This is a genomic window from Rhodophyticola sp. (assembly GCF_965284195.1).
GTDB lineage: Bacteria > Pseudomonadota > Alphaproteobacteria > Rhodobacterales > Rhodobacteraceae > Rhodophyticola.
In genome coordinates, this window is sequence record NZ_CBDIRM010000001.1 from 1,119,663 (window position 1) to 1,175,251 (window position 55,589).

The 55,589-nt window shown below is 64.1% G+C and carries 57 protein-coding genes (2 of these 57 cut by a window edge); 32 read left to right on the forward strand and 25 right to left on the reverse strand.

The annotated features are described in order from the left end of the window. The 9 genes from ACQ651_RS05575 to ACQ651_RS05615 all read right to left on the reverse strand — a co-directional run. A protein-coding gene (locus ACQ651_RS05575) for a hydantoinase B/oxoprolinase family protein (protein ID WP_430448683.1) crosses the window boundary here: on the reverse strand, window positions 1–926 show its 5' portion. Its footprint begins 724 nt before the window's first position; only the first 926 of its 1,650 coding nucleotides appear in the window; it begins with the start codon at window positions 924–926; its stop codon lies off the left edge, out of view. Beyond that, window positions 923–2,998: a hydantoinase/oxoprolinase family protein gene (locus ACQ651_RS05580; RefSeq protein WP_430448684.1), complete on the reverse strand. Its 2,076-nt coding sequence runs from the start codon at window positions 2,996–2,998 to the stop codon at window positions 923–925. Before ACQ651_RS05580 ends, ACQ651_RS05575 begins: the two co-directional genes overlap by 4 nt. Before the next feature lie 3 nt (window positions 2,999–3,001). Then, a complete protein-coding gene (locus tag ACQ651_RS05585) occupies window positions 3,002–3,484 on the reverse strand; it encodes a GAF domain-containing protein (RefSeq protein WP_227287507.1) in 483 nt (160 codons plus the stop codon). Beyond that, window positions 3,481–4,278, reverse strand: coding sequence for an ABC transporter ATP-binding protein (locus tag ACQ651_RS05590; protein WP_227287506.1), 798 nt, complete (start codon window positions 4,276–4,278; stop codon window positions 3,481–3,483). The genes ACQ651_RS05585 and ACQ651_RS05590 overlap by 4 nt, the downstream gene beginning before the upstream one ends. Next, on the reverse strand, window positions 4,275–5,144 hold the full coding sequence (locus ACQ651_RS05595; protein WP_430448685.1) for an ABC transporter ATP-binding protein: 870 nt from the start codon (window positions 5,142–5,144) through the stop codon (window positions 4,275–4,277). Before ACQ651_RS05595 ends, ACQ651_RS05590 begins: the two co-directional genes overlap by 4 nt. Next, on the reverse strand, window positions 5,141–5,974 hold the full coding sequence (locus tag ACQ651_RS05600; protein ID WP_227287504.1) for an ABC transporter permease: 834 nt from the start codon (window positions 5,972–5,974) through the stop codon (window positions 5,141–5,143). Before ACQ651_RS05600 ends, ACQ651_RS05595 begins: the two co-directional genes overlap by 4 nt. Further along, complete coding sequence (locus tag ACQ651_RS05605) at window positions 5,971–6,999, reverse strand: ABC transporter permease (RefSeq protein WP_430448686.1); 1,029 nt, start codon at window positions 6,997–6,999, stop codon at window positions 5,971–5,973. Before ACQ651_RS05605 ends, ACQ651_RS05600 begins: the two co-directional genes overlap by 4 nt. 67 nt (window positions 7,000–7,066) lie before the next feature. After that, a complete protein-coding gene (locus ACQ651_RS05610) occupies window positions 7,067–8,638 on the reverse strand; it encodes an ABC transporter substrate-binding protein (RefSeq protein ID WP_430448687.1) in 1,572 nt (523 codons plus the stop codon). Further along, the gene (locus ACQ651_RS05615; protein WP_227287501.1) at window positions 8,635–9,282 is read right to left on the reverse strand and encodes a helix-turn-helix domain-containing protein; all 648 of its coding nucleotides are present in this window, start codon (window positions 9,280–9,282) and stop codon (window positions 8,635–8,637) included. The genes ACQ651_RS05610 and ACQ651_RS05615 overlap by 4 nt, the downstream gene beginning before the upstream one ends. Before the next feature lie 456 nt (window positions 9,283–9,738). Here ACQ651_RS05615 and ACQ651_RS05620 point away from each other — a divergent pair, with 456 nt between their 5' ends. Further along, entirely contained in the window at window positions 9,739–10,488 is a 750-nt protein-coding gene (locus tag ACQ651_RS05620; protein WP_430448688.1) for an endonuclease/exonuclease/phosphatase family protein, read from the forward strand. A 25-nt stretch (window positions 10,489–10,513) separates the two neighbouring features. Here ACQ651_RS05620 and ACQ651_RS05625 read toward each other — a convergent pair whose 3' ends face one another. Next, complete coding sequence (locus ACQ651_RS05625) at window positions 10,514–11,077, reverse strand: cytochrome b (RefSeq protein ID WP_227287499.1); 564 nt, start codon at window positions 11,075–11,077, stop codon at window positions 10,514–10,516. Between the two features lie 104 nt (window positions 11,078–11,181). Between ACQ651_RS05625 and ACQ651_RS05630 the strand changes: the two genes are divergently transcribed. The 14 genes from ACQ651_RS05630 (at window position 11,182) to ACQ651_RS05695 (ending at window position 28,035) form a co-directional block, all read left to right on the forward strand. Continuing rightward, complete coding sequence (locus ACQ651_RS05630) at window positions 11,182–11,955, forward strand: CDP-alcohol phosphatidyltransferase family protein (protein WP_430448689.1); 774 nt, start codon at window positions 11,182–11,184, stop codon at window positions 11,953–11,955. Then, window positions 11,904–13,598 (forward strand): sulfatase, encoded by a 1,695-nt coding sequence (locus ACQ651_RS05635; protein WP_430448690.1) that lies wholly within the window; start codon window positions 11,904–11,906, stop codon window positions 13,596–13,598. Before ACQ651_RS05630 ends, ACQ651_RS05635 begins: the two co-directional genes overlap by 52 nt. Before the next feature lie 2 nt (window positions 13,599–13,600). Further along, window positions 13,601–14,551, forward strand: coding sequence for a lysylphosphatidylglycerol synthase transmembrane domain-containing protein (locus tag ACQ651_RS05640; protein ID WP_430448691.1), 951 nt, complete (start codon window positions 13,601–13,603; stop codon window positions 14,549–14,551). An 88-nt stretch (window positions 14,552–14,639) separates the two neighbouring features. Next, the gene (locus ACQ651_RS05645) at window positions 14,640–15,641 is read left to right on the forward strand and encodes an ABC transporter substrate-binding protein (protein ID WP_430448692.1); all 1,002 of its coding nucleotides are present in this window, start codon (window positions 14,640–14,642) and stop codon (window positions 15,639–15,641) included. Window positions 15,642–15,648: 7 nt separating this feature from the next. After that, the gene (locus tag ACQ651_RS05650) at window positions 15,649–16,428 is read left to right on the forward strand and encodes an ABC transporter ATP-binding protein (RefSeq protein WP_430448693.1); all 780 of its coding nucleotides are present in this window, start codon (window positions 15,649–15,651) and stop codon (window positions 16,426–16,428) included. Next, window positions 16,425–18,026, forward strand: coding sequence for an ABC transporter permease (locus tag ACQ651_RS05655; protein ID WP_430448694.1), 1,602 nt, complete (start codon window positions 16,425–16,427; stop codon window positions 18,024–18,026). The genes ACQ651_RS05650 and ACQ651_RS05655 overlap by 4 nt, the downstream gene beginning before the upstream one ends. Then, entirely contained in the window at window positions 18,023–19,078 is a 1,056-nt protein-coding gene (locus ACQ651_RS05660; RefSeq protein WP_430448695.1) for a glycosyltransferase family 4 protein, read from the forward strand. The genes ACQ651_RS05655 and ACQ651_RS05660 overlap by 4 nt, the downstream gene beginning before the upstream one ends. A gap of 49 nt (window positions 19,079–19,127) precedes the next feature. Beyond that, a complete protein-coding gene (locus tag ACQ651_RS05665; RefSeq protein WP_430448696.1) occupies window positions 19,128–19,919 on the forward strand; it encodes an FkbM family methyltransferase in 792 nt (263 codons plus the stop codon). A 358-nt stretch (window positions 19,920–20,277) separates the two neighbouring features. Then, window positions 20,278–21,045: a FadR/GntR family transcriptional regulator gene (locus ACQ651_RS05670; protein ID WP_430448697.1), complete on the forward strand. Its 768-nt coding sequence runs from the start codon at window positions 20,278–20,280 to the stop codon at window positions 21,043–21,045. Between the two features lie 80 nt (window positions 21,046–21,125). Beyond that, the gene (locus ACQ651_RS05675) at window positions 21,126–22,775 is read left to right on the forward strand and encodes an amidase (protein ID WP_430448698.1); all 1,650 of its coding nucleotides are present in this window, start codon (window positions 21,126–21,128) and stop codon (window positions 22,773–22,775) included. Window positions 22,776–22,866: 91 nt separating this feature from the next. Continuing rightward, window positions 22,867–24,411, forward strand: coding sequence for an ABC transporter substrate-binding protein (locus ACQ651_RS05680; protein ID WP_430448699.1), 1,545 nt, complete (start codon window positions 22,867–22,869; stop codon window positions 24,409–24,411). Window positions 24,412–24,473: 62 nt separating this feature from the next. After that, window positions 24,474–25,415, forward strand: coding sequence for an ABC transporter permease (locus tag ACQ651_RS05685; protein ID WP_227287488.1), 942 nt, complete (start codon window positions 24,474–24,476; stop codon window positions 25,413–25,415). Then, entirely contained in the window at window positions 25,415–26,233 is an 819-nt protein-coding gene (locus ACQ651_RS05690; RefSeq protein WP_227287487.1) for an ABC transporter permease, read from the forward strand. Before ACQ651_RS05685 ends, ACQ651_RS05690 begins: the two co-directional genes overlap by 1 nt. Continuing rightward, window positions 26,230–28,035, forward strand: a complete 1,806-nt coding sequence (locus ACQ651_RS05695) for an ABC transporter ATP-binding protein (protein WP_430448700.1) — start codon at window positions 26,230–26,232, stop codon at window positions 28,033–28,035. The genes ACQ651_RS05690 and ACQ651_RS05695 overlap by 4 nt, the downstream gene beginning before the upstream one ends. A gap of 13 nt (window positions 28,036–28,048) precedes the next feature. Here ACQ651_RS05695 and ACQ651_RS05700 read toward each other — a convergent pair whose 3' ends face one another. From ACQ651_RS05700 to ACQ651_RS05745, 10 genes are read right to left on the reverse strand one after another with little or no spacing between them, the layout of a single operon-like run. Further along, on the reverse strand, window positions 28,049–28,501 hold the full coding sequence (locus ACQ651_RS05700; protein WP_227287485.1) for a deoxycytidylate deaminase: 453 nt from the start codon (window positions 28,499–28,501) through the stop codon (window positions 28,049–28,051). Window positions 28,502–28,505: 4 nt separating this feature from the next. Continuing rightward, window positions 28,506–29,942, reverse strand: coding sequence for an aldehyde dehydrogenase family protein (locus ACQ651_RS05705; RefSeq protein ID WP_430448701.1), 1,437 nt, complete (start codon window positions 29,940–29,942; stop codon window positions 28,506–28,508). Window positions 29,943–29,956: 14 nt separating this feature from the next. Beyond that, complete coding sequence (locus tag ACQ651_RS05710) at window positions 29,957–30,826, reverse strand: dihydrodipicolinate synthase family protein (RefSeq protein WP_430448702.1); 870 nt, start codon at window positions 30,824–30,826, stop codon at window positions 29,957–29,959. Then, on the reverse strand, window positions 30,826–31,176 hold the full coding sequence (locus ACQ651_RS05715; RefSeq protein WP_227287482.1) for an indolepyruvate ferredoxin oxidoreductase subunit alpha: 351 nt from the start codon (window positions 31,174–31,176) through the stop codon (window positions 30,826–30,828). Before ACQ651_RS05715 ends, ACQ651_RS05710 begins: the two co-directional genes overlap by 1 nt. A gap of 2 nt (window positions 31,177–31,178) precedes the next feature. Further along, window positions 31,179–31,952 carry an enoyl-CoA hydratase-related protein gene (locus ACQ651_RS05720; protein ID WP_430448703.1) on the reverse strand — a complete coding sequence of 258 codons (774 nt, stop codon included), beginning with the start codon at window positions 31,950–31,952 and terminating at the stop codon, window positions 31,179–31,181. Beyond that, on the reverse strand, window positions 31,949–33,115 hold the full coding sequence (locus ACQ651_RS05725; protein WP_430448704.1) for a CaiB/BaiF CoA transferase family protein: 1,167 nt from the start codon (window positions 33,113–33,115) through the stop codon (window positions 31,949–31,951). The genes ACQ651_RS05720 and ACQ651_RS05725 overlap by 4 nt, the downstream gene beginning before the upstream one ends. 16 nt (window positions 33,116–33,131) lie before the next feature. Then, the gene (locus ACQ651_RS05730) at window positions 33,132–34,499 is read right to left on the reverse strand and encodes an FAD-dependent oxidoreductase (RefSeq protein WP_430448705.1); all 1,368 of its coding nucleotides are present in this window, start codon (window positions 34,497–34,499) and stop codon (window positions 33,132–33,134) included. A 29-nt stretch (window positions 34,500–34,528) separates the two neighbouring features. Further along, the gene (locus tag ACQ651_RS05735; protein WP_430448706.1) at window positions 34,529–35,344 is read right to left on the reverse strand and encodes an ABC transporter permease; all 816 of its coding nucleotides are present in this window, start codon (window positions 35,342–35,344) and stop codon (window positions 34,529–34,531) included. Continuing rightward, window positions 35,344–36,126 (reverse strand): ABC transporter ATP-binding protein, encoded by a 783-nt coding sequence (locus ACQ651_RS05740; protein WP_430448707.1) that lies wholly within the window; start codon window positions 36,124–36,126, stop codon window positions 35,344–35,346. The genes ACQ651_RS05735 and ACQ651_RS05740 overlap by 1 nt, the downstream gene beginning before the upstream one ends. A 16-nt stretch (window positions 36,127–36,142) precedes the next feature. After that, window positions 36,143–37,177, reverse strand: a complete 1,035-nt coding sequence (locus ACQ651_RS05745; protein ID WP_430448708.1) for an ABC transporter substrate-binding protein — start codon at window positions 37,175–37,177, stop codon at window positions 36,143–36,145. A gap of 148 nt (window positions 37,178–37,325) precedes the next feature. Between ACQ651_RS05745 and ACQ651_RS05750 the strand changes: the two genes are divergently transcribed. Further along, the gene (locus ACQ651_RS05750; RefSeq protein WP_227287475.1) at window positions 37,326–38,231 is read left to right on the forward strand and encodes a LysR family transcriptional regulator; all 906 of its coding nucleotides are present in this window, start codon (window positions 37,326–37,328) and stop codon (window positions 38,229–38,231) included. 97 nt (window positions 38,232–38,328) lie between these two features. On the opposite strand, the gene mazG is transcribed toward ACQ651_RS05750, so the two are convergent. Next, entirely contained in the window at window positions 38,329–39,147 is an 819-nt protein-coding gene (mazG, locus tag ACQ651_RS05755; RefSeq protein WP_430448709.1) for a nucleoside triphosphate pyrophosphohydrolase, read from the reverse strand. Window positions 39,148–39,211: 64 nt separating this feature from the next. Between mazG and ACQ651_RS05760 the strand changes: the two genes are divergently transcribed. Continuing rightward, window positions 39,212–40,375: a M20 aminoacylase family protein gene (locus tag ACQ651_RS05760; RefSeq protein WP_430448710.1), complete on the forward strand. Its 1,164-nt coding sequence runs from the start codon at window positions 39,212–39,214 to the stop codon at window positions 40,373–40,375. 66 nt (window positions 40,376–40,441) lie between these two features. Here ACQ651_RS05760 and ACQ651_RS05765 read toward each other — a convergent pair whose 3' ends face one another. Continuing rightward, a complete protein-coding gene (locus tag ACQ651_RS05765; protein ID WP_227287472.1) occupies window positions 40,442–40,948 on the reverse strand; it encodes a flavin reductase family protein in 507 nt (168 codons plus the stop codon). A 132-nt stretch (window positions 40,949–41,080) separates the two neighbouring features. Here ACQ651_RS05765 and speB point away from each other — a divergent pair, with 132 nt between their 5' ends. From speB to ACQ651_RS05825, 12 genes are all read left to right on the forward strand, one after another. Further along, the gene (speB, locus tag ACQ651_RS05770) at window positions 41,081–42,043 is read left to right on the forward strand and encodes an agmatinase (protein ID WP_375552320.1); all 963 of its coding nucleotides are present in this window, start codon (window positions 41,081–41,083) and stop codon (window positions 42,041–42,043) included. Window positions 42,044–42,129: 86 nt separating this feature from the next. Continuing rightward, on the forward strand, window positions 42,130–43,044 hold the full coding sequence (locus tag ACQ651_RS05775; RefSeq protein WP_375552321.1) for a lysophospholipid acyltransferase family protein: 915 nt from the start codon (window positions 42,130–42,132) through the stop codon (window positions 43,042–43,044). 7 nt (window positions 43,045–43,051) lie between these two features. Further along, window positions 43,052–43,867 (forward strand): glutamate racemase, encoded by an 816-nt coding sequence (locus ACQ651_RS05780; RefSeq protein WP_227287469.1) that lies wholly within the window; start codon window positions 43,052–43,054, stop codon window positions 43,865–43,867. A gap of 140 nt (window positions 43,868–44,007) precedes the next feature. Continuing rightward, window positions 44,008–45,036, forward strand: coding sequence for an N-acetyl-gamma-glutamyl-phosphate reductase (gene argC / locus ACQ651_RS05785; RefSeq protein WP_430448711.1), 1,029 nt, complete (start codon window positions 44,008–44,010; stop codon window positions 45,034–45,036). Between the two features lie 16 nt (window positions 45,037–45,052). Continuing rightward, the gene (gene ccmE / locus ACQ651_RS05790; protein WP_227287467.1) at window positions 45,053–45,499 is read left to right on the forward strand and encodes a cytochrome c maturation protein CcmE; all 447 of its coding nucleotides are present in this window, start codon (window positions 45,053–45,055) and stop codon (window positions 45,497–45,499) included. Between the two features lie 142 nt (window positions 45,500–45,641). Then, entirely contained in the window at window positions 45,642–46,253 is a 612-nt protein-coding gene (locus tag ACQ651_RS05795) for a holin-associated N-acetylmuramidase (protein ID WP_227287466.1), read from the forward strand. Continuing rightward, window positions 46,244–46,741, forward strand: coding sequence for a holin family protein (locus tag ACQ651_RS05800; RefSeq protein WP_430448712.1), 498 nt, complete (start codon window positions 46,244–46,246; stop codon window positions 46,739–46,741). The genes ACQ651_RS05795 and ACQ651_RS05800 overlap by 10 nt, the downstream gene beginning before the upstream one ends. A 97-nt stretch (window positions 46,742–46,838) precedes the next feature. Then, window positions 46,839–47,558, forward strand: coding sequence for a trehalose-phosphatase (otsB, locus tag ACQ651_RS05805; RefSeq protein ID WP_227287464.1), 720 nt, complete (start codon window positions 46,839–46,841; stop codon window positions 47,556–47,558). After that, window positions 47,543–48,931: an alpha,alpha-trehalose-phosphate synthase (UDP-forming) gene (locus tag ACQ651_RS05810; protein ID WP_430448713.1), complete on the forward strand. Its 1,389-nt coding sequence runs from the start codon at window positions 47,543–47,545 to the stop codon at window positions 48,929–48,931. Before otsB ends, ACQ651_RS05810 begins: the two co-directional genes overlap by 16 nt. Window positions 48,932–49,096: 165 nt before the next feature. Next, window positions 49,097–49,342, forward strand: coding sequence for a hypothetical protein (locus ACQ651_RS05815; RefSeq protein ID WP_430448714.1), 246 nt, complete (start codon window positions 49,097–49,099; stop codon window positions 49,340–49,342). A gap of 403 nt (window positions 49,343–49,745) precedes the next feature. Beyond that, window positions 49,746–51,185, forward strand: coding sequence for an IS1182 family transposase (locus tag ACQ651_RS05820; RefSeq protein ID WP_430448715.1), 1,440 nt, complete (start codon window positions 49,746–49,748; stop codon window positions 51,183–51,185). A 367-nt stretch (window positions 51,186–51,552) separates the two neighbouring features. Beyond that, window positions 51,553–51,945 carry a hypothetical protein gene (locus tag ACQ651_RS05825; RefSeq protein ID WP_430448716.1) on the forward strand — a complete coding sequence of 131 codons (393 nt, stop codon included), beginning with the start codon at window positions 51,553–51,555 and terminating at the stop codon, window positions 51,943–51,945. 52 nt (window positions 51,946–51,997) lie between these two features. Here the strand turns inward: ACQ651_RS05825 and ACQ651_RS05830 are convergent, their stop codons facing one another. Both ACQ651_RS05830 and ACQ651_RS05835 read right to left on the reverse strand, forming a co-directional pair. Continuing rightward, window positions 51,998–53,143 (reverse strand): MFS transporter, encoded by a 1,146-nt coding sequence (locus ACQ651_RS05830; protein WP_430448717.1) that lies wholly within the window; start codon window positions 53,141–53,143, stop codon window positions 51,998–52,000. Beyond that, window positions 53,143–53,769, reverse strand: coding sequence for an FMN-dependent NADH-azoreductase (locus ACQ651_RS05835; RefSeq protein WP_430448718.1), 627 nt, complete (start codon window positions 53,767–53,769; stop codon window positions 53,143–53,145). The genes ACQ651_RS05830 and ACQ651_RS05835 overlap by 1 nt, the downstream gene beginning before the upstream one ends. A gap of 112 nt (window positions 53,770–53,881) precedes the next feature. On the opposite strand from ACQ651_RS05835, the gene ACQ651_RS05840 reads away from it, so the two are divergent. Genes ACQ651_RS05840 through ACQ651_RS05850 form a run of 3 tightly spaced genes read left to right on the forward strand, consistent with a single transcriptional unit; the run spans window position 53,882 to window position 55,329 of the window. Then, window positions 53,882–54,187, forward strand: coding sequence for an antibiotic biosynthesis monooxygenase family protein (locus ACQ651_RS05840; protein WP_430448719.1), 306 nt, complete (start codon window positions 53,882–53,884; stop codon window positions 54,185–54,187). A 4-nt stretch (window positions 54,188–54,191) separates the two neighbouring features. Next, a complete protein-coding gene (locus ACQ651_RS05845) occupies window positions 54,192–54,893 on the forward strand; it encodes a helix-turn-helix transcriptional regulator (protein ID WP_430448720.1) in 702 nt (233 codons plus the stop codon). Then, window positions 54,853–55,329, forward strand: coding sequence for a DUF6194 family protein (locus ACQ651_RS05850; protein WP_430448721.1), 477 nt, complete (start codon window positions 54,853–54,855; stop codon window positions 55,327–55,329). Before ACQ651_RS05845 ends, ACQ651_RS05850 begins: the two co-directional genes overlap by 41 nt. 224 nt (window positions 55,330–55,553) lie before the next feature. On the opposite strand, the gene ACQ651_RS05855 is transcribed toward ACQ651_RS05850, so the two are convergent. Then, window positions 55,554–55,589 carry the end of a DUF2461 family protein gene (locus tag ACQ651_RS05855; RefSeq protein ID WP_430448722.1) on the reverse strand. It continues 192 nt past the right edge of the window, so the window shows 36 of its 228 coding nt (coding positions 193–228); the start codon falls outside the window, past its right edge; its stop codon occupies window positions 55,554–55,556.

A 55,589-nucleotide genomic window follows, 5' to 3' on the forward strand; every position in this document is an offset into this window, starting at 1 on the left:
TTCAGCGGCCGGAACGAGCCGTCATTGGCCGGGGTTTCGGGATCGGTCAGCGATTTGAACACCATCTGCGCGCAGACCAGCGTTCCGTCGCGGGAGGTGTTCGTGCAGCCCGGATCCTGGTCGGGATTGTCGCGCAGATCGACCACCATTTCATCGGCGCTGATGGTGACGGTCACGTTGAAGATGCGTCCGTCATCCTGTTCCTCGCGCAACTCGAACGTGCCATGGGGCAGCTTGGCAAGTTCCGCCTTGGCGGTTCGTTCGCCGAACTCCATGAAACTGTCCATCGCGCGGATGAAGGTCTCGGTGCCGTATTTGACTGCCAGCTCCTGCAGCCGTTTCGCCCCGACACGCACCGCGGCGATCGCGGCCCACACATCGCCAAGCAGGAAATCGGGCATCCGCGAATTGGTGGTGATGATGTCCATCACCGCCTGATCGGTCTCGCCCTCACGGATCAGCTTGACCGCGGGCAACCGCAGGCCTTCCTGAAAGATCTCGGTCGCCTCCCCCGAGAGAGAGCCGGGCGCCATGCCGCCCACATCCGAATTATGCGCGATATTGGCGGTCCACGCGATCAGCTGCTCGCCCGAGAAGACAGGCATCGCCAGCACCAGATCATTCAGATGCGTCACCCCGCCATGCCACGGATCATTGGTGATGAACACGTCGCCCGGCCGGATATCCTTGTGCTTGGACAGGATGAACTGCACCGACTTGTCGAGAACCCCGATAAAGGCCGGAATTCCCGCGCCCGACGACGCGATGCGCCCCTGGGCATCGGTGATGCCGGTGCCCATGTCCAGCACCTCGTAGATGATCGAGGACATGGCCGTCTTGCGCATCGCCGCGAACATCTCGTCGGCGGTGGCCTGCAGGGAGTTCTGGATGATCTCCAGCGTGATCGGATCGTTTGCGCCACTCATGCCGGGCCCTCCAGATAGATGTGGATGTTGCGATAGGCGTCGATCTCCACCCGGTTGCCGGGATGGACCACGACCGTCGTGCCCGGATCTTCGATGACTGCCGGCCCGCTGAAGGCCATGCCGGGCGCGAGTTTCTCGCCGTCATAGATGTCGGCCTGATGCTTGCCCTCAAGCGCGTAATCGACCTGACGCGTGCCCTTCAGGGCCGGTTTCGCCTCCGGCGGTCCGATCTCGGCGGGCCGCATTGTCAGCTTGCCGACCTCGGCGCGGGCCACCAGATGGATGCCCACCATCTCGACCGGCGCGTCCAGCCGGTAAGTGTATTCGCGCTCATAGGCTTCGTGGAAATCGCTTGTGATGCGATCGAGGGCGGCATCGGTCACCGGGCCGTCAAGCGGCACTTCGGTCGTATGTTCCTGATTCTGGTAACGGAACTTGCCGTAGCGTAGAAAGCCGATCTTCGCGGGGTCGACGCCTTCGGCCTCGAATGTGGCGCGCGCCTGCGCTTCGGCCGTGGCGAAGACATCCTCGATCACATCGCCCGCACCATCGGCCAGATCGACCAGTTGCGTGACGAAGTAATCCCGGCGCAGATCCGACATCATCATGCCCCAGGCGGAAAAGACCGAGGCCGCATTGGGCACCACGACCTTTTTCACCTGCAATTCCTGGCCAAGCGCCACACCATGCATCGCGCCGCCGCCGCCGAAGGCGAGAAGCGTGAAATCGCGCGTGTCATGGCCCCGGTTGAGGCTGACGAGTTTCAACGCGTTGACCATGTTGTTGTTGGCGATGCGGATGATGCCCTCGGCGGCCTCGTCCACCGAGACACCGAGCCTGTCGCCCACCGCTTTCAGCGCTGCGCCTGCGGCCTCCATATCGGCGTCGATCTCTCCGCCGCAGAAGAAGTCGCGGTTGATCCGGCCCAGCCACAGATTGGCATCGGTGGTCGTGGCCTCCTTGCCGCCCTTGCCGTAGGCGGCGGGCCCGGGCAGGGCGCCGGCGGAGTGCGGCCCGACATGGAGCTTGCCGAAATCATCGACCCAGGCGATCGAGCCGCCGCCGTTGCCGATCTCCACCAGATCCACGACCGGGACCATAATCGGATAGCCCGCCGAGGTCCGGCTGCGTTCGATCCAGTAGTCCGTCATGATCCGCACCTCGCCGCCTTCGATCAGGGAGCATTTCGCGGTGGTGCCGCCGATATCGAGCGCGAGGATATTGGGCTCGCCGATCAGCTTGCCCAGTTCCGCGGCACCCCAGAACCCCGAGGCGGGGCCGCTTTCGACCATGGTGATCGGCACCGCGGAGGTGGCCTTCAGACTGTCCACGCCGCAGTTCGATTGCATGATGTAGGGGCTTTTGGGCAGGCCTTGCGCCTTCAGCCCTTCATCGAGCTTGCCCAGATAGCGGGCCGCCACGGGCTGGACGAACGCGGAAAGCACGGCGGTGTTGGTGCGTTCGTATTCCCGCCATTCGCGGGTGATCTGATGACTGGCCACGACCGAGACCTCGGGCCAGAGCCGGCGGACCTCTGCCAGGACGGCCTCTTCGTGGGAGGTGTTGGCATAGGCGTGCAGAAGGCAGATCGCCACGGCCTCGACGCCTTCGGCGCGGAAGGTTTCCAGAAGGTCGGGAAGCCCCGAAAGATCGAGCGGCGCACGCTCCGCGCCGCGATAGGTCATCCGGCCCGGCACCTCCGCGCGAAGATGGCGTGGCACGAACGGCGCGGGCTTGACGTAGTGCAGGTTGAAGAAATCGGGCCGGTTGCCGCGCGCGATCTCCAGCACGTCGCGGAACCCCTCGGTGGTGATCAGGCCAACCTTGACGCCCTTGCGTTCGGTCAGGGCATTGATCACCACGGTGGTGCCATGGGCCATGAAATCCACGTCTTCCGGTGCGATCCCGCCCTTTTTCAGCACGTTCAGGACACCGGTTTCGAAATCGGGCGGCGTGGTGTCCGATTTGGCGGTCACGATGTCCATCGTGCCGTCGGGGCGGGTTTCGAATGCCACCAGATCCGTGAAGGTGCCCCCCACATCCGTGGCCACACGCACGATCGTTTCGGACATATCTCAGGCTCCTTTCTCGATCGATGCGGCCAGCAGAAATGCCGCCGCACCGGGCAGTTTCAGGGTTTCGGCCGCGGCCACCTTCTCGGGCGTGTAGTGGCCGGCGGCATGCAGGCAGTTGAGCGTGCCGATCACGCGCCCGCCCACGACCACGGGCACGTTCATGCAGCTTTCGCATCCAAGCGACTGGATCAGCGCATGATCGGGGAAGACCTCGGCGATCTCCTCGATCGAGTTGGCGACGAAGGTTTCATGGCGGCCGCTGACGATCTCGCTCCACCGGTTCGGCTCGATTTCCTTCTCGCCCGACACCGGATAGGCCTCGGGCATGTTGGAGTAGCTGCGCCGCGCCACGCCGCGCACATGGTCGATTTCCAGCAACGTGAAGAGACGCGCGCCCACGGTCTCCTCCACCAGTCGCGCCAGCGCGTCGAAACTTGCGTCCGGTTGATCGGATGCGGCGAATGCCGCGGTCAGGTCAGTCATGGTGCCTCCGCCAATGTGTTTCTGAGCTTGAGCTCCGCGTCATCCACCACAGGCACCGCACCGATCAGGGCGCGGGTGTAGGGCTGCTCGGGTGCGGAGAAGATGCGTTCGGTGGGCCCAAGCTCTTCCAGCCGACCGGATTTGAAGACCGCGACCCTGTCGGCCACGTTTCGGACCACGGCGAGATCATGGGTGATGAAGACATAGGTCAGCCCCTTCTTGCGCCGCAGGTCGTTCAGAAGCCGCAGGACACGGGCCTGAACCAGCACGTCAAGTGCCGATGTGGGCTCGTCAAGCACCACCAGATCCGGCTCGCAGGCCAGCGCCCGGGCGATGCCGACCCTCTGGCGTTGCCCGCCCGACAAGGCGGCGGGGCCGCGCCGGCGCATATCGGCCGGCAGGCCCACTTCCTCCAGCGCGGCCTCGACCCGGTCCCACCGGTCGGCCCGGGTTCCGATGCCATAGACATCGAGCCCCAGCCGCACGGAGGCGCCGACGCTTCGCTTCGGGTTGAGCGCGGAAAGCGGGTTTTGCTGCACAAGCTGGATCGCGCGGCGCTGCGCCGGGCTGCGGCGGGCGGCGAGCGGCGTGCCGCCGAAGACGATCTCGCCCGCGCTTGGCGCCAGAATGCCGAGGATCATGTTGGCGAGCGTCGTCTTGCCCGAACCGCTTTCGCCGACCACGGCGAGGCACTCGCCCTGCGCGACCTCAAGCGAGACGTCGCGCACCGCATGCACCGGCCCGCCCGCGGTCTGGAATGTCTTGGAGACGCCGTCGATCCGCAACAGGCTCATGATGCGCTCCCGTGCCGGACCATGGGGGCGAGAAACGCCTCGCTGACCTCGGGCACTTCGGGCAGGCCCACGCCGGTGATCCGCGGCACCGCATCCATCAGCGCGCGGGTATAGGCATGGCCGGGCGCATGGAAAACGGCATCCGTGGCGCCTTCCTCCACGATCCGGCCGCGATAGATCACATAGACCCGGTCGGCGAACTCCCGGACCACGCCCAGATTGTGGGAAATGAACAGAACCGCGGTGCCATGGTCTTCCACCAGATCATGCATCAACCGCAGGGTCTGGGCCTGCACCGAGACGTCAAGCGCGGTCCCGGGCTCATCGGCCAGCAGCAGCTTGGGGTGATTGACAAGCGCCATGGCGATCATCACCCGCTGGTTCATGCCGCCCGACAACTGGAAGGGATAGGCGTCGAGCACCCTTGCCGGATCGGGGATCGAGACCTCTTCGAGCATCTCCGTCGCGCGTGCATTGCAGGCGGCGCGGCTCAATCGGGGCGCGCGCCTGTGCATTACCTCGGCGAATTGCCGCCCGATCGTGAAGGTCGGATTGAGAGAGGAGGTCGGATCCTGAAAGATCATCGAGATCTCGGTGCCGCGAAGTGCGGCCCGGTCGCGCGGATGCATCGCCATGATGTCACGCCCGTCGAAGGCCACCTGTCCGGCGACGCGCGCGCTGCCGGTTTCCTGCAACAGGCCGAGAATGATCCGCGCGGTGACCGATTTGCCCGAGCCGCTTTCGCCGACCAGGGCCACGCGCTCGCCCGCCGCGATCCTGAGAGAGATGCCGTGCAGAACCTCCGTCAGGCCGCGATGTCCCTTGAACGCAAGCGTCAGGTCGCGGATGTCCAGAATGTCACTCATTCGTCGACCCCCAGAACGTCGCGCAACCCGTCGCCGAGCAGGTTGAAGCCGAAGACGGCGAGCAGGATGGCAAGGCCCGGAAAGACCGTCAGCCACCAGCTGTCGGGCAGATAGCGCGCGCCTTCCGCCACCATCGAGCCCAGATCGGGCGTGGGCGGCTGCACGCCCAGACCCAGAAAGGAGAGCGAGGAGGCGATGATGATCACGAAGCCCATGTCGAGCGTCATCTTGGTGATGATCGCGGGTAGGCAATTGGGCAGGATCTCCCGGAAGGCGATATGGGCCGTGGGCGCGCCGATCACCTCGGCGGCCAGCACATAGCCTTCCTCCCGTTCGGAGCGGGCGATGGAATAGACCAGCCGCGCGTACCACGGCCACCACATGGCGGTGACGGCGATCATGGCGTTGGTCAGCGTCGGCTCCAGCACCCCCATTACCGCGATGGCCAGCACCAGCGGCGGGATCGACAGGAAGATATCGACGATCCGCATCAGCACCGCTTCGGCCCAACCGCCGAGATAGCCCGCCAGCAGGCCCACGACGGTGCCGATCGGGGTTGCTATGGCCAGCACCACGACACCGAGCAGCAGACTGATCTGATAGGCGTAAAGGATGCGGCTGAAGATATCGCGGCCCACCAGATCGGTGCCCATCCAGTTGCGCGCGTTCGGGGCCTGATTGGCGTAGGCGAAATCCACAATCGCGCCGTTATGGGTCGGAAACGGCGCGATCCACGGGGCGAGGGCGGCCGCAAGCACCACGAGCAGCACGAGGATCAGCCCGGTCAGCGAGAGCGGATTGGCCGCGATGATGCGCAGGCTCCGGATCATGACGCGGCCCTCGTGGAGTGCCGGATGCGCGGGTTCAGGAAGGCGATCAGCAGATCGACGATGATATTCACGATCAGGAATGTCAGCGCGATGATCAGCACGGTTCCCATGATCGCGTTGAGATCCTTTCTGAGGATCACGTTCACGCCGTACCGGCTCAGCCCCGGCCAGGCGAAGACTGCCTCCACCAGAAAGGCGTTGCCCAGCATCGCCGCGAAATCGAGGCCGATGATGGTCAGGGACGGGATCAGCGAGGGTTTGAACGCATAGCTGCGCGCGATCCGGGACGGGAAGAAACCGTAAGCCTGCGCCATCTCGATGTATGGTTTCTGATAGGTTTCGACCATATTGGCGCGGGTCAGCCGCGCGGCCTGTCCGATCCCCGAAAGCGCAAGCGCCACCGCGGGCAGGACCAGATGATGCAGCGCGTCGACGAAGGCGGCGAAATTGCCCGCCAGCAGCGTATCGACTGTCAGAAAGCCGGTCACCCGCTCGATCTCGTAGATATCGGAAATCCGCCCCGCCACCGGAAACAGCGGCAGATAGAAGGCGAAAAGCAGCATCAGGATCACCGCCCAGACAAAGCTTGGCGCAGACACCGTCAGAAGCGTCAGAACACGAATCAGATGATCGGGCCAGCGGCCCCGATGACGTGCGGCGAGTATGCCGAGCGGCAGGCCGAGCGCCACCATCAGGATGCCGGCAAAGATCACCAGTTCCAGCGTGGCGGGCAGGAATTCGGCGATGTCCCGCGTGACGGGCCGGTTGGTGTAGAGCGATTGCCCCAGATCGCCGCGCAGCACGTCGGAGACGAAATGGCCGTATTGCGCCACCAACGGCTCATCGAGATGCATCTCGGCGCGGAGCGCGGTCACCTGTTCGGCAGAGGCGCTTGGCCCCAGGGCGATGCGCGCCGGGTCGCCGGGAATGACGCGGGCGATGGCGAAGATCAGCATCGAGACGCCGACAAGCACGACGGCAGAGATGCCAAGCCGCCGCAGAAGAATGCGCAGGACGGGGAGCATGGGCAGGGTCCGGATACGCCCGGGCCCCATCACGGAGCCCGGGCAGGGAGAGAGAAAGAGAGACTGGCTACTCGACCATTTCCATCAGGCGGAAGCTGAAGCCCATGCCGTCAAGGCCGAAGGCCATGCCGGGATCGCTCAGCGCCGGGGCGCGCACGCGGTCCGATGCGGCGAAGACCGATTGCCGGTCGAAGCCGTAGATCGTGGGCGCCAGTTCCATCAACCGGGCGTTGAGCTGGCCATAGGCCGCCGCACGCTCCGCATCGGTCGCACCGACCCGTCCGGCCTCCAGTGCCGCATCGACCGCCGCATCATCGAGATACTCCGGCGACTGCCATGTTCCAGGCACGGACGAATGGTACATGCCATAAAGCAGCGTGTCGGGATCGCCGGTGACCGCGTTGACGAAGATCTGGCTGATATGCGGGGTGTTTTCGGGTGTGCTTACCCGTTCCGTGAACAGGGCCCAGGGCAGTGTCTCGATCGAGGAGGAAATGCCCAGTTCCGCGAAGTTCGCCTGCATCAGCAATGCGAAGCGCTCCTCGATCGGCACCTCCGCGATCCAGGTGATTTCAAGGTTCCAGTCTTCGGGCGCATAGGGGCAGGCCGCCATCGCGGTCTCTGCCGCCGCCATGTCGCGGGAAAGCGCCATTTCGGGGCCGTTTGCGCCGAACATGCCCACCGGGATTGCGCCGGTTGCCGGGCTGCCCTGGCTGATCTCGTCTGTGATGGCGATCATCTGCATCGCGGTGCCGTAATCGAAGGCGTGGCCGAGCGCGCGCCGGCAGTTCACGTCATCCAGCGGCGGACGGGTGGTGTTGAGCTTGACATAGAATGCGCCGGTGCCGCTTTCGGTGAGAAGCTGGGCGCCGTCCGCGGCCAGGGCGCGGATCACCTCGGGCGGGAGCCACTGGCTCGCGATATCGTGCTCGCCCTGGGCCAGCAGGGTGCGGACCGTGGCGGCCTCAAGCCCATAACGCAGGCGCACCTGATCCGGTGCGGCGTCGTTGATGGGCAGGAAGTACCCGTCGTTGACCGCCATCACGGTTTCCGACTGCGGATTGTGGGAGGAGACCGTGTACGCGCCGGTGCCCGCACCATTGGCCGAGAGGAACGCTTCGGCCCAGGGGTCGTCACCGGTTGCGTTTTCCTCCACCAGCATCTGGTCGACGATCGGCAAGCGCACCAGCGAGGCCACGAAGGGCGCATAGGGCTCCTCCAGCGTGAAGCGCACGCTGTGCTCGTCCACCGCTTCGGCGGTCACACCGGAGAAGAGATAGGACAGGCCCTGACCCATGGCCTGCATCCGCTCCAGCGAATAAACCACATCGGCGGCGCGAAGCGGGTTGCCCGACTGGAATGTCACATCGTCGCGCAGGGTGAAGGTGTAGCTGGAGCCATCCACTTCCCACGCTGTGGCCAGATGCGGATCATGGCCGGGTCCGCCCTGCCGCGGCAGGACCAGCGTGTCGTAGATATTGAACATCAGGATCGAGTCGGCGTAGTCCGACGCCTTGGCCGGGTCCAGTTCGCCAACCGCAACCTCATCGAGCCTGAGCACGCTTTGCGCTACGGCGGGGGAGGTGAGAGAGGTGGCTGCCGCAAGGGCCGCGGCCAGCAACATCCGTTTCGTCGTCATGGGGTATCTCCTGTTGGGTTGGGGATGCCTGCCCCGTTTTCCGGAGCGTTCTTGTGAATGGGGGCGGGCGCGTCGCCGAACATGTCCATCGTCCCGCACCAGAGGAGCGAGACCGTCTGATCGGTATGGTTCCATGTGGAATGGACGCGGTTGCTGTCGAAATGGATCGAATCCCCCGGGCCCAGAACCTCCGCCTGGCCCTCGATCTCCACCGTGACCTCGCCGGCCAGCACGAAGAACATCTCCTCGCCGCGGTGACTGATCGGTTCGCTGCGGCGGCCCGGCGGTTCATGCACGATCACCGAGGTCAGCTGAGAGCCGCTGAACTTGGTCGAAATCCGCTCGTAGGACGGGCCGGACATATCGACCGAATAGGTCACGCGCCGGTTCTGGCGGGTCGTGTTCCCGTCCGCCCCCGGCTGGACGAGAAAGTCGCTGATCGGCCTTTGCAAGACTTCGGCGAGCCCCGCAAGCGAGGACAGCGACGGCGCGGCCAGTCCGCGCTCGATCTGGCTGATGAAGCCGACCGACAATCCGGCGGCGTCGGCCACCGCCTGCATCGTCATCCCGAGTTCCTTGCGGCGGGCGCGGAGGGCCGGACCGAGGTTCGAGGGGGCTTCTTCGAAGGGTTGTGGTTTTAGCATGACTAAAACCGTGGTGGATCTAGAGCGCGTGAGTCAAGGAATTTTTAGCCCAGTTAAAATCCGGATGAGGGTCCCATGACATGGGCCGGCAACCGGAACGCGCCGTTTCTAGCTGTGATGAGCAGCGTACAGGACTTTGACAATACGGGAAAAGTCGCGGGAAGGTGGTGACGTTCGATGACACTGTGCAGATCACTCACCCCGTCCGGCGAAGAACGCCTCCGCAATGGCCAGAGAGATCCCGCGCCAGGCACGGATCTCGGCAAGCGCGTGTAGTTTCCGGGGGAATCGCAGCCTGTCACTCGGATCGCGCTCATCAGGAACCGGCTCAATGCTGGGTAGGACCGTGCACCCGCCGGCAGGATGCTTGGCCATAAGTGTTTCGGCTTGAAGATCGCGGGCTTTTTCTGTCCAACGGTGAGACGCGGTGAGGCCCCTGATGCGGAGCGCGAGACCATGGCGACCCCGATGCCCGATACGCTGGCCTGCATCAGCTGGAATATCCATCGTGGCCGGGGCAATGACGGCCGGGTCGATCCGGATCGCACGCTTGATGTGCTGCGTAACGAGGTCTGGCATCCCGGCACCGAGGCGATGTTTCTTCAGGAAGCCGATGAAGAGGCGCCGCCCCATCACGGCGTCCTGAACATCTCTGAGATCGAGGCGATCACCGGCCTGCGCCATGTGCAGGATGACCCGGACAGCAGATCCGGGCCGGACAGTCACGGATTTCTGGGCGTCGTGGTTTATCTGCACCCGGATATCCTGGTGGAATCCGTGCGGCTGATCGATCTTCCGGGGCTGGTCTGCCCACGGGGGGCGGTCATGGTGGATGCCGCCCGCGCCGGACGCCGCCTGCGCTTCGTTGTCACCCATCTGTCGCTGTCGCAGATGCTGCGGATCGTTCAGATGCGAAGGATCGGCCGACATCTGGACGGCGACGATACCCGGCCCGTCATTTTGTGCGGCGATCTGAACGAATGGCGTCCATGGGGCGGTTTTGCCCTGTCGAAGCCGGTGCTGGGGCAGGCGTTTCACGGCCCGGCGCGGGCCACATTTCCAATCCGCAGGCCACGGCTGCCGCTTGACCGCGTTCTGACGAATGCGTCCGGGCGGGTGGAGGATCTGCGGGTGCTGGACGGGCCCGGTATCCGGATGGCCTCCGACCACCGGCCGCTCTGGGCGCGGGTGAGGCTGGCGCCCTAGGTACGGGCCATTCGGAAACTTGGGATCAGGCCCCTCCGGGCTTACCGGCCTTCCGCGGCCACATGCGGGAAAACACGCCATCGCGCTTGATGATCCCGTGATGCAGGGCCGCGCCGATATGCATCGCAACCAGGATCGCGATGGCCACACCGCCATAGAAATGTATGGATTTGGCAACCTCCGCCAGCGCATCGGAGCGCGGAACAAGCGCAGGAAGACCTATCGCATCGAGGGACTCGATCGGAAATCCGCCCGCTTTCACACGGACATATCCGGCAACCGGCATGATGACCAAAAGCGCATAAAGCAGGGTATGGGTCAGCCCCGCGATCCTTGCCTGCCACGCGGGCAGATGCGCAGGTTCGGGCGGCGGCGGGGAGCGCCAGCGGTAAACCAGCCGGATCACGACCAGAAGGCCCAGCAAAACCCCCACATTCTTGTGGAACACGAACAGCGTGTTCTGAAGCGGCCGGCTGATCCCTTCCTGCACCATCAGCATTCCCGCCGGGATCGTGAGCAGGACCAGAAGCGCCATGATCCAGTGCAGCCATCGGGCAGGGGGCCGATAGGATGATGCCGGAATTGTCATTTTCGAGCGACCTCGCTATGGTTTATCGATTGCCAATTCGCCTTCATGGGCCATCTTGATCCCAATATTACAGAGTGAGCAAGGGCATAGTCCCCAAACAAAACATGGCTTTTCAGAATAAGCTCTCTGGTGCGGCGCATGCCGCCAGCCGGCGGCCCGGTTTGGCGGCGTCGATCAGGAACCTGAGCCCGACTGCACAGTTTCTGGCCGTGGGCGTCGTCGGATTTCCCGGCGTCATGGCGATGGGGTCGGTGCTGGTCGGCGATATTCTGCCGGCAGGCGTGCTTGTCGGCGCGGGGTTTTACGGCCTGGCGCTTGCGGTGGCGGTTCTGGCGCTGCGTGCGAGCTACCCGCATCCGGGGATCGGGCTCTGCAACACGGTCACTCTTTTTCGATTGATGTTCGTCTCGGTGCTCCTGGCCGCGCTGATCACCTCAGGCGGCCATCCATGGGCCGTCTTCACACTCGCTTCGCTCGCCCTTTTGCTGGATGGCGTCGATGGCTGGCTGGCCCGGCGCGAGGGCTATGTGTCGGCCTTCGGGGCCCGTTTCGACATGGAGGTCGACTCGGTTCTGGCGCTGGTTCTGGCGCTTCTGGCCTATCAGAGCGGCAGTGTCGGGGCTTATGTGATCCTTCTGGGCCTCCCGCGTTACATCTTCCTCGCGGCGCAGGGTGTCCTGCCATGGCTGGGCGGCGATCTGCCCCGGAGGTTCAGCCGCAAGGTCGTTTGCGTGCTCCAGATCGGGGCGCTGCTTCTGGTGCTGATGCCGGTCATCGGCAGGCCGGTGTCCGACCTGATGGTCTGGGGGGCCGCGGCGGCGGTGGCATGGTCGTTCTGGCGCGACCTGCGCTGGCTCTGGCTGGCACGGCGGTCATGACAATCCCCCATGCCGGTCTGCGCCGGACGCTTCATCTTCTGCTTGCGGCACTTGTCCTGCATCTTGTCCTGATCCAGCCGAACCACCCCGATGCCATGGGCTGGGGCGCGCTGTCTGTGTTTCCGCTGGAACTGCCTGCGATCCTGCTGGCGCTGATCGCCCTCGGGCAAACCCGTGTGTCCGGTCCGCTGCGGGCTGCCCTGACCTTTGTCCTTTGCCTCATCGTTCTTCTGAAGACCGCGGATTTCATAAGCTTCAGCGCGCTGTCGCGGGGCTTCAACCCTGTGGCCGATCTGGCGCTTGTCGATGCGTTCCTGCGGCTTCTGAAGGGCACGTTCGGCGGGCCTGCGGCGCTGGCCGCGATTCTGGGGGCGGCGGCGTCCCTTCTGCTGCTGGCCGCGCTGATATGGTGGGCCACGGGGGTCTGGGCGCGGGTGAATGCGCGCCCGGTTGTCGCCGGTCTCTCCGGCCTGGCCGCGGCCCTGTCCGGCGTGATCGCCGCGGCCGAGATCGGGCAGACCATGGGGCGCTGGACGCTGCTGCCCTTCGATCCGCCCGGAACCGCCTTCACCGCCCGCGTGGGCGTGGAACGGGTCGAGATGGTGCAGACCACATTGTCCGAGCTGCGCAGCTTTCGCGCCGAAGCCGCCCGCGATCCGTTCATCGACGCCCCCGGTCTTTTCGATGCGATCGACCGGGACGTGCTTGTCATCTTCATCGAAAGCTATGGACGAACGAGTTTCGACACGCCGTTTTATGCCGGGCTGCATCGGCAAACGCTGGCCGGGTACGAATCCCGCCTTGCGGGGCGCGGGCTTGCCATGCGGTCGGGCTATCTGACATCGCCCACCCGCGGCGGGCAAAGCTGGCTGGCCCATGCGACCTTCGCCAACGGGCTGTGGGTGGACAACCAGATCCGCTATGGCGCCGCGCTTTCCAGCGGACGCGAGAGCCTGTTTCACCACGCCGCGAACAGCGGGTTCCGGACCGCGACCGTGATGCCGCAAATCACGCTTGACTGGCCAGAGGCGGACCGGATGGGGTTTGAAACGGTTCTGGTCGCGGCCGATCTCGGCTATCGGGGGCTGCCTTTCAACTGGGTGACGATGCCCGATCAGTTCACGCTGGCCGCGCTGGACCGGCTGCTGCGCAGCGGCGATGACACAAGGCGGCTTTTTGCGCAGGTGGCGCTGGTCTCCTCCCATGCGCCATGGGTGCCGGTGCCCGATATCGTTCCCTGGGAAGATATCGGCGACGGGACGATCTTCAACGCGGTGGCGGCGTCGGGCGACCCGCCCGAGGTCGTCTGGCGGGATCGGGAGCGGATCCGGGCGCAATACCGGCTGGCCGTCGACTATTCCCTGCGCGCGGTTCTGGAATATGCCCTGCGCCATGCGACCGAGCCGCCGTTGATGATTATCGTCGGCGATCATCAGGCGGCGGAATTCATTGGTCTGGACGAACGGCCCGATGTGCCGATCCATGTGATCGGACCCGAACCGCTGGTCGCGCGGCTGACCGACGCCGCACCCTATCCCGGGCTGCGGCCCGACGATGACGCGACGGCCATGCCGATGGACCGGATGCGCGACATCCTGCTGAACGCGTATTTCACGCAAACCGATACGGGGGCGGTCAACTGAGCATGCCGCGGCGATTTACCGTTTCCCCCATGCTGATCCGGGCCGCACAGGTCGCGGTTCTCGCCGGTCTTGCCGTGCTGCTTTGGCGGGTGGGCGATGGCTGGCAGGCGCTAGCGATGCTGCGGGCGGCCGATCCCTACTGGCTGGCGGCGGCGGCGCTTGCGCTCACGCTCCAGACGCTCTTGTCGGCACTGCGCTGGCGGTTGACCGCCGCCCGGCTCGGGATCGCGATTTCCCGCAACGACGCGGTGCGCGAATACTACCTGTCGCAGGTCGTGAACCAGTCCTTGCCCGGCGGTGTGCTTGGCGATGCTGGGCGCGCGGTGCGGGCGCGGGGGCAGGCGGGCCTGTTCGTTTCCGGTCAGGCCGTTGTTTTCGAACGGATCGCGGGCCAGATCGGCCTGCTTGCCGTTCTGCTAGCGGGCCTCCTGGCAAGCGTCTTTTTCCCGATCGGCCCCGGCTGGCCAGCCGGCGCGATGGTGCCGATCTGGGGCGTGTTGATCGCTGCGGTATGTCTTTTTGCCGCCATCGCGATCAGTCTGCGTGCCGGGCCCGTGTCGGCGCATGGTCTGCACAGGGTCATGCGCGCCTTCATCCATTCGGTTGCGGCGCGCGATATATGGAAGCAACAGGCGATGCTCAGTCTTGGAACGGCGCTTTGCAATGTCGTGGCCTTTGCCTTTTGCGCCGCGGCTCTTGGTGTGGCGGTGCCTGTTCTGGCGGTGGTAACCATCGTGCCGCTGATCCTTTTCGCCATGGTCCTGCCGCTGTCGATCGGCGGCTGGGGCCTGCGGGAGGGCGCGGCGGCAGTGTTGTTCCCGGTGTTCGGGGCGGCTATGAGTGAAGGGCTTGCGACAAGCGTTGCCTTTGGCCTTGTCCTGCTGGCGACGGTCCTGCCCGGGATGATGCTGACCTGGATGCGACCAAATGCGCCTGTCACCGGGCGGCACTGACCTAAGTAATGTGATGCAATTGAAACGACCGAAATCCAATGGGTTCAAGGGCCTGGATCAGACCATTTTCAGAAAGCGGGGAAATACGATGAAGAAAGCAGCAGGGATTACGCGGCGGCACGTTCTTGGCGCGGGCGGGGCGGTTCTGGGTGCCGGAGCCATGGGTGTTTTCCCGCAGCGCGGGTGGGCGCAGGTTCCGGTCAGCCTCCAGCTCTCCTGGCTGCATTCGACGCAATTCGCCGGCAGCTATATCGCGCTTGAGCGCGGATGGTGGCGCGACGGCGGGCTTGACGTGACGCTGGTGGCGGGCGGGCCAAACGCGCCGGTGGAGCCGCCGGTCGTCTCCGGTGCGGCGCTTGTGGGCATTTCCGCCGCCGATTACACCGCCGCCGCCGTAGAGCAGGGCGCGCCCTTCCGGATCATCGGTGTCGCGATGCAGAAGAACCCGTTCGTCATCGCCTCCCTTGCGGCCAATCCGGTCAACGTTCCGTCGGATATGGAGGGCATGCGGATCGGCATGGCGCTGGCGAACACCCCGGTTCTGGAGGCGCTGTGCAGGCTTAATGACGTGGATATCGATGCCATCGAGGTGGTGCCGACCCAGTATTCGCCGCAGCCGCTGGTCGCGGGCGAGGTGGATTGCCTGCTGTGCTGGGAAACCGACCTGCCGGTGGCGATGACCATTCAGGGTGTGGACAACGTGACGATGCTGATGGCCGATCACGGCTATGCGGTCCATTCCCAGACCTATATCGCGACCGATGACAGTCTTGCCAATCGCCGGGCGGAGATCGTGGCGCTCATGGCCGGTGAAGTGCGTGGCTGGGAGGCCTATCGCGAAGACACCGATGCCGCCGCCGCCCTGACGCTGGAGATGTTCCCGGATGCGGGGCTCGATCCGGAGACCCAACGACTTCAGGCCGCCCGGCAGGTGCCGCTGATGTTCTCGGACCTGACCGACGCGAACGGCTTCGGCTGGTGGACCGACGAGACGGTGGCCGCGAACATCGAGACGCTCGCCCTTCTGGGCCGGACGGTCACGCCCGATCTGTGGGACCGCTCCATCCTGGAAGAGGTGCGCGGCGCCTGAGCGGGCGATGTCGGTTTCCGTCGTCTGCACCGGGCTGGCCAAGACCTTCGGCGGATCGGTCGAGGCGGTCAGCCCCATCGACCTGACATTCGCCTCCGGCCAGACGACCGCGCTGGTCGGCCCGTCGGGATGCGGCAAGTCCACGCTGTTGCGCATGGTGGCAGGGCTGGAAGAACCCACCGCCGGCGAGATCACGATCGATGGGCATCCGCCCGCCGATACCCTGCGGGAGGCGGCATTGTCGGTGGCCTTCCAGGATCCATCGCTTCTGCCATGGCGCAGCGTTCGCCAGAATATCGAGCTGGCCTGCGCCCTTGCGCGACGCCCGAAAAACGCCGCCGATATCGATCAGCTGATCCATCTGGTCGGCCTTGAGGGGTTCGCCGATACGCGCCCGGCCGAGCTGTCGGGCGGCATGCGCCAGCGCGCCGCCATTGCGCGCGCGCTAGTCACCCGGCCAAGACTTCTGTTGCTGGATGAACCCTTCGGCGCAGTGGACGAGCTGACCCGCAAGCAACTGGCCAGCGATCTGCCCGGTATCTGGGAGGCGCGCGGAACCACGACGCTTCTCGTGACCCATTCCGTAACCGAGGCGGTGATGCTTGCGGACCGCATCGTGGTCCTGTCGCCGCGCCCTGCGGATATCGTGGCCGATATCCCGGTCGACCTGCCGCGACCGCGGCGGCAGAGCCTGTCCCGGGAGCCGCAATTCGCCCGGATCGTGGAGAGGGTTTTTGCGGCCCTGTCCCAAGGCATGGCCCGAAACCTGCCGAAAGCGGCACAATGATCATCGCCCGTCCCCTGCGCGCCGACGCGCCGGCGCGAAACGGCCCGCTGCGCGGGCTAAGCCGCCTTCTCCCCGGTCCGCTTCTGGCCCTGCTGCTGTGGGAAGTTCTTGGCCGTGCGCTGGCCGATGCCTTCGTTCTGGCCCCGCCTTCGGCGATCCTTGTCTACCTCTACGAGAACCTCGGGCTCATGAGCCGCGCACTGGCCGTGACCCTGGCCAATGCGGCGGCCGGGTTCGTCATCGGCAACCTTGCGGCCATCGCCCTTGCCGTGCTCGCCAGTGTCTGGCCGCGAAGCGACGGGGTGGTGCGCGGGCTGGCCCTTCTGGTCTTCTGCCTGCCGCTGGTGGCGACGGGGCCGATCCTGCGCGTGGTATTCGGACCCGGGCCCTGGCCGCAGATCGTGCTGGCGGCGCTGGCGGTCTATTACACGACGCTGATCCCCCTTCTGGTCGGGCTCCGGGCCGTGCCGGCGGGGTGGCTCGATCTGGTGCAGAGCTATGGCCGCGGGCGGCTGGCCGCGCTGCTGCACGTGCGGGCGCTGGCGGCGTTGCCCTATCTTGTCGCCGGTTTGCAGATCGCTGCGCCCGCCGCCTTTCTTGGCGCGATGATCGGGGAGTTCACCGGGGCGGAACGGGGCATGGGCGTGCTGACCCTGCGCGCCATGCGGTCCATGAATGTCGACATGACATGGGCGCTGGCCACGGTCGCGACCTTTGTGGCCGTGCTGAGCTATCTGGCCATTGGCTGGCTTGCGAGACGGTTTCTGCATCACGAGCCGCCGGTCATCCTTGCCGCGCCCACCGGGGCGGGGAAGGGGGGCCGGGGGCAGGGCGCCTTGCGCGGCCTGCTGCTGACCGGGGCCGCCGCGCTTCTGCTCTGGTGGGGGGCATTGGCGCTTCTGGACCTCAACCCGTTTTTCGCGAAAGGCCCGTGGGAGGTGTTCTCGGCGCTGGTTCTGGCGCCCGATGCGGCGGCCACGCGCAGCACTCTGGCCGAGGCGCTTGGTCAAACGGCCATATTCCTCGTTCCGGGCTATCTGGCGGGCCTTGCCGCGGGGGCGCTGCTTGCCATGCTCATCGTCCTTGTCCCGCGGATCGCGGGCGTGGCCATGCCGCTGGCCATCGCGCTGCGTTCGGTTCCGATCATCACGACGGCGCCGCTTGTGGTCCTGATCCTCGGGCGCGGCGCGCTCGGCACCGTGGTTCTGGTCGCGATCATGGTCTTCTTTCCGACATTCGTGGCCTGCCTGCACGGTCTGCGCCAGGCCCCCGGGCGGATCATCGACGTGCTTGACAGCTACGCCGCAGGGCCGGTCCAGCAACTGATCCGGGTGCGCATTCCGGCGATGCTTCCGGCCTTCTTCGCGGCGGCCCGGATGAACGTGCCGGCCTCGGTGCTGGCGGTCACGGTCGTGGAATGGCTGGCAACCGGCAACGGCATCGGCAGTCTCATGGCGCTTTCCGCGTCCTTGTCGGATTACGACATGTTGTGGAGTTCTGTGGTTCTCGTCTCGATCCTCTCCGCGCTCGGATATGCGGGGGTCGGTGTCTTGGAAAGGCGGGTATTTCGCGTCTACGCGCCGGAGCAATTGCAATGACCCCGCGCGCCGCCGCCTTCGCGATCCCGGGTGACATCGCCACGGTAACCGGTGGGTACATCTACGAACGGCGTCTGTTGCACGAACTGCGCGCACTGGGCCATGACGTGACGCATCTGCAACTCGGCGCGTCCTTCCCCGAACCCACGCTCGCCGATATGAACCATGCCGTGACATCCCTGCGCTCGCTTAGCCCCGAACGGGCCCTGATCCTTGACGGGCTGGTCTATGGCGCGATCGATACCGCCGGGCTGCAACAGGTGCGCGCGCCGATCGTGGCGATGATCCATCACCCGCTGGCGCTGGAAACCGGTCTCGACCCCGCATTGCGCGACCATCTGTTCCGGACCGAGCGTGCCAATCTGGCGCTCGCGGCGGAGGTTCTGGTGCCAAGCGGCCACACCGCCCATATCCTGACAACGCAATATGCCGTTCCCGCGCAGCGGATCACCATCGCGCAACCGGGAAGCGAGCGGCCGAGCGGCATCCGCGCACCGGTTGATCCGCCGCTGATCCTATCGGTCGGCATCCAGCATCCGCGCAAGGGGCACGATGTTCTTCTGCGCGCGCTGGCGGGGCTTCGGGATCTCCGCTGGCGCGCGGTGATCGTGGGCTCAGCCCATGATGCGGCCTGCGCGGAGGATCTGGCGCGGCTGCTGGATCACCTCGCACTTGCAGACCGGGTGACCCTTGCCGGCCGCATCCCGCAGGCGGATCTCGACGCGCTATTCGCTCAGGCCTCGCTCTTTGCGCTCGCCACCCGCTACGAGGGTTACGGAATGGTGTTCGACGAGGCGCTGGCATGGGGTCTGCCGATCGTGTCCTGCGATACCGGGGCGGTGCCCCACACGGTCCCTTCCGGGGCGGGCCTTCTTGTTCCGCCCGATGCGCCCGACGATTTGGCCGATGCGATTGCCCGCATCCTGACGGACAAGACCCTGCGCGCGGGCATGGAGGCCTGCGCGAAACGTGCGGGCGCGGCGCGGCCCACATGGCAGGACACGGCTCGCATCGCGGGGCAGGTCCTGAACGGGCTGAAACCCCGGAGGTGAGTGGGGCAGGGCGGGCGACAGAGGACATTGCGCGAGTGGAGCGAGCAGGATGAAACCGACAGGGAAGCGCGCCGGGGCGGCGGAAGGTGCCGCCCCCCGATCCCGCGGGATGGCGGCGGCGATCGGGCGGTCGCTGGATATCTATTACCGCGATGCGGCGCGGACGAGCCGGATGGATCGTCTGAACGCGCTTTTCGTGCCCGATGGCGGGCTTGCCTTCGATATCGGCGCGCATGTCGGGGACCGGACGGCAAGCTTTCTGCGATTGGGCGCGCGCGTTGTCGCACTGGAGCCTCAGCCGCAAGTCTTTCGCGCGCTCCGTCTCATTCACGGCCGCCAGCGGCGCGCGGTTCTCGAACAGATGGCCGCAGGGGAGGGGCCCGGCGAGATCGAGATGTTTCTCAACTCCGGCAACCCGACCGTCTCGACCGCCTCGGCCGATCTCGTCGCCGCCGCATCCTCGGCCCCCGCATGGAAAGACGAGGTCTGGGACAGAACGGTCCGCGTGCCGGTCACCACGCTTGATCGGCTCATAGCCCGGCATGGCGTGCCGGATTTCGTCAAGATCGACGTGGAAGGCCACGAACTGATGGTACTGAAGGGCCTTGCTCGGGCGGTCCCGGCGTTGTCGTTCGAAGTGACCACGCTTCAGCGCGACATGGCCTGTGCCTGCATCGACCGGTTGTGCGAACTCGGTCCCTACGAATTCAACATCAGCCTTGGCGAAGACCACCGCCTGCGCCAGTCAAGCTGGACGAACGCCCCGGAGATGTGCGCCGAAATCCTGCGCCTGCCTGCCGCGGCAAATTCTGGAGACATCTACGCCCGGCTGAGAGCGTAGGGGGGAACCGGGTTGACCGGGCATCGGGAATCGGATCGCGTGCATACCGCGGAAAGTGTCGATCCGGCGTTGCACAGCGCGCATGGTTTGCACGAAATCGCGGCATGATGTCCGCGCCATCGCCCCGATTTCAGGCAGACGGAAAACCCGGTCCCGCAGAGCGTCTCGCCCCTGTGACACCTGGGGCAAACACAGGTGATCGTGAGCTGTGCGTTTCATAAGCATCGGCGCGGTTTTGGCGGGCATCGGAGCACTCCGGCGGCAATGTCAGGTTGACGCGGATAGACGAACCATTTTACATTTGGTACGCACCAACGAATGATAGATTCGTTGCAAATCCAAGCGAAGGCCAGTTCCGGTGACCAGCGACGGAGACTTTTCGGACAACACGACGCGTGCGCTGAACCAGATCAGGCGCATGATCGAAAAGGGCAATCTGCCCTCCGATGGCCGACTGCCGACGGAACGCGAACTGTCGGAGAAACTGGGCTGCGGTCGGCGCCAGGTCCGGCGCGCCCTTGAAGTGCTGGAGGCCGAGGGATTGCTGTGGCGGCGGCAGGGCAAGGGCACGTTCGCGGGCCAGCCAAGGCGTCCCGCGACCGAGATGGCGGCCACGATCGCCGACAAGGTCGACACGCTCGGCATCATGGAGGCGCGGATGGGGGTGGAGCCGCAACTGGCGGCCCTTTGCGCCCGCCGCGCCACGGCCGAAGATGTCGACCGGCTGCGCCTTCTGGCCGAACGGGCCCATGGCGCATCGGATTCCGACTACTGGGAGTTATGGGACGGCGCGCTGCACCGTCTGATCGCCCGGATCCCCGACAATCCGATCCTGTCGGCGGCATTCGACCTGCTCGATACGGTGCGGATGGACGAGAACTGGCAACATGACCGGCATCTGGCCCGGACTCTGAAGACCAAAGTCGTCTATCACGAGCAGCACCAGCGGATCATAGACGCGATCGACGCGCGGGATGCGAATGCGGCGCGGGCCGCGATGACCGATCACCTGCAGACACTGACGGATGATCTGCGCCGGTCGATGAGAGAGACGGGCGAAGTGCATTCCTTTGCCACGGAAGCACGGATCACGGACAAAACATCGAAAAGGCGTTTGAAAAAATGACGAGAGGTTAGCCGACGCAAAGCTGACCGCGCCCCGGACCGGAGATGGGACGGGCGCAGGACTTGAACGGGGGACATGACATGGCGGACACGATCACCGAAGCCGATATCGCCGGGGCAGAGCGCCTTCTGGGCCTTGCCTACACCGCGAAAGAGCGGGCGCAGATGGTTGGCAATCTGGATGGCCAGCGCGATCTGATGATCGCGCGCCGGGACCTGAGGCTGGACAATGGCACCCCAATGGCCTGCCGGTTCGACCCGCGCCTGCCGGGCTTTGCGATGCCCCACGGGATCGACGCGCTGCACCCGTCGGAGATCACGGCGCCGCTGCCGTCCGACCCTGAGGATATCGCCTTTGCGCCGCTTACCCATCTGTCGCATTGGGTGCGGAGCGGGCAGATCTCCTCCCGCGCGCTGACCGATCTCTATCTGGCGCGTATCGAGCTTCTGAATCCCAAGCTGGAATGTTTTGCGACCGTCACGCCGGATCTGGCACGCGCGGAGGCGGACGCCATGGATGCGCTTCTGGGCGCGGGCGTCTGGCTGGGGCCGCTGCATGGCATTCCCTACGGTCTGAAGGATCTGTTCGACACCAGGGGCATCACGACAGGCTGGGGGGCGGAGCCGTTTCAGAACCGCGTTCCGGACAGCGACGCCGCGGTTACGACCCGCCTGCGGGCGGCAGGCGCCGTGTTGCTTGGCAAGACGACCGTGGGCGCGCTGGCCTATAACGATCTGTGGTATGGCGGCTGGACGCGCAACCCATGGAACCTCAACGAAGGCTCAAGCGGGTCGAGCGCGGGCTCGGCCTCGGCGACGGCGGGGGGGCTGTGCGGATTTTCCATCGGGACGGAGACGCTTGGCTCGATCACCTCGCCCTCGCAGCGCTGCGGGACGACGGGCCTGCGTCCGACTTTCGGACGGGTCAGCCGGGCAGGGGCCATGGCGCTTTGCTGGTCGCTCGACAAGGTGGGCCCGATCTGCCGGTCGGTGGAGGACACCGCCCTGGTTCTGGCCGCGATCAACGGCGGCGACATGCGCGACCGCGGGTCGATCGCCGCGTCTTTCCAGTTCGATGCGCGGGCGGGGATCGAGGGGATGACGCTTGGCTATCTTCCCGAAGCGTTCGAGGACGGCGCGACCGATGTCGACCGCGCGGCGCTGGCGGCGGCAAAGGATTTGGGGATCACGGTGAAGGAAGTCACCCTTGAGGATCTCCCCTATGCCTCCCTGATGACCGTTGTCTATGCCGAGGCGGCGGCCGCGTTCGAGGCGCTGACGCTGGAGGATACGGATGATACCCTGCGCTGGCAGGACGACGGGGCCTGGCCCAACACGTTCCGCAAGGCGCGCTTCGTCTCGGCGGTGGATCTGGTTCAGACCGACCGGCTGCGCTACCGCGTGATGCAGGCGGTGGGGGAGATGATGAGCGGCGTTGATGCGCTGATCGGACCGTTTTCCACTGGCCCGATGCTGGTCGCGTCGAATTTCACGGGGCATCCATGCGTGCATCTGCGCGCGGGTTTCGAGGATATCGCGAGCCGGTCGATGGCGTCGCTTGGCGCGGGCAAGCTGACCACCGGGGACGCCGCCGGCGAGACGACCTTTACCGTGCCGCAGGGCATTTCGCTCTGGGGGCAGTTGTTTGACGAGGGTCCGCTGCTCAATCTCGGCATGGCGCTGGAGAAGAAACTGGGGGTCGCCGACCGTCGGCCCACCTTCCCGAACTGAGGACGGACGAGCAATAATGACCCGCAGAATGCGGGCATCTCAAGCGTGACAGGGCCGCCGAAGCCGCGGCCACCAAAAAGGAGATGACACGATGAAACGCAGAAGCTTTCTGGCGAGTACCACCGCCGTCTTTGGGGCAACGCTGTTTTCCGGCGCGGCCCCGAGGATCGCCTCGGCGCAGACCGAACCCGTAAGCGGCGGCACCCTGATCTGGGGCCATTCGGAGACCACGCAAAACCTGGATATGCACCAGACCGGCACGGCCTCCACCGGTCGGGTGCTGCAAAACGTACACAACTCCATCGTGACGGTGGATCAGGATCTTAACGTCATTCCCATGCTTGCCGAGAGCTTCGAGCAGAGCGATGACGGGCTCACCTATACGTTCAGGTTGCGGCCGGGCGTGAAGTTCCACAACGGGTCCGAGATGACGTCGGCGGATGTGAAGTACTCCTTCGAGCGCTGCGCGAACCCCGATACCGGCGCCGTGAATTTCGAGGTGTTCAACGCGGTGGAAAGCATCGACACGCCCGATCCGCTGACCGTGGTCGTGACGCTCAACCAGATCAATGCGCCCTTCCTGTCGCGGCTGGCCGAAAACGGCGCGGGCGTCATCATGCCCGAAGGGTCCGGCGACGTGCAGGGCGAAACCCCGATCGGGGCGGGCCCCTTCCGTTTCGTGCGCCGTGAATTCGGCAACGAGGTGGAACTTGAGCGGTTCGACGATTACTGGGACGGGCCGGCCTATCTGGAGCGGGTCATCGCCCGCGAAATCCCCGAGCCGACGGTGCGCCTGACAGGGCTGCGCACGGGCGAGTTGCACATGATCAACGACATCCCCGCCGACCGGATCGGAGAGATCGAGGATGCCGGCGAGTTGCAGGTGGTCAAGTGGTTCCCGCTGAACTGGGACTTCGTCAACCTGAATCACACGTTCGAGCCGTTTCAGGATGCGCGCGTCCGCCGTGCCTTCGACATGATCATCGACAAGGAGGTGTTGCTGGAAGGCGCGCTTTGGGGGCAGGGTGCGGTGACCGCCTCGCCCAGCTATCCCACATCGGCAAGCTTCAATGCCGATCTCGTCCAGCGGCCGCAGGACATCGAGGGCGCCCGCGCTCTGTTGGAGGAGGCGGGCTATCCGCCCGGCAGCCTCGACATCGTGTTCAAGGCCACGACGAACTACCCCTACCATATCGAAAGTGCGCAGATCCTGGTGGAGTGGTTCCGGATGGCCGGGGTCAACCTGACGATCGAGCAGCTGACCTGGGCCGACTGGCTGTCCCAATGCTGGGTCGATCGGGATTTCCAGATGACGATGATGAACTTCTTCACGCTGTGGGAGCCAGATTTCCTTTATTACAGCCTGTTCAACACCGTCGGCGCGTTCAACTATCGCAGCGTCAGCGACCCCGAGATCGACGCCCTGACGGAAGAGGCGCGCATCACCGTCGATCCGGCGGAGCGGGCCGAGATCTACAAGGCGGTGCAGCAGCGGCTCTTCGACGAAGCGCATGACATCATGCTGTGGTTCCGCAACGGCAGCATCGGCGCGCAGCCGTCCGTGGGCGGACTGGACACGATCGTGCATCCCAACGGGTCCAACCTGAACTTCCACAAGGTCTGGCTGAACGCCTGATCCAACCCGCCCGGGCGGCGGCAACGTCGCCCGGGTCTTTCGCTAGAACACCCGGGGTGCCCATGGCCTACATCATCAACCGCGTGCTGTCCGTGTTGCTGACACTGTTCCTGATTTCGGTGATCACCTTCGCGGTCACCAACATCCTGCCCGGCGACGTGGCGATGATGATCATGGGCACGCAATCGAACCCGGAGGCTCTGGCGGGCCTGCGGGAGAGCCTTGGCCTGAACGATCCGCTGATCGTGCAGTATGGCCGCTGGATCGGCGGGCTTCTGACCGGCGACTGGGGCCATTCCCTCGTCTTCAGGGAGCCGATCGCGCCCCTGATCGCGCAAAAGGTCGTGGCCAGTGGCGTGATCGTGGTGATGTCGATGACCATCGCCCTGCTTTTCGCGATCCCGCTCGGGGTGTGGGCCGCGATCCATCGGGACCGCTGGCAGGACAGCACCGCCAGCACCTCGGCCCTGGTCGGTGTCAGCCTGCCGGATTTCTTCTGGGGGATCATGCTGATCCTGCTTTTCGCCCGTGCCCTGGGCTGGTTCCCGTCCAGCGGCTTCGTTCATCCCGCCGATGATCTGCTTGGGGCCATCCGCCACGCCTTTCTGCCGTCGCTCGCCCTCGGTCTCGGGCTGATGGCGCATCTGACGCGCATGACCCGCTCCACCATGATCGGCATCCTGCAACAGGAATTCATCCGCGTCGCCCGCGCCAAGGGTCTGGCCGAGCGGGAGGTCGTCTGGAGCTATGGGCTGCGCAACGCCATCGGCCCGGTTCTCACGGTGGCGGGGCTGCAGGTAGGCTATCTCTTCGGCTCGATCATCGTGGTGGAGAGCCTCTTCAATTACACCGGTATGGGCTGGCTGACCTATCAGGCGCTTCTGAACCGGGATATTCCGCTGATCCAAAGCTCCGTCTTCGTCATCGCCGCGGTGGTGATGCTGACAAACCTTCTGGTCGATCTGCTCTACGTGGTGATCGACCCGCGGATCCGGTTGAGCTGATGCGCGGTTTCATGACAGGCAAGGGGCTGCTCGGCGGGGGCATCGTGATCACGATGCTGCTGGTGGCGATACTGGCGCCGCTCTTCATCCCCGATACATTCGCCACCAGAATGGACATGCGCGCGCGGCTGTCTGGCCCCTCGCTCGACCATATCTTCGGCACCGACCAACTGGGGCGGGATCTCTTCTACAGGGTTGTGCTCGGGGCGCAAACCTCGGTCATGATCGCCGGCGCCGCGGTGCTGATGAGCGTGGTGATCGGGCTGCCGCTCGGCATCATCTCGGGCTATTACGGCGGGGTGATCGACAATGTGCTGATGCGGCTGGTCGACACGCTGCTGAGCTTTCCGGCCCTGCTTCTGGCGCTGACGATCAGCGCCGTTCTGGGCCCGAACCTGACCAATACGATCATCGCCATCGGGATCGCGTTCACACCGTTTCTGGCCCGTATCATCCGGGGGGAGGCGCTGCGCGTGGCGCAGATGCCCTATGTCGAAGCCGCCCGGGCCGCCGGCACCACGGATCTCAAGATGATCATCCGCCATGTCCTGCCGAACATCATGCCCGCCATCATCGTGCAGGGCACGATCAGCCTTGCCTTCGCCATTCTGGCCGAGGCGGGGCTGTCATTCCTCGGGCTGGGGACGCAACCGCCCGACGCAAGCTGGGGGCTGATGATCCAGGCCAGCCGCGACTATCTCGACGTGGCGCCGTGGACCGCCCTTGTCCCCGGGGCGGCGGTGGCGATCACGGTGTTGGGCCTGAACATGTTCGGCGATGTCCTGCGCGACGTGCTGGACCCGAGGACCCAGACATGACCCCGATCATCAATATCGAGAAGCTGCGCGTCACCTTCGGCAAGGGCGACGAGGAGGTCACCGCGGTCAAGGATGTCAGCTTCTCGATCAATCCCGGTGAAACGGTCTGTATCGTCGGCGAAAGCGGGTCGGGCAAGTCGGTCACCTCTTTGTCGCTGATGCGGCTGGTGGAATTCGGCGGCGGCACCATCGTCGATGGCCGGATGACCCTGACTGGTGAAAACGGCGCCATAGATCTCGCGCAGGCGGATGCCGACACGATGCGGGACATTCGCGGCGACGAAATGGGGATGATCTTTCAGGAGCCGATGACGTCGCTGAACCCGGTCTTCACGATCGAACGGCAGCTGACCGACGGGTTGCGCGTGCATCGCGGGCTGACCGGGCAGGCGGCCACCAAGCGGGCCCTGCAATTGCTGAAAGAGGTGCGCATCCCCGAGCCGGAGCGGCGGCTGAAGCAATATCCGCATGAGTTGTCGGGCGGAATGCGGCAGCGCGTGGTGATCGCGATCGCCATGGCATGCCACCCCCGCCTGCTCATCGCGGACGAACCGACGACCGCGCTGGACGTCACGATACAGGCCGAGATCCTTGCGCTGATCAATCAGCTGAAGCGGGAAACCGGCATGGCGGTGATGTTCATCACCCATGACATGGCGGTCGTGGCCCAGATCGCCGACCGGGTCGTGGTGATGTATCGCGGCGATGTGGTGGAAGAGGGGCCGGTGGAGGAGATATTCGCCAACCCCAAGGCGGAGTACACCAAGGCGCTGCTGGCGGCCGTTCCGCGCCTTGGCGAGATGCGGGGCAAGGCCGCGCCCGAACCCCTTCGGCTTGTGGGCGACACCGTGCCGCCGAAACCCATCACACCGCGTGAGACGCCCGAGCTTCTGCTGGAGGTGCGCAACCTGACCACCTATTTCCCGGTCAAGGGCGGCCCCCTGCGGCGTCACGTGGCCAATGTTCACGCGGTGGAGGATGTGTCCTTCACGCTGAACAAGGGCGAAACGCTGTCGCTGGTGGGTGAATCCGGTTGCGGCAAGTCCAGTTGCGGCCGCTCCATCCTGCGGCTGGTCGAACCGACATCCGGTTCCGCCATTCTGGATCGCAAGGATGTTCTGGCCGCCAGCCATCGCGATCTGCGCATCCTGCGGCGCGACATGCAGATGATCTTTCAGGATCCGTTTGCCTCGCTCAATCCCTATATGCGGCTTTCGGCGCAGGTGGCCGAACCCTTGCGCAACTTCGATCTGGCCCGCGGATCGGAGTTGCAGGACCGGGTTGCGGCCCTGTTCGACCGGGTGGAACTGCCGCGCGCCTATATGCGCCGCTTTCCGCACGAGCTTTCCGGGGGGCAACGCCAGCGGATCGCGATTGCCCGCGCGCTGTCGGTGTCGCCCAAGCTGATCATCGCGGACGAGGCTGTCTCGGCGCTCGATGTGTCGGTGCAGGCGCAGGTGCTGAACCTGATGATGGAACTGCAGGCCGATCTGGGCCTGTCGTTTCTGTTCATCAGTCACGATATGGCCGTGGTGGAACGGGTGAGCCACAATGTTGCGGTGATGTATCTGGGCCGGATTGTCGAGATCGGGCCCCGGGCCGCGGTTTTCGAGAACCCCCAGCACAGCTACACCAAATCCCTGATGCTGGCGGTGCCCATTGCCGATCCGCGCGACCGAAAGCAGATCGGGGATCTGAACTTCAAACCGATCCCGTCGCCGATGCATCCGCTGAGCTACACTCCCGAACCGTCACGTTACGAAACGGTCGGGCCCGGCCATCTGGTGCTGCGGGAGGGCTGAGGTCGACGTGCCATCAGGGGTGCACGACCTCAATTCCCGCCTCGGCCAGCATCTGCCTTGAGACCTGAAAACTATGGTCGAGCGCCCCGTCGTTTTCGGGGATCGGCGGGCTGACCACCCGCGCGATCCCGCACTGGATGATCGCCCGCCCGCAATCGGCACAGGGAAAGCGGTTCACGTAGAGCGTGCAGCCCTGAAGCGGTACGCCGATGCGGGCGGCGTTATAGATCGCGTTCCGCTCCGCATGTTCGCCCCAGAAGAATTTCTCTCCGCTCGCCCGGTCGAACCGCCGCTCATCGGCAGCCGAGACGCCGCGCGGCAGGCCATTGTAGCCCGTCGCGCGCACCTCCTGGCCTTTGGGGCCGACGATGACGCAGCCCACATGGCGGTCCCGGTCCTCGGACCAGGAGGCCACATGGTCGCAAAGACCCATGAAGCGCGCCGTCCAGATCGCATCGGTGCCCATGCGCTCACGCCGCGAAGACATAGGCAGTTTTGACCGTGGTGTAGAATTCGGCGGCAAAGCCGCCCTGTTCCCGAGGCCCGAAGCTGGAGCCTTTCCGCCCGCCGAAGGGCACGTGATAATCTACGCCGGCGGTCGGCAGGTTCACCATCACCATCCCCGCCTGCGCGCGGCGCCGGTACTCCCGTGCCGTCTTGAGGCTGCTGGTGCAGATGCCGGATGACAGGCCGAACTCGGTGTCATTGGCGACCGCGATGGCTTCCTCCAGATCCCCCACCCTGATCACCGATGCGGTGGGTCCGAAGATTTCCTCCCGGTTGATCCGCATGTCGTTGGTGGTGCCGAGAAAGAGCGCCGGCGCCTGGAAGAAGCCGGGCGTCGCCAGTTCCAACCGCTCCCCGCCGATTACTTCGGCGGCTTCCTGCGAGGCCAGATCCACGTATGTCAGGTTGGTGGCCAGTTGCTTCTCATCGACCACCGGACCGATCTGCGTTGCCGCGTCAAGCGGATCGCCGACCTTCAGCGCCGTCATCGCAGCCCGGAGCTTCTCGACGAAGGCGTCGTGTATCCCGGCCTCTACGATCAGCCGGGAAGACGCCGTGCAGCGCTGCCCGGTGGAAAAGAACGCGCCGTTCAGACAGGCGGAGACGGCGGTGTCCATATCGGCGTCATTCATCACCACCATCGGGTTCTTGCCGCCCATCTCAAGTTGAAGCTTCTTGCGCAGCCTGCCGCAGGTTTCCGCCATGCGGCTGCCCACCGCGACCGAGCCGGTAAAGGAAATCGCCGCCACATCCGGGTGGTTGACCAACGCCTCGCCCACGACGGAGCCGCGCCCGTAGACAAGGTTGAACACACCCGGCGGGCAGCCGTTTTCGTTCAGAAGACTGGCGATGATATGGGCGCAGGCCGGGGTCAGGTCGGCGGGTTTCATGACCACGCAATTGCCGAAGGCCAGCGCGGGCGCGGCTTTCCAGGCCGGGATCGCGATGGGGAAGTTCCAGGGCGTGATCAGACCGACGACGCCCATGGGCTCCCGCGTGACCTCGATATCGATATCGGGCCGGACCGACGGATGCAGTTGCCCCCCAAGCCGGAGCGCCTCACCGGCGAAGAACTTGAACACCTGAGAGGCGCGCCCGACCTCGCCGATGGCCTCGGCAAGCGTCTTGCCCTCCTCGCGGGCCAGAATACGCCCGTAGTCCTGGGCATTCGCCCCCAATGCATTGCCCACGGCGGCCAGCAGATCGTGGCGCACCTGCGGCGTTGTCGCGGCCCAACCCGGCGCGGCGCGTTTGGCCGCGGCAACCGCCTGATCCACGGCATCGGTATTTCCATAGGAGAATTCCCCGATCACCTCGTCCGTATTGGCCGGGTTGATATCGGGATGGTAGTTGCCGAAATCGGCCCATTGGCCATCGATCAGGGACATGTGCTTGGGCATTGTTTTTCCGTTGGTTAGGGATGAAGGAGACCGGTTTCGAGATCACGGGCCGCACCGTCCGGCAGCGGCTGCAAAGGGGGCAGGGTGTGGCGCCAGCGCGGATCGCCCGTGCGGCGGCTTACCATGTGTTTGACGGCCGGGATTAGGGTCGGCCCCGCCATCGCCGCGCGTTGACGGGCGATCTCGTCGGCAAGATCGGCGGTGCCATCCCCGTTCTTCGCCCAGACCTGCGCACAAAGCGGGGCGGTGACGTTCACCGTAGCGGAGATACAGCCCGCGAACCTGTCCGACCGGGCATGGGGAAGCACCGTTTCGGAGCTTGGAAAAACCGCCAGATCGCGCTCAAGCGCCACGATCCCGGCACAATAGGCCAGATCGCCGGAGCTGTCCTTGATCCCGGCGAAGCGTTCGGGGGCCCGCATCGCCAGCTCCGCGATCACCGGGATCGGTATGTTCAGCCCCGTCATTTGCGGGAAGTTGTAGAAATAGATCCGGATCGGCCGATCCCCAAGCGCCGCGTGAAGCGCCATGTACCACGCGATCAGCCCGGCCTCGCTTGCGGGCTTGTAGTAGTAGGGCGGCAGCACAAGTGCCACGCCATAGCCCAGATCGTCGGCCGCTTCCGTCAGCGCGACCGTTTCGGCCAGCGCGGGCGTGCCGGTCCCGACCATCAGGCGTTCCGTCGGGCAGGCCTCCGCCGCCCAACCCATCACCGCGCCGCGGGTTGTTGTGTCGAGGGAATTCGCCTCGCCCGTGGAGCCGAGAATGTTCAGCCCGTCGCAGCCATTGGCCAGCGCCCAACGGCAATGCTCCGTGAACAAATCCCGCAAGGGGGCTCCGGCCCCGTCCATCGGTGTCGGTACCGCCGCAATCACGCCTTGCATCAACCTGCCTCTTCCCTGATCTCGCGGGCCGCCGTCAGCGTGGCCAGATTGGGCGCATCGCGGACCGGCTCCATGCCCTTGTGCCAGCCGCCCGGTTCGGTGACCCTGCCGTCTGCATCCAGAAAGACGGCCGTGTTCATCTCGGCATAGGCCTCTTCACCCTCGGGCACCTCGTCATCGTAGCGGATCGCGTCGACCGGGCAGATCGACTCGCACATGCCGCATTCGATGCATTCGGTCGGGTGGATGTAGAACATCCGCTCGCCCTCATAGATGCAATCAACCGGGCAGGAGGTCGTGCAGATCCCGTCCTTCACATCCACGCAGGCGCTGAGGATCACGAGGGCCATGCCTATCTGCCCCGCCAGACCGGCGCGCGCCGGGTGCGGAAGGCGGCCACACCTTCATGGGCGTCTTCCGATCTCAGCGCGTCGGAGAGTTCGGGCGCGCCTGTCTCATAGGCCTGGTGAAGCGGAAGGGCGGCTGTCCGGCGCGCGACTGCCTTGATCGCCCGAAGGCTGAGCGGGGCCGAAGCCAGAAGATCCGCGACCCACCTGTCCACCTCCGCATCCAGTTCGGCGAAGGGCACAACCGCATTCACAAGGCCATATCCCGCCATCTCCGCTGCGGGCACCATACGGCCCGTCATCATCATGCCCATGGCGATGTTGCGCGGGATAAGGCGGGGCAGCATCACCATGCCGCCATCGAGCGGGACCCGTCCCACCTTGGCCTCCGGCAGGGCGAAGCGCGCGGTATCCGCGGCAATCACGATGTCGCAGCCCAGAACCATCTCCAGCCCGCCGCCGAGGGCCAGCCCGTTCACCCGCGCGATCACCGGGGTCGACATCTGCCGCAGGGAGATACCGCGATAACCGTCTGCGCTGAGCCCCTTCCAGTACTCCTCACCCGACAGACCCGTATCGTCCTTCAGATCGGCGCCCGCGGAAAACGCGCGATCCCCGGCGCCGGTCAGAACGGCGCAGCGGATCTCCGAATCCGCTTCGATCTCGTCCCAGATGTCCGCCAGACGGCGATGGGTCACGGCGTCGATGGCATTCATCCGTGCCGGGCGGTCGATCGTCACCCGCGCCACGTGGCCGTCCACGTCAAGAACAACGCTCATTCGGCAGCCTCGGTCCGAAGCCGCGCGGCCAGGTCCTGCATCACCTCCTCGGTATGTTCACCCAGTCGGGGCGGCAGATGACGCACACGCAGCGGCGCGGCGCTCAGATGCACGGGGCTGCCCACAAGCGTGACCTCGCCGAGCACCGGGTGATCGACCGGGCAAAGCATGTCGTTGATCCGGGTCTGCGGGTCGTCGAGCGCCTCGCCAAGCGAGCGGACGGGCGCGCAGAGCAGGTCCACCGCCTCCAGCCGCTCCAGCCAGTAGGCGGAGGTGTTCTGCGCAATCGCGGCGCGGAACGTCTCCTGCAGGAACGGTTTGTTCGCGCGTTGGTCCGAAAGGGTCGGGTATTCCGGCGACAGATCCGAGATCTCAAGCGCGGTACAGATATCCTGCAACGGGTTCGCCTTGAAGGCTCCGACAATCACGATTGCGCCGTCCGTCGTGTCGAACACACCGGTCAGCGGCATCGCGGCCCAGTTCAGCACCTCGCGGTGTTTCGACCATTGCGCGGCCTCCTGCATCTGCATCGCGATCATGCTGTCATAGAGCGAGACACCGACTTTCTGCCCCTTGCCCGTCTTCTCGCGCATCAGAAGAGCGGCCATGATGCCCTGAACCAGATGCATGCCCGCCGAATAGTCGCAAAGCGTGGTAGGATAGATCGATTTCGGGATCGATGGGTCTTGCGTCTTTTCCATCACCCCGGTCATGGCCTGGGCCAGCACATCCTGCCCGCCCTTGTGGGCATAGGGCCCCTCGGGCCCGAAGCCGGTGCCGCTGGCGCAGATGATCCGCGGGTTGATCCGGCTCAGCGCGTCATACCCGAAGCCCAGACGGTTCATGACGCCCGCGCGGAAATTGTCCACCACCACATCGGCCGTTCTGATCAGGTCGAGCGCCGCCTTGCGCCCGTCCTCGGACTTCGTGTCCAGCGTGACCGACCGCTTGTTGCGGTTCAGCGAGGCGAAGACCGCGTTGTTCATCGCCTCCTCGCTTCGCTCGCCATAGAAGGAGCGGCTGAGATCGCCGGCGCCGGGGCGCTCGATCTTGATCACATCCGCGCCGAAATCGCCCAGCATCTGCGTGCAGCAGGGCCCGAGCATCACTTGCGTGAAGTCGATTATTCTGACGCCGCCAAGCGGCATGACTGTCTCTGACATGGGTTCTTGCCTCTGGTTATTCTGCCGCGACCGGATCTTCGATCAGCGCATTGGCCGACGGTATGTCGCCCGGATCGGCGCCTTGCGCGCGCATCTGTTTCTGGATCGCCTTGTAATCCACGTCGCGGAAGGCCTTGTCGCCATCAAGCGCCAGATGCGCGGCGATACCGGCGGCTTCCCCCTGGGCCATGCAGGGCGGGATCTCGCGGCTCATCTTCTGCGCGTCGCTGTCGACGGAGTAATGCCGTCCGGCCACGATCAGATTGTCGATGCCCCTAGGCAACAGTGCGCGGTAGGGCGTGTAGTAATCCCGGCCCCGGCAGACCGTGTCCCTGAAGTAGCGCCGCGATTTCACGTCATCCTTGCTGACCACATACTCGCCCCGCAAAAGACGCGTCTGCCGGATGCCCATCTGTTCGGCGGCCCCCAGCATCTTGGCATTCTCGAAACCGGGCAGGTTTTTGCGGGCGAAATGCAGCAGGTTCATCATCCGCTCGCGGCCTTCATACTCGGCCGCGACCATGTCCTCGACGGAGATGCCGTCATAGCCCGGCATATGCGGGCAGTTGCACCAGACCACGCCCGGCAGGGGCGTCTTCAGCCACCACATGCCCCAGGCCCCGCCGATCGCCCGGCGCGCCTGCCGATCCAGCTTCTTGTATTCCTCGGGCTCGGCGAACTCGAAGGCGATGGCCTTGTCTGTGTCCACATCGCACAGGCGGAAGACAGTCGTCACGATGTATTGCCCGTCAATGTATTCCGCGCCTGCGGCCTTGCCCACGTCCAGATCGCCGGTCGCATCCACCACGTATTTCGCGCGGATGACCTGACGGCCTGACTTGGTCTGGACGATCACGCCGGTGATGCGCCCGCCCTCCATCAGCACGTCGGAGAACCAGCTATGGGTGCGCAGTTTCACCCCCGCCTCCTTCACCATGTCGAGGCTCACGCGCTTCCAGGCGTCCGGATCGAAGGCCACCGCATGGATGATCGGTTGCGGCATCATCGCCTTGTGGAAATCGATGCAGCCCCAGCGGGACCATTTCTGCCACATCTCCCAATTCGTCTGGCAGTCCTCGGTAGGCGGGTAGACCGCACCGTTCTGCCGCTCCATCCGTGCGACGAATTCGTTGACGATGCCGGTGGTGACGATCTCGTTGCCCTCGTTCACCATGTCGTCCAGCACCAGAACCATGCCGCCGGACGCCATGCCGCCCAGATGGTGATAGCGCTCCAGAAGCGTCACCGACGAGCCGTTGCGCGCGGCCGACACCGCCGCTGCATGGCCTGCTGGCCCCGCGCCCACGACGACCACGTCGCAATCGGCGACGACGGGCAGTTCAGCGCCCGCGACGCTCACGAATGTTGTCTGGCGATCTGCCATATCCAGTTCTCCCTCAGGGGTTTGGGGCGCTACCAGCGCACCACGAGTTTTTCGGCGACCGTCACCGACGCGAAGAGCAGCACCGACAGACCTGAGGACAGGAAAACGGTGGCGTAGAGAAGCGGTGAGCGATAGTTGAACGTGCTGTCGATGATGAGAGCGCCAAGACCGACATCGGCGCCGATCCATTCGCTGACGATGGCCCCGATCACGCAGGTCGTGGCGGCGATCTTCAGCGCCGAGAACAGGAAGGGCAGGGACGAAGGCAGGCGGATCTTCCAGAAGACCTCGGATTTCGAGGCCGAGAGTATCCGCGCCAGCTCAAGGGTCTGCGGGTTCACCGATTGCAGGCCGCGCACCATGTTGACCAGTGTTGGAAAGAAACAGATGAGCCCCGCGATCACCACTTTCGCGGTCAGTCCCGGACCGAAGATCAGCACCAGGATCGGCGCGATCGCCAGAATGGGAATGGTGTTGATGAACACCGCGATCGGAAAGAACGCGCGCTCCATGACCCGGCTGTGAACGAAGGTCACCGCGATCAGGATCGCCGCCAGATTGCCGGCCAGAAACCCCACGATGCTGACTGTGAAGGTCGGCCAGAAATTCCGCATCAGAAGCGGCAGTTCCTCAAGGAAGACCGCGCCCACATCGGTGGGTGCCGGGGCGATATAGGTCGGGACGTCGAAGTACCGGACGCCAAACTGCCAGATCAGCAGCAGGACCGCCGCAGTACCCAGGGGAACGGCCGCATTGGTGAGCCGGCGGATCGGGAGAGACGGCGCCCGCGGCTCCGGCGCGGCATCGGCGTCCACCGTTTCGGGCAGGCTTTCGGTCACGGTCATCAGCAATCCTCCAGCGATTTGCGCAGATAGGATGAATAGCGGTTGAATTCCGGTGTCTCGCGCAGCTCCACATTCCGGGGTTCGGGCAGGTCGATCTCCACAACCTCCTTCACCCGGCCCGGATGGGCCCGCAGCATCAGGACCTTCTGCCCCAGAAGCACGGCTTCGGGGATGGAATGGGTGACGAAAAGGCAGGTCACACCGGTTTCCCGCCAGATTTCCAGAAGCTGCATGTTCAGCCGGTCGCGCGTCATCTCGTCCAGCGCGCCGAACGGTTCGTCCATCAGCAGCAGTCTGGGCTGGCAGACCAGTGCCCTGGCGATGGCGACGCGCTGGCGCATGCCGCCCGACAGCTCATGGGGAAGCGCATCTTCGCGTCCCTTGAGCCCCACAAGTTCCAGAAGTTCCCGCGGTGTGCGCTCGCCGCGGGGGATGTCGATCCCGCGCTTGCGGCCCATCTCAAGCGGCAGTTCCACGTTTTTCAGCGCCGAGCGCCATGGCAGGAGGGTCGCGTCCTGAAAGACAAAGGCGAATTCGCGCGCCAGCCGCGCGGCCTCGGTCGATTTGCCCAGGATTTCCACCGTGCCGGCCGCGGGCGGCACCAGATCGGAGACCAGCCGCAGCATCGTGGATTTCCCGCAACCTGACGGGCCCAATATGGTCCAGAACTCGCCCGCGCCGATTTCGAGCGAGATATCGGACAACGCCGTGAAGCTTCCGAACGTCACGCTGGCCCCCGACAGGGAGGCCGCGATGTGGCGGCCTCCCCGCGGGTCTTGCACGATCCCCTCCATCGGGTCAGCCGTGGGTCGGGCGGGTGTCCGCCGTCGCGTCGAGGATTTCGAGAGTCATCACATCGTCCAGCGCGGGGGCGCCGTTCGCGAACTGGTCAAGCTGGTCATAGATGTCGATCTGCGCCTGCCAGTTCTCTTCGGTCATCACGCCCCAGCCGCCCGCAGCCGTCTGCGCATTGAAGGAGAAATCCAGCACCAGCGGCGCGGCCAGCATTTCGCTGTCGCGATCGAGGTTCGGATAGCGGGCCACCAACGCCTCCACCGCGGCCTCCGGATCGTCATGCGCTGCACCCCACCCGCGGGAGATCGCGCGAATGGCCGCCTGCATCTTGTCGCCATGCTCGGCCAGCATGTCGTCGGTGGTGTAATAGGGGTTCGCGTACAGCTGGATGCCGCCATCCCAAAGCGCAAGATCGACCCGCTGATCGCCGAGGATCGACAGCGCGTTCACATTCGTGGTCCAGCCGGTGACGACATCGACCTGCCCGGTCATCAGGGCGTTCATATCGGCGCCCATGACGGAGACTTCCACATCTTCCTCCGCAATCCCGTTATGGGCCAGAAGCGCGCGGAGCAGGATGCGCGCGGTACCTTGCGTGGCCACGGTCTTGCCAATCAGGTCCTGCGGTGTCCGCACCGGGTTTCCGGCAAGGGAGAAATAGGTGAACGGGTGGCGCTGGTATCCGGCCGCGATGCATTTGACCGGCAGCCCGGCGGAGCGCGCCAGCATCAGCGAGGGCGAGGACGAGATCGAGCCGAAGTTGTTCACGCCCGATGCGACAGAGGGCACCCCGTCGATATTCGGTCCGCCGGGAATGATCTCCAGCGCCAGGCCTTCCTCCTCGAAATAGCCCAGATGATCGGCCATGACCTCGCCCATGATGCCGTTGGAGGCGAGCCAGCCCAGTTGCATCCGGATGGTATAGGCATGCCCGCCGGCACCGGCGGGCAGCACCGACATCATGGTGCCGCTGGCGGCAAGGCCCGCCGCGGCGCCGGTGGTTTGCAGGAATGAGCGGCGGTTGATTGGGTGAGACATGATCAGGAGCTCCCGTGGGTTGCAGAGTTTTTTCGTTGGTTTGGGAAACTCTAGACATAGGCGAAGCGCTGCATATAGGTTCAATTTGCGCGAATGGTGATGCATTTTATGCATCGTATCCCGTAACCGTTCACCGAAGGGCAGGGCGATGCACGACAGGTTTCTGAATTACTTCGACGAAACGGCCCGCCAGGGCTCCATCCGAAAAGCGGCCGCGGTGCTCAACATGTCGTCGTCTTCGCTCAACCGGAAAATCATCAGCACGGAAAACAAGCTCGGGATACGTCTGTTCGACCGCCACGCCGACGGGGTGGCGCTGACCGAAGCGGGGGTCGTGGTGCTGGAACACTGCCGCAACACGCTGTTCGACTATCAGAGAATCATCAACATGGTCGAAGACATCCGCGATATGCGCACCGGCCATATCAACATCGCGACGCTCGATTCCGTCGCGCTCAGCGTGCTGCCCGAGGTGCTGGACACATTCCGGGCCTCCTACCCGGAGGTGGGCTATACGATCCAGACGGCCGAGCCCCATGACGTCATGCAGGCCGTGGCCGATGGAACGGCGGATATCGGTCTGTCATTCAGCAACGATCTGCATCCCGATGTCCGTTGCCAGGCCGAGAAATCCACGCCCATCGGTGCGATCATGGCCCACGATCACCCCCTGGCGGAGCGCGATCTTCTGGAATTCGACGATCTGGTCCCTTATCCGATGATCCGCTCATACGATTCCCAGTCCCACCGCTCCTTCGTGAATGAGGCGGTCGGGGGCATGGGCGCGCAGATCTCCACGCAATTGTCCACCAACTCGCTTCCGCTGGCCAAGGCGATGATCCTGAAGGGCGGCGGTGTCGGCATCTATTCCAAGATCGGCTTCGTCGACGAGATCGAGGACGGACACCTGCGCTATGTGGGGATAAACTCACCCTTGCTGAGGGAGCTTCGGATGGGGCTGCTGATCTCGGCGCGGACGGGGCTCTTGCCGGTTCAGCATCTGCTGGCGCGTGCGCTGTCCAAATCCCTCCGCTCTCTTCGCCTCGACAGCTGAAGGCTCATGGGGCGGCGGTTGTACGGTGGTTGCGCGGTCAATGCCAGTTCTACCCCTCGCCGTTCGAACCTGCGGGAACGCCCACGCAGGGCCCGGATCACAGACCCTCGGCCTTGGCCCGGTCCCAGAGTGCGTCCATTTCGGCCAGATCGCTGTCCTCCGGGCGTCTGTCCGATCCGGCCAATTGCGCCTCGATATAGGCGAAGCGGCGGGTGAATTTGCGATTGGCGGACCGCAGGGCTTCTTCGGGGTCCACCTGGAGATGGCGGGCAAGATTGGCCATCACGAACAGAAGATCGCCCATTTCCTCGGCCACCTTTTCCGCGCTCAGATGGGTGCGTGCCTCGGCCAGTTCGCGGGCCTCCTCGGTGATCTTGGCAAGAACGTCGTCGACGCCGGGCCAGTCGAACCCGACACGGGCCGCGCGTTTTTGCAGTTTTTCGGCCCGCATCAGCGCAGGCAGGTTCAGCGCCACATCGTCCAGCACCCCGCCGCGGGCGCGTTCGGCCCGCTCCGCGGCCTTGATCGTTTCCCAATCGCGGGTCTGATCTGCGGCCGATTTCTCGCGGTTTTCGTCACCGAAGACATGGGGATGGCGCGCCACCATCTTGTCAGAGATTGCATCGGTGATGGAGGGGAAGTCGAAAAGCCCGCGTTCGGCGCCGATCTCGGCATGATAGACGACCTGGAGCAGCAGATCGCCCAGTTCGCCCTTCAATTCGTCCCAGGCTTCCCGTTCGATGGCGTCGGCGACCTCATAGGCCTCTTCGATCGTGTAGGGGGCGATGGTCGAAAAGGTCTGTTCGATATCCCACGGGCAGCCTGTATCGGGGTCCCGAAGGCGGCGCATGATCGCCAGCAGGCGCGGCATGCCGCCATCGGGGTCGTGGATCAGGGTGTCGCTGTCATCGCGCATTGCGGCCTCGCGGGTTTTGCGACACTGTTTCCGGGTTGCACGCGGGCATCAAGGGGGGAAGTTCATGGCCGTCATCAACCGCATCGCGGGCTTTGCCGACGAAATGACCGCCTGGCGGCGGTATCTGCACCAGAACCCGGAATTGCAGTTCGATTGCCACCAGACGGCGGCTTTCGTGGCGGAGCGGCTGCGCGAATTCGGGATCTCGGAAATCCATGAAGGCATCGCCAGCAGCGGGCTGGTGGCGATTATCGAAGGGCAGGGGACCGGCCCGACCATCGGACTGCGTGCCGATATGGATGCGCTTCCCATCGTGGAGGCCACGGGCCTTGCCCATGCCTCGGTCAACGCGGGCAAGATGCATGCCTGCGGCCATGACGGGCACACGGCGATGTTGCTGGGGGCCGCGAAATACCTGGCCGAGACGCGCAATTTCGCGGGCCGTGTCGCGCTGATCTTTCAGCCTGCGGAGGAGGGCGGTGGCGGCGCCAGGGTGATGTGCGACGAAGGCATCATGGAGCGTTTCGATATCGATCAGGTCTATGCGCTGCACAACGCGCCGGGTCTGCCCGAGGGCAGGATGGTCACCACGCCCGGCCCGATCATGGCGGCGGTGGATACGTTCGAGATTGTCATAACCGGTCAGGGCGGCCATGGGGCCATGCCCCATGAAACCAAGGACCCGGTCGTGGCGGCGGTGGGGATCGTCTCCGCGATCCAGACGATCGTGTCGCGCAATCATTATGCCACCGAGGATCTGGTGGTTTCGGTGACCCAGATCCACACCGGAACTGCCGAAAACATCGTTCCGGCGGAGGCCTATATCTGTGGCACGGTCCGTACCTTCAACCCGGATGTGCAGGCCATGGTGATGCGCCGGATGGAGCAGATCGTGGCGGGGCAGGCGGCGGCCTATGACGTCTCCGCGCGGCTTGATTACCAGATCGGTTACCCCGCCACGGTCAATGACGCGGGCGCGGCGGAGTTCGCGGCGCTTGTGGCGGCCCTTGTCGTGGGTGAGGACAATGTGGATGCCGCGGCCGGTCGCGAGATGGGGGCGGAGGATTTCGCCTATATGCTGCAAGAACGTCCCGGGGCCTATCTGTTCCTGGGACAGGGGGAGAGTGCCGGGCTGCATCACCCGGAGTACGAGTTCAACGATGAGATCGCACCGATCGGGGCCAGCTTCTTCGCCCGTCTTGTGGAAACGGCGCACCCGGCGGAATGATCGCGTCTTTCGCGCCGCGTTGCGCTGACCCGGCACGGGCGAGATACCTGCGCCCCCGGGCGATGCCTAGTGTTTCTCCGCGCGCAGGTAACGGCGCATGCCATAGAGCAGGGGGCTGCCTTCTGGCGCGGTGACGACCTTGTTCACCGCCCCGATGCAGATGTGGTGGGTGCCGTGCTTCTCCGCCGATATCAGCGTGCAGTCGAAGCTGACCAGGGCTTCCACCAGGCGGGGCGCGCCCGATGGCATGGCGGCAACCTCCACGCAGTTGAACTTGTCCCCGCCGGGTGCGGGCAGGCGGCTGGAGAAGATATCCGATACGTCATTCTGGTCGATCCGCAGCACGTTGATGCAGAAACATCCGTTTTCCAGGATCGGCGGCAGCGCGCTGGAGGATGCATTCACGCAGGCCAGCATGGTCGGCTGGTCCCCGTCTGCCGAGATCGACGTCATCGCGGACACGGTGACGCCGGCCCGGCCCGCAGGCCCGTCGGTGGTGACGACGCTGACCGAAGCGGCGGCGCGGCTCATCCCTTCGACGAAACTGTCGCGCAATGTGTCTGGATCGCTCATCTGGCCCTCCCGCCAAGGTTCGGGCTTCTGCATGCCCCGGCTGACACATAGGTGCAAGCCGCCGGATATCATTATTGCGGCTTGTATTTTTGACGCGCGGCTTGCCAGATGGCGTGAAGCTGAGGAGGTGATATGGCACTGGAAGACGCAAAACAGCAGGTGGATCAGGCGATCACGCGGCCGGATCTGAAAGGGCTGAGCTTCGAGAACGCCTTTGGCGGCGTCTCCAGTTTCATGCGCCGCCGCTATACCAAGGATCTGACCGGCGTCGATGTGGCGATCACCGGCATCCCCTTCGATCAGGCGGTGACGAACCGGCCCGGCACCCGGCTCGGCCCGCGCGCCATCCGGGAGGCGTCGAGCCTGCAGGTTTTCGACCCGCCGTATGGGTGGGACGGCTATTCGCCGCTGGAGGCGCTGGCCATCACCGATTACGGCGATATGGCTTTCGATTATGCCCACACGCCCGGGTTTCCGGATCTGGTGAAGGCCCATATCGCCGCCATTCTGGAAGCGGGAGCCGCGGCGATCACCCTTGGCGGCGACCATTCGATCACCTTGCCGATCCTGCGCGCCCATGCGGACAGATACGGCCCCCTGGCCCTGGTGCAGGTCGATGCCCACACCGATACCTGGCCCGATGACGATCCGGCCCGGATCGACCACGGCACGTTTTGCTACACGGCGGTTCGGGAGGGGCTGATCGATGTCGCCCGGTCCGTTCATGTGGGTATCCGGACGGTGGTGGAGGACAATCTGGGCATCGAGATCATCGACGCGCGGCAGGTCCATGAGCGTGGACCGGCCGCCGCGGCGGCGCGGGTGAAGGCGGTTGTGGGCGATGCACCGGTTTATCTGAGCTTCGACATCGACGGGATCGACCCGGCCTTCGCGCCCGGCACTGGAACGCCCGTCTGGGGCGGGCTTTCGTCGGGGCAGGCGGCGATCTTCCTGCGCGACCTTGCGGGCATCGATCTGGTGGGCGGCGATGTGGTGGAGGTCTCCCCGCCCTTCGATACCGGCGGGATCACCGCGGTTGCGGCGGCTCATGTGGCGATGGAGCTTCTGTGTCTTTGGGGTTGGCCCCGGCGGTGAGTGCCCGGTGCCGCGCCAAATCTCTGGAAAGAATCGCTGCCCCGGCCTATTGCAGGGCCACATCCAGAAGCTGACGTGACGGCATCATGACTGGACGGCAGAAATCATCCCGATCCCGCCATGTCGCGCGGGAGATCAGCTACGCCTCCTCCGCCGCGTCGCGCGGCGGGCGCGCGATGATCCGTGTCCTTGAAAACGCCACCGGACGGCTTGGCCTGATCAGGCTGGCCGAAGGCTATGACGAGGATGTCCGGCAGGGCCGGGACTTCTGGGAGGTCATGGTTCAGCGCTACGGGCTGGAATTGGAGATCGTGGGCGGCAGCCTGTCCAATATCCCCGCCGAAGGGCCGGTGGTGGCGATCGCCAACCATCCCTATGGCATTCTCGACGGGCTGATGATGGGACATATCCTCAGCCAGGCGCGCGGCGACTTCCGTATTCTCGCCCATCGTGTGTTTCGCAAGGCCGAGGATCTGGACCGGGTCATCCTGCCGATCTCCTTCGAGGAGAGCAAGGAGGCGGTGCAGCTCAATATCGAGACGCGCAGGACCGCGCTTCGGTATCTGGAGGCAGGCGGGATCATCGGCATTTTTCCCGGCGGCACCGTGTCCACCGCCAACAAACCGTTCGGCCAGCCGATGGACCCGAACTGGCGCGGGTTCACCGCCCGGATGATCGCGAAATCCGACGCCGCAGTCGTGCCGATCTTCTTCGATGGTCACAACTCGCGCCTGTTCCAGTTGATGAGCCATCTGCATTCGACCCTGCGGATGGGCATGCTGATCAAGGAGTTCCGGGCACGGATCAACACGCCGGTCCGTGTGGCTATCGGCACGCCGATCCCGCGCGCGGATCTGCAGCCTTTCGCAAAAGATACCCGGGCGATGATGGATTTCCTGCGCGAAGCGACCTATGGATTGAGCCCGAATCCTCTGAACCCGAACGAGATCGGGTTCGAGTTCGAGGAACGGCATCGGGACGGTCCCCGGGAAAGGTACTGACAGACAGATGGCAGTCGGAATTTTCGACAGCGGATTGGGCGGCCTGACCGTTCTGGATGCGGTGAGCAAACGGCTGCCGGAGGTGCCGTTTGTCTATTTCGGCGACAACGCGCATACCCCCTACGGCGTGCGCGACGCCGACGATATCTACAATCTGACGACCGCAGGCGTGCAGCAACTCTTCGATGCGGGCTGCGATCTGGTGATCCTCGCCTGCAATACCGCCAGCGCGGCGGCGCTTCGCCGGATGCAGGAGGGCTGGGTGCCGGCGGACAAGCGCGTGCTTGGCGTGTTCGTGCCCCTGATCGAGGCGTTGACCGAACGCAATTGGGGCGACAACTCTCCGCCGCGCGAAGTGGCGGTGAAGCATGTGGCGCTGTTTGCGACCCCGGCCACGGTGTCCAGCCGCGCCTTTCAACGGGAATTGGCGTTTCGTGCCATAGGGGTAGACGTTGAAGCTCAACCTTGCGGCGGGGTTGTGGATGCGATCGAGGATGGCGACATGATCCTAGCCGAGGCCTTGGTGCGCTCCCATGTGGAGGCGCTGCAACGGCGGATGCCAAAGCCGGACGCGGCGATCCTGGGCTGTACCCATTACCCGATCATGGAAGAGATTTTTCGCGACGCGCTCGGGCCCGATGTTGCCGTCTATTCCCAGGCCAATCTGGTGGCGGAGAGCCTTGCCGATTATCTGGACCGGCACCCCGACAAGCTTGGAGCGGGAGTGGAAAGCAAGTTTCTGACCACCGGCAACCCCAAGACGGTGGGCGCGAAGGCCACGCGGTTTCTGCGGCGGGAAATTCCGTTCCAACTTGCGGAGTGACCTGCGCGACGGTGAGCCCCGTGATGGGGGGGGGCGCGGCGCGCATCCATGAAGATTGGTGAGGTTGCAGTAGCGATCTTGATTTGAAACCTCCCCGCATTTCGCCTAAGCCGCGCGGGCAGACTTGCGAGGCGAAAACCATGACCCATTCCATCGCGATCCTCGGGGCGTCGGGCTATACCGGGGCGGAGCTTGTCCGGGTGCTCTCCACCCATCCCGACATGGAGATCAAGGCCTTGACCGGCGACCGCAAGGCCGGGATGGCGATGGCGGAGGTCTTCCCGTTCCTGCGGCATCTGGACCTACCGCTTCTGCAAAGGATCGATGAGGTCGATTTCGGCAATATAGACCTGGCGTTCTGTGCGTTGCCGCATGCGACATCGCAGAGTGTTATCAAAGCGTTGCCCTCTGGTCTTAAGGTTGTGGATCTGTCGGCTGATTTCCGGCTTCGCGATGCGGACGCCTATCGGAAATGGTACGGCAAACCCCATGACGCGCCGGAGTTGCAGGCCGAGGTGGTCTATGGCCTGACCGAGTTCTACCGGGATCAGATCCGCCGTGCGCGGCTGGTGGCCGGCACCGGCTGCAACGCGGCCACGGGGCAATATGCGCTGGTGCCGCTGATCAAGGCCTCGGTGATCGATGTCGACGAGATCATCATCAACCTGATTACAGGTGTGTCCGGCGCGGGGCGGAGCCTGAAGGAAAACCTGCTTCACGCGGAACTGTCCGAAGGTGCGAATGCCTATGCCATCGGCGGCACCCATCGGCATCTGGGAGAATTCGACCAGGAATTCAGCAAGTTGGCCGGACGGCCCGTAGAGGTGCAGTTCACACCCCACCTCGCGCCGATGAACCGGGGCATCCTCGCCACGGTCTATGTCAGGGGCGATGGGCAGGCCGTTTACGACACATTGAGCGCGGCCTATGCAGGCGAACCGTTCATTCAGATGCTGCCTTTTGGCGCAGCCCCCTCGACACATGATGTGCGAGGCTCCAATTATGTCCATGTCGGTGTGGCGGCGGATCGGCGAGAGGGGCGGGCACAGGTCTTTGTGGCGCTCGACAATCTGACCAAGGGATCCTCGGGGCAGGCGATACAGAACGCCAACCTGATGCTGGGGATCGAGGAGACGACGGGGCTGACTATGGCGCCGCTGTTTCCGTGAAACGGAGGATGAGGCCATGAGGGGCCTGAAAAAACAACGCCGCATTCAGGTGATCATGCTGGCGACGCTCTGCCTGGCCGGGGCGGCGGCACTGATCGGCTACGGATTTCGCGACGGGATCAACTTCTTCCGCCCGCCATCCGACGTGGTGGCGGCGCCGCCGCCGCCTGAAGAGGTCTTCCGCATCGGAGGGCTGGTCGAGGAGGGCACGCTGGTCCGCGGACAGGGCGAGACGATCACCTTCAACGTGACCGATGGCGGTGCGTCGGTCGCGGTGGCCTATACCGGCGTTCTGCCCGACCTTTTCGGCGAGGGGGAGGGGATGGTCGGCACCGGATCCTATGTCGATGGCGTATTCCAGGCGACGGAGATTCTGGCACGCCATGACGAGACCTACATGCCGGCCGAGGTGATCGAGGCATTGCAGGACCAGGGTGTCTACCGCGATCCGGGATCGAGCTGAGCGCGATAAAGGCGCGCGGTCTCCGCCGTGTGAGGCGAGGTCGCGATACCGTAACGGATCGCGCGCGCGGCTTTTAATCAAGTTTTAGGAATTTTGTGTTTCCTTCAGTTCAGTTGAACCACTGAGCATGGAGGGCGAACCCATGCAGTCGGTTCACCAGATTGCATCCGAAATCCTTGACCGCGAAGGCGGCTTTGTGAACGATCCGGATGACCCGGGCGGCGCCACGAATTTCGGCGTCACCATCCATACGATGCGGCGTCTGGGGCTGGATCTGACCGGCGATGGCGAAGTCTCGGTCGAGGATGTGCGGGCGCTGACCCGCGATCAGGCCCGTGATATCTTTGTTGAACACTATTTCGAGCGCCCATCCATCGACATGCTGCCCGAGGCGCTGCATGCAACGGTGTTCGACATGTATGTCAATGCGGGATCGAACGCCGTGACGCTCCTGCAGCGATTGCTGCGCGACATGGGGCTGGACATTGTCGTGGACGGGGTGATCGGGCCGCAGACCATTCGCGCCGCCTTCGCCGCGGAGCGGGACGCGCCCGAGCATCTGGTCGATGCCTATGGAATTGCCCGCCGGAATTACTACTACCGGCTGGCCGATCACCGGCCCGCAAGCCGCAAATATGCCCGCAGGCGCGATGGCGGCAAGGGGGGCTGGATCACCCGGGCGGAGGAGTTCATCTCCCCCCGCTATCATCTGAGTGCTGCGGAACACCGGGCGCGGGTGGCGGCATGGGATTGATCCGCCGGGCCATTGGCGGGGCGGCAGCCGCGCGCGCCCTTGGGGAGGCCGCCGAGGGCGTGGCGGAAGTCTTCGTGCCCAACGCCACGCGGCGGATGGAATTGAGCGCCGAGGCGCACCGCGCGGCCCTCGACAGTCATTCGGAAGAGTTTCAATACGTGCGCCCCGGTCTGTTTGACCGTTTCGTGAACGGGCTGAACCGGTTGCCCCGTCCAATGCTGGCCCTCGGCACGCTCGGCTTGTTCATATACGCGATGATCGACCCGCTCAGCTTCGCGGAGCGGATGGTCGGTCTTGCCGAGGTGCCGGAGCCGCTATGGTGGCTGTTGGGCGCGATCGTCAGCTTCTATTTCGGCGCGCGGGAGCTGCATTACTTCCGCATCCCGCGCGCGCCCGAGCCGAGCCCCGGGCCGGTGCCGCGTCCGGTACGGGATGAGAACCCGGCCTTGTCGGCATGGCGGAACGACGCCGCCCGCCGCCAGAGATGATCGCCGCGGGGCCGGTGGTGCCCCGCAGGCGGGTATGATACCTCTTGATCGAACGGCCCCACGACTCGCGATCCTGCGACAAAGACCGATCTGATCCATGCCCCCACACCCGGCCCGCGCGGCCTATTTCCTTGATTTCGACGGCTGCCTTGTCGCGCTTGCGCGCCGGCCCGATGCGGTTGTGGTCCCGGTCGGGCTTGTGGCGCTCCTGAACCGGTTGCACCGGCGCGCGGGCGGTGCGCTGGCATTGGTGTCCGGCCGTGCGATCTCCGATCTGGTGGGTATGCTCCCGGGTCTTGTGGTGCCGATGATCGGCAGTCACGGGGCCGAACGGCTCTGGCGGCGCGGGCGGGTGGAGCGGCTCGATGTCGATCGCACCGTTCTGGACCGCGCAATCGACCGGGTGACGGATGTGGCCCGGACCGCGCCGGGCTTTCTGGTGGAGGTCAAGCCGGTCGCCGTGGGTCTGCATTACCGCGCCGATCCGTCCCTTGCCGAAAAAGCCGGGCACGCGATGTCCGGAATAGCCGAGGACGCGCCCGGATTTCATCTGCACCCGTCCAAGCAGCTGATCGAATTGCGGCCCGACGGCGCCGGCAAGGGGCACGCGGTTGCCACATTGCTGGCGGAGCCGCCCTTTCGCGGACGAAAACCGGTAGTGTTCGGCGACGATCTGACCGATGAGCCCGCCTTTGCCATCGCCAATCGGCGGGGGGGCGTTTCGGTGAAGGTGGGCCCCGGCAGGACCGCCGCCCGTCACCGCCTAGCGGACCCCTCCCGGGTGCGGCAGGTTCTCAGCACATGGGGCAGGGCGTGATGGGCAAGGGCCGTCTGGTTGTGGTGTCGAACCGGCTGCCGCTCGGGCCCAACCCGTCCGGCGGGCTGGTGGTGGCCCTGAAGGATGCCTTCGATGAGGCCGGCGGCATCTGGGTCGGCACGTCGGGGCGTCAGAGCGAGACGCCGAAGGCCCGGTTCGACAGCCATCCGGGGCTTCCATTCGACCGACTGAGCTTCGATCTGACCGAGGCCGAATACGAACACTACTATCTGGGTTACTCGAATTCCGTGCTCTGGCCGCTGTTTCATGGGCGCGCGGACCTGATGGAGACGCGCAGCCGGTTCCTCGCGGATTACCGCGCCGTGAATGCGCGGCTGGCGCAGATGCTGGCCGGCGTCGTTCATCGGGACGATGTGATCTGGGTGCAGGATTACCACCTTCTGCCGCTGGCGCAGGCCTTGCGGGCCACGGGCGTCAGCAACCGGATCGGCTTTTTCCTGCACATTCCGTTCCCGGCGCTTTACGACATCATGGCCCTGCCCAATTCGGAGGAATTCATCGGCTGGCTTGCGGCCTATGATCTGGTGGGCCTTCAGGCAAGGCGCGATGTGGCCCGGCTGCTGGAAGCGTTCCGGTCGCGCCCGGATGTAGAGCTGATGCCGGACGGATCGGCGAAACTGGGCGAGCAGCGGGTGGAGGCCAGAAGCTTTCCGATCGGCATCGATGCGGCCGCCTTCGCGCGGGAAGCGGCTAATGCGTTCGAGGTGCAGCCGCGGGTTCCGCTGGAACCCGGTGAGCGGCTGATCATCGGTGTTGACAGGCTCGACTACTCAAAGGGAATCCCGAACCGTTTCAAGGCGTTCAGGCGGCTTCTTGAAGTCCATCCCGAGTTGAACGGATTGGTCAGCCTGCTCCAGATCGCACCTCCGACGCGCGAAGAGGTGGCGGCCTATCAGGACATCCGCAGCGAGTTGGAGCAGCTTTCGGGCCAGATCAACGGCGCCTATGCCGATCTGACCTGGACCCCGATCCGGTACATCCACCGCGCGGTGCCGCGGGCGCGGTTGGCGGGGCTTTACCGGCAGGCGGCGGTCGGTCTGGTCACGCCGCTGGCCGATGGCATGAACCTGGTGGCCAAGGAATACGTGGCCGCTCAGAACGCCGAAGACCCGGGCGTTCTGGTCCTGTCGGATTTTGCGGGGGCCGCCGAACAGATGGAAGATGCGCTTCTGGTGAACCCGTTCGATCTGGATCAGGTCGCCGAGGCGGTCGCGCGCGCCCTTAAGATGCCCAAGGGCGAGCGCCGCGCACGGCACGAGGCGCTAATGGAGGGGCTGCTGGCGCAGGATATCACCTGGTGGTCGCGAAAGTATCTGGCGGCGCTGCGGGGGGTGCCGCGTGGCTTGGAATAGCCCGACATGCGACAATTCGATGCCGGATACTGCCTCCGGTTCTGCGACAGAAGCGCCCCGCGCGCCGTCAGCGCGCGGTCTTTAATCCCGAGGTGCGGCGCGCCACCTTTCCTCGACAAGCGACCTGTGTCATCTGTTCTGGAACAGAAGTTTCAGAGGCCATTCATGCTCGGAACCGTTTCGCTTGTTGCTCTTTTCGTCCTTGGCCTGTTGAGCATGTCCCCGTGGCTGATCATCCCATTCGCTGTCGTCAACGCCTTCATTGGTGTGCACTTCCCCGCAGGAAAGGCCGACATGCTTCGCGAACGCGGGACGTATTGGCAGGTTCTGCTGTCGTCTTTGCCCCTTCAGGCGGTCTTTGCAGGGGGGGTTTTTGGCATCGGCTACGTGGTCGGCCTGTTGTTCAACTGACACGCCTGCCATTCACCAAGGCTTTCACCCCTCGGTGTCCGGTATGGTGTCCAATTCGAAAACTCAATGACAAGTGGCGGAGAGACAGTCCGGAAGTAGCAAACGTGAAAACATCTATATCATTGTTTTAATGTTATTTATTTAATCGACGTGCTGCAAGTTGTGCAGCAAAATGTGCAGCAAAAAAAACGGCAGAGGTAGAGACCTAACGACGGACGGGTTGAAAAAACGATGCTCTAGAAAACTCCAATCACTCTTAACTTTCTGACCCATCGCGCCCGCTTCCAGTAGCAGCTGGCAACGGTCAAGTTTCAGATCAGAGATCGAAACAGCCGCGCTACCGGCCGAGGCTGTGTGAAAACCCGGTAATGTTGTATGCTCTACGCAAAGGGCAGGAGCAGGCATGGCGGGTTTCATCGAGGGTGTCGATCGCGGCCAGGTGTCGCTGTTTCCGGAGCGGCTGGAGGAGTGGATCGACGAAGAACACCCGGTTCGGGTCATCGATCTCTTCGTCGAGGATCTCGACCTTGTCGGGCTCGGGTTCGAACGGACCTCCGCCGCGCGGACGGGACGGCCCGGCTATCATCCTGGCGTCCTGCTCAAGCTGTTCATCTACGGCTACCTGAACCGCATTCCGTCGAGCCGACGCCTGGAGCGCGAGGCCGGTCGGAACGTGGAGCTGATGTGGCTGACCGGTCGGCTGGTTCCCGATCACAAGACGATCGCGGACTTCCGGCGCGACAACGGTCCGGCGATCCGGCGTAGCTGCGCGGCATTCGTCGATCTGTGCCGCCGGATGGGCGTCCTCAAGGGCGACTGCGTCGCGATCGACGGGAGCAAGTTCAAGGCGGTAAACAACCGCGATCGGAACTTCACGAAGGGCAAGATCACCAGCCGGCTCGCGCATCTCGAAGCGAGCGTCGAGCGCTACATCGACGAAATGGTTCGCATCGACCGCCAGGAGGCAGGCGAAGAGCGGGCGGAGAGGGTCGACAATCTCGGCCGGCGCTACGCGCGTGTCCAGAAGGAGATCCAGCGCCTTCGGAGCATGGAACGTGCGCTGGAAGACGCGCCCGACGGCCAGATTTCTCTGACCGATCCGGATGCCCGCGCCATGGCAACCAGCGCAAAGAACAGCGGCACGGTCGGCTACAACGTCCAGGCCGCCGTGGATGCCGAGACCCATCTGATCGTCACTCATGACGTCACCAATCACCGGCACGACCGCGACCAGCTCGCGGCCATGGCCAAAGCGTCCAAAGCAGCGCTTTGTCGCGACGAGCTCAGCGCGATCGCTGACAAGGGCTACTTCAGCGGCCGAGAAATCCTTGCCTGCCACGAGGCGAGTATCGTCACCACGGTTCCCCGCCCCGAAACCTCGGGCAACCGCAAGAGGGGCATGTATGTGAAGGCCGACTTCGCCTACGACGACGCCCGCGACATCTATCGCTGCCCGGCCGGGGAGGAGCTGACCTATCGCTACACGACGGAGGAGGACGGTCTGCAGTTGCGTCGCTACTGGACGAACGCGTGCCGGGATTGCCCGCTCAAGAACCGCTGCACTACCGGCAAAGAACGCCGGATCACCCGCTGGGAACACGAGCATCTGGTCAAGGAGATGCAGGACCGGATCCGCGGTGGCGGGGGATGGATGCGACTCCGACGTGCGACCGTCGAGCACCCGTTCGGGACGATCAAGGCGTGGATGGGCGCGACCCATTTCCAGATGCGGCGATTGAAGAACGTCCGAACCGAGATGGCGCTGCAGGTTCTGGCTTACAACATCAAGCGAATGCTCTCAATGATGGGAACGAGAGGCCTGATGGCGGCGCTATCGGTCTGACAGGCGGGGCAGAACTCGCGTCTCGAAGCCAAAACCCGTCTGCAGCAAAGAACTGACCTCCACCACGCCGCTCAGCTCGGAGTTTCCACACAGCCTCGGCCCGAAGCAGACATTTAAAATCGCTACGGCGAACGACGGCTCCGAGCCCAACCCCGCCATTGCCATTTTGTGCTGCGCGCGCTCGCAGCGTGAGAAATGCTGCGTGTCCAAGAAAATTCGTGCTGCTGTGCGGCGGAAATAGCGGCCATTCATGCCGATCGCAGCGAGGATCAAACATCGGATTCACAGGGTTCCACTTCACCCAACTGACAGCTCTTGGCAATTGCAGCGCGTTACACCCGCATCATCATTGAACAGGAGAAAAAATATGATGATCAAAACAGTATTAGCGTCGAGCATGGGACTTGCATTGACCGCAGGAGCAGCTCTTGCCTGCGACACAGCCGCTACAGCCGACGCGAGCGTCGTTGAGGTGGTGGAGTTCCGTCTGGCAGAGGGTGCAAATCAAAAAGACTTCATGGCCAGTGTCGCCGCCCTTGAGGCTTCGTTTCTGTGTAACGCGCCGGGCTATGTCTCGCGCACATTGACCCAATCCGAAGACGGCGTCTGGCTGGACATGGTGTATTGGACCTCACTGGATGAAGCTCTGGCGGCGGCGGATGCAATTATGACGGACGACAGCGCTATGAGCTTCATGCAGGCTATCGACCCTGAAAGCATTGACATGGCGCATTGGCCTATTGTGAGCCAAGCAAACTGACCTTGAAGGCGTGCAGTTTGGACATCCAAGCTGCACGCCTTTGTCTAAGACGCTACACCTCTTTCGGTGTTCGCGCGGTGAAGGCGACGGCGGCGATGATCGCGCCGGGTATCAGCAACGACAGGATGAAGCCAAGCGGCCCTACACCATCCATTGCAAGCCCCGCCACAACCGGGCCGATGATTGAGCCGAGTTGATAGAGAACGAGAAACGCCGCCGATGCCACGGCGAGCTTTGCCGGTGGGAACCGCTCGCCCAGAAGGGTGAGAGACAAGCCGTAAAGCGCAAGGATCAGCCCGCCTGTCATGAATGCAGCAAGGTAGATCACGAGGCCGGTTGCAACGTGCAGCAAAATTGCGACCGCAATCAGCACAAGCCCGATCAACCCAAGCAAGCGCTGCCTGCCAACTCTATCCGCCAAAAGTCCTGCGCCGAACTGTAACAGCACGCCGCCAACCACACAGGTTGTAAGCAGCCGCAGCGTGCCTGTCTCATCCAGCCCGATATCCAGCCCCCAGATCGTGAGTAGGGAGAAGATGAGCGCTTCGGTAAAGCCCGCAAGAAACGCACCGACCGCCATAACGGGCACTGCGCGCGCGGCAGAGAGAATGCCTGATCCAGCTTCTGCCTCAATCGGTGGTGCGAACCGCCCGACCATCACCAGTGGCAGGACCGCGAGAGCCAAGGCACTGCACCCCAATGCAAATGGCATAAACCCTTCGATCCCGACAGCATCCAGAACGAGCGGCCCGACCGAGAACCCCGTGAACAGGCAGGCAACATAGCCTGCGATGACACGGCCACGGCTTTCCTCTTTAGCGGCTGTATTGATCCAAATGTCCCCAACGAGCCAAGGCAGGGCCAGACCTGCGCCGATGATGAACCGCGCGACGATCCAGACAGGCACGCTTTGAATAGCATACATAATCAGCAAGCCGCCGATCCCGATAGCACAGCCCACCATCATCGCGCGGATCGCGCCCAATCGCTTTGCCACATGTGGCAATACAGGCATGAACAGCAAGATAGCGAGAGGTGCCATGGCCCCCGATAGGCCGATGACCCAACCAGAACTGCCCCAGGCCTCCATAGTCAGGGATGTGAGCGGAAAGGTCAGGCCAAGGGTCATGCCAATCCCAAGCATATGCAGCATCACGGCTCCGAGGCTCAGCCGTCGTTCATTTGTCGTCAGCTCCATCAGGCGGACCACGCTTCGGCCAATGCCGTTGCCTCATCCAGTGCAGACGCCATCGCCGCATCGGCGGCGTCCGGCCCTGCGAACATCATTGGTCTGGCGGCGACAAAGCGCATGTCCGTCACCCCCATAAAGCCAAGGATTGCGCGGAAGTATGGCGTCAGGCAGTCCAAGCCCTCGAACATGTCGCCTGTACCGTAGGCACCGCCAGCGGTGCTGAGCACAGCCACACGCTTGTCGCCCAATAGGCCTTTCACCCCTGTCTCGTCCGAGACAAAGGTTTTGCCGTTGCGCGAGAGGTGATCGAAGAACGCCTTGAGCGGCGACGGCATGCTGAAGTTGTAGATCGGTGTTCCGACCACAAGGGCATCTGCGGCCAGCACGCGCACGACGATATCGTCAGATGCTTGGATGGCAGCGCGCATGTCTGCCGTATCGTCGTCTGCCGGGATCGAGATTGCAGCGGTTTCCAACGCGCCAAAATGACGGGGCGTATCAACCGCCAGATCGAGGCGATCAATGTGCAGTTCGGGAACGCAGCCCCGTAGTGCTTTAACAAAATGAGCAGAGAGTTTGCGGGAGTGAGAGCCTTCGGTCCGGGCGGAGGCATCGACGTGTAGAATCTTCATGGGGTTCCTTTCGAGTTCTGTGCAAACCCATGACAGACCTCAACTGACACGAATTGTCAGTTGAGGTGGTCTAGACGCTCCAAATCGGATAAAAAAACAACTGGAGAACACCATGTCAAAGAACGTCATCGAAACTGTCACATTCAAGCTCAACGACGACGTCAGCCGTGAAGACTTCATCGCTGCTGCGCAAGAGATGAGCCCTTGGGTCGAAGCCCGTCCGGGCTTCATGCACCGCCGTTTGTCCTGCATGGAGGACGGTACATGGATCGAACATATCCAGTGGCAGGATATGGATGCCGCTAAAGCCGCTGCCGCAGAGATTGGCAAGGCCCCCAGCAATGCCAACTTTTTGTCCGCCATCAATGGTCCCACCGTCCAGCTCATGCATTCCGAGTTGGAAGTGGTGATTAACTGACCAGATGAAGCGCAGCGCCCGTCTTGCGGAAATCGTGGAGATCGTCCGGGATGGGCGGCTCCACCTTGCGCGCGACATTGCGGATGCGCTCGAAGTGTCGGTGCGGACAGTCTACCGCGACATCGACACATTGGTGGCTAGCGGTGTGCCAATAGATGGTGAGCGCGGCGTCGGCTACATGCTGCGCGAGCCGGTGTTTCTGCCACCAATGGCCCTGTCGCTGACCGAGCTTGAAGCGTTGAGCCTTGGCATGGCGATTGTGCAGGAAGCGGCAGACGAGGAAATGCAGACAGCGGCGCGTGCGGTAATGGATAAGGTAGGTGAACACGCCTCGAACCGGCGCAGCGCGCCAAAGTCATGGGGATTCGGCGTCTATGAGTTCGAGCGCGCCCGCGAAGGGTTTAAACATATGCCGCTTCTACGCCGGGCAATCCGCGAAGGGCTGAAGCTACGCATCGACTATCTGTCGTTGGCAGATGAGACATCAACCCGTGTTATCCGCCCATTGCAAACTGACTATTGGGGCCGGGTCTGGACCTGTTCGGCGTGGTGTGAACGACGCGGAGGCTTCCGGGCGTTCCGCATCGACCGGATGCAAAGCTGTGAACCAACCGGGGCAAACTTCCAACGAGAAGCCGGAAAAACAATCGAGGATTATCTAAAGCATGTCGCAGACCAAATGGATCGGGACGGATACAGTTCATAGCCACATCACAACACAGCTTGAGGGCGTGATACCCAAGGACGCATGGGGCGAAACCTCCTATTTCTACAATCCCGGACGCGTCTTTGATCGCGGAACGTATTTTGCCACGATCAAGGAAAAGAACGGCGACAACGACAAAGCGTCTGGCTTGGACCGCGACGGCGTTTGGCGGCTGAACATGGGTGTCAGCAAAGGTGCCTATTTTGAGCTGTTCGGCCCACCACCGCCAAGACCCGGTAAAGGCGGAATTGTGGATGGTGATTGGGATTTTACGGCGCTTGATACACTGACGCCACATCCAATCTATGGCTGGATGTCCTGGGTCGCAGTGCTGAACCCATCACTCGCGACATGGGCGACGTGTCAGGAGCTACTCGCGGACGCGCACGGGCGCGCTAAGGTGACGTTTGAGAAGCGTGTTAAGCAGAAGCGCTGAGATGATTGTTTGGATCATAGCAACCGCGCCGCTGTGGCCAAGGCCCCTTACTCATGTTCGTCGTGTTGCAGCGACTGCACGAACATGAGCGTCAAACATCGGAAACATGCCGACCGCAATATCGCGGATGTGGTCGGGCGCACTCTTCAGGGTACCCTCTCTTAGTATCATCCGAGATTGAACTCTACTTTGGGAGGAAGATCATTAGATGGTGCATTTACCAGCTACATCTGAGGAATTCTGTTTCCACTTGATGTGCT

Bases quoted from the DNA above. Each gene is read 5' to 3' on its own strand.
- ACQ651_RS05730 (WP_430448705.1), bottom strand. From the start codon at position 34,499: ATGGCAGATCGCCAGACAACATTCGTGAGCGTCGCGGGCGCTGAACTG.
- argC (WP_430448711.1), top strand. From the start codon at position 44,008: ATGACCCATTCCATCGCGATCCTCGGGGCGTCGGGCTATACCGGGGCG.
- ACQ651_RS05625 (WP_227287499.1), bottom strand. From the start codon at position 11,077: ATGACAATTCCGGCATCATCCTATCGGCCCCCTGCCCGATGGCTGCAC.
- ACQ651_RS05605 (WP_430448686.1), bottom strand. From the start codon at position 6,999: ATGCTCCCCGTCCTGCGCATTCTTCTGCGGCGGCTTGGCATCTCTGCC.
- ACQ651_RS05600 (WP_227287504.1), bottom strand. From the start codon at position 5,974: ATGATCCGGAGCCTGCGCATCATCGCGGCCAATCCGCTCTCGCTGACC.
- ACQ651_RS05810 (WP_430448713.1), top strand. From the start codon at position 47,543: ATGGGGCAGGGCGTGATGGGCAAGGGCCGTCTGGTTGTGGTGTCGAAC.
- ACQ651_RS05850 (WP_430448721.1), top strand. From the start codon at position 54,853: ATGTCGCAGACCAAATGGATCGGGACGGATACAGTTCATAGCCACATC.
- ACQ651_RS05700 (WP_227287485.1), bottom strand. From the start codon at position 28,501: ATGGGCACCGATGCGATCTGGACGGCGCGCTTCATGGGTCTTTGCGAC.
- ACQ651_RS05690 (WP_227287487.1), top strand. From the start codon at position 25,415: ATGCGCGGTTTCATGACAGGCAAGGGGCTGCTCGGCGGGGGCATCGTG.
- ACQ651_RS05835 (WP_430448718.1), bottom strand. From the start codon at position 53,769: ATGAAGATTCTACACGTCGATGCCTCCGCCCGGACCGAAGGCTCTCAC.
- ACQ651_RS05615 (WP_227287501.1), bottom strand. From the start codon at position 9,282: ATGCTAAAACCACAACCCTTCGAAGAAGCCCCCTCGAACCTCGGTCCG.
- ACQ651_RS05760 (WP_430448710.1), top strand. From the start codon at position 39,212: ATGGCCGTCATCAACCGCATCGCGGGCTTTGCCGACGAAATGACCGCC.
- ACQ651_RS05635 (WP_430448690.1), top strand. From the start codon at position 11,904: ATGGTCGTTCTGGCGCGACCTGCGCTGGCTCTGGCTGGCACGGCGGTC.
- ACQ651_RS05595 (WP_430448685.1), bottom strand. From the start codon at position 5,144: ATGAGTGACATTCTGGACATCCGCGACCTGACGCTTGCGTTCAAGGGA.
- ACQ651_RS05710 (WP_430448702.1), bottom strand. From the start codon at position 30,826: ATGCAAGGCGTGATTGCGGCGGTACCGACACCGATGGACGGGGCCGGA.
- ACQ651_RS05580 (WP_430448684.1), bottom strand. From the start codon at position 2,998: ATGTCCGAAACGATCGTGCGTGTGGCCACGGATGTGGGGGGCACCTTC.
- ACQ651_RS05745 (WP_430448708.1), bottom strand. From the start codon at position 37,177: ATGTCTCACCCAATCAACCGCCGCTCATTCCTGCAAACCACCGGCGCC.
- ACQ651_RS05725 (WP_430448704.1), bottom strand. From the start codon at position 33,115: ATGTCAGAGACAGTCATGCCGCTTGGCGGCGTCAGAATAATCGACTTC.
- ACQ651_RS05590 (WP_227287506.1), bottom strand. From the start codon at position 4,278: ATGAGCCTGTTGCGGATCGACGGCGTCTCCAAGACATTCCAGACCGCG.
- ACQ651_RS05715 (WP_227287482.1), bottom strand. From the start codon at position 31,176: ATGGCCCTCGTGATCCTCAGCGCCTGCGTGGATGTGAAGGACGGGATC.
- ACQ651_RS05840 (WP_430448719.1), top strand. From the start codon at position 53,882: ATGTCAAAGAACGTCATCGAAACTGTCACATTCAAGCTCAACGACGAC.
- ACQ651_RS05815 (WP_430448714.1), top strand. From the start codon at position 49,097: ATGCTCGGAACCGTTTCGCTTGTTGCTCTTTTCGTCCTTGGCCTGTTG.
- mazG (WP_430448709.1), bottom strand. From the start codon at position 39,147: ATGCGCGATGACAGCGACACCCTGATCCACGACCCCGATGGCGGCATG.
- ACQ651_RS05705 (WP_430448701.1), bottom strand. From the start codon at position 29,942: ATGCCCAAGCACATGTCCCTGATCGATGGCCAATGGGCCGATTTCGGC.
- ACQ651_RS05720 (WP_430448703.1), bottom strand. From the start codon at position 31,952: ATGAGCGTTGTTCTTGACGTGGACGGCCACGTGGCGCGGGTGACGATC.
- ACQ651_RS05585 (WP_227287507.1), bottom strand. From the start codon at position 3,484: ATGACTGACCTGACCGCGGCATTCGCCGCATCCGATCAACCGGACGCA.
- ACQ651_RS05645 (WP_430448692.1), top strand. From the start codon at position 14,640: ATGAAGAAAGCAGCAGGGATTACGCGGCGGCACGTTCTTGGCGCGGGC.
- otsB (WP_227287464.1), top strand. From the start codon at position 46,839: ATGCCCCCACACCCGGCCCGCGCGGCCTATTTCCTTGATTTCGACGGC.
- ACQ651_RS05830 (WP_430448717.1), bottom strand. From the start codon at position 53,143: ATGGAGCTGACGACAAATGAACGACGGCTGAGCCTCGGAGCCGTGATG.
- ACQ651_RS05640 (WP_430448691.1), top strand. From the start codon at position 13,601: ATGCCGCGGCGATTTACCGTTTCCCCCATGCTGATCCGGGCCGCACAG.
- ACQ651_RS05675 (WP_430448698.1), top strand. From the start codon at position 21,126: ATGGCGGACACGATCACCGAAGCCGATATCGCCGGGGCAGAGCGCCTT.
- ACQ651_RS05685 (WP_227287488.1), top strand. From the start codon at position 24,474: ATGGCCTACATCATCAACCGCGTGCTGTCCGTGTTGCTGACACTGTTC.
- ACQ651_RS05655 (WP_430448694.1), top strand. From the start codon at position 16,425: ATGATCATCGCCCGTCCCCTGCGCGCCGACGCGCCGGCGCGAAACGGC.
- ACQ651_RS05630 (WP_430448689.1), top strand. From the start codon at position 11,182: ATGGCTTTTCAGAATAAGCTCTCTGGTGCGGCGCATGCCGCCAGCCGG.
- ACQ651_RS05735 (WP_430448706.1), bottom strand. From the start codon at position 35,344: ATGACCGTGACCGAAAGCCTGCCCGAAACGGTGGACGCCGATGCCGCG.
- ACQ651_RS05825 (WP_430448716.1), top strand. From the start codon at position 51,553: ATGATGATCAAAACAGTATTAGCGTCGAGCATGGGACTTGCATTGACC.
- speB (WP_375552320.1), top strand. From the start codon at position 41,081: ATGGCACTGGAAGACGCAAAACAGCAGGTGGATCAGGCGATCACGCGG.
- ACQ651_RS05820 (WP_430448715.1), top strand. From the start codon at position 49,746: ATGGCGGGTTTCATCGAGGGTGTCGATCGCGGCCAGGTGTCGCTGTTT.
- ACQ651_RS05665 (WP_430448696.1), top strand. From the start codon at position 19,128: ATGAAACCGACAGGGAAGCGCGCCGGGGCGGCGGAAGGTGCCGCCCCC.
- ACQ651_RS05750 (WP_227287475.1), top strand. From the start codon at position 37,326: ATGCACGACAGGTTTCTGAATTACTTCGACGAAACGGCCCGCCAGGGC.
- ccmE (WP_227287467.1), top strand. From the start codon at position 45,053: ATGAGGGGCCTGAAAAAACAACGCCGCATTCAGGTGATCATGCTGGCG.
- ACQ651_RS05650 (WP_430448693.1), top strand. From the start codon at position 15,649: ATGTCGGTTTCCGTCGTCTGCACCGGGCTGGCCAAGACCTTCGGCGGA.
- ACQ651_RS05775 (WP_375552321.1), top strand. From the start codon at position 42,130: ATGACTGGACGGCAGAAATCATCCCGATCCCGCCATGTCGCGCGGGAG.
- ACQ651_RS05845 (WP_430448720.1), top strand. From the start codon at position 54,192: ATGAAGCGCAGCGCCCGTCTTGCGGAAATCGTGGAGATCGTCCGGGAT.
- ACQ651_RS05765 (WP_227287472.1), bottom strand. From the start codon at position 40,948: ATGAGCGATCCAGACACATTGCGCGACAGTTTCGTCGAAGGGATGAGC.
- ACQ651_RS05610 (WP_430448687.1), bottom strand. From the start codon at position 8,638: ATGACGACGAAACGGATGTTGCTGGCCGCGGCCCTTGCGGCAGCCACC.
- ACQ651_RS05795 (WP_227287466.1), top strand. From the start codon at position 45,642: ATGCAGTCGGTTCACCAGATTGCATCCGAAATCCTTGACCGCGAAGGC.
- ACQ651_RS05695 (WP_430448700.1), top strand. From the start codon at position 26,230: ATGACCCCGATCATCAATATCGAGAAGCTGCGCGTCACCTTCGGCAAG.
- ACQ651_RS05660 (WP_430448695.1), top strand. From the start codon at position 18,023: ATGACCCCGCGCGCCGCCGCCTTCGCGATCCCGGGTGACATCGCCACG.
- ACQ651_RS05620 (WP_430448688.1), top strand. From the start codon at position 9,739: ATGGCGACCCCGATGCCCGATACGCTGGCCTGCATCAGCTGGAATATC.
- ACQ651_RS05780 (WP_227287469.1), top strand. From the start codon at position 43,052: ATGGCAGTCGGAATTTTCGACAGCGGATTGGGCGGCCTGACCGTTCTG.
- ACQ651_RS05800 (WP_430448712.1), top strand. From the start codon at position 46,244: ATGGGATTGATCCGCCGGGCCATTGGCGGGGCGGCAGCCGCGCGCGCC.
- ACQ651_RS05680 (WP_430448699.1), top strand. From the start codon at position 22,867: ATGAAACGCAGAAGCTTTCTGGCGAGTACCACCGCCGTCTTTGGGGCA.